General features: G+C 75.9%; 52 protein-coding genes, 1 tRNA gene and 1 pseudogene (1 of these 54 running past the window's edge). 27 read left to right on the top strand and 27 right to left on the bottom strand.

What is annotated here, in order from left to right:
* Positions 1-1,501, top strand: partial view of a diguanylate cyclase domain-containing protein gene (locus ACI79X_RS08685; protein WP_457025015.1) — the 3' portion only. The gene continues 593 nt to the left of window position 1, outside the view; 1,501 of the gene's 2,094 nt are visible here — the last part of the coding sequence; its start codon lies off the left edge, out of view; the stop codon is at positions 1,499-1,501.
* 4 nt (positions 1,502-1,505) lie between these two features.
* Here the strand turns inward: ACI79X_RS08685 and ACI79X_RS08680 are convergent, their stop codons facing one another.
* The 4 genes from ACI79X_RS08680 to ACI79X_RS08665 all read right to left on the bottom strand — a co-directional run bounded on the left by ACI79X_RS08680 (position 1,506) and on the right by ACI79X_RS08665 (position 6,037).
* On the bottom strand, positions 1,506-2,330 hold the full coding sequence (locus ACI79X_RS08680; protein WP_457025014.1) for a tyrosine-protein phosphatase: 825 nt from the start codon (positions 2,328-2,330) through the stop codon (positions 1,506-1,508).
* A complete protein-coding gene (locus ACI79X_RS08675) occupies positions 2,327-3,220 on the bottom strand; it encodes a 3-methyladenine DNA glycosylase (protein ID WP_457025013.1) in 894 nt (297 codons plus the stop codon). The genes ACI79X_RS08680 and ACI79X_RS08675 overlap by 4 nt, the downstream gene beginning before the upstream one ends.
* 109 nt (positions 3,221-3,329) lie before the next feature.
* Complete coding sequence (locus ACI79X_RS08670; RefSeq protein WP_457025012.1) at positions 3,330-5,267, bottom strand: helix-turn-helix domain-containing protein; 1,938 nt, start codon at positions 5,265-5,267, stop codon at positions 3,330-3,332.
* A 17-nt stretch (positions 5,268-5,284) separates the two neighbouring features.
* Positions 5,285-6,037: a 3-hydroxybutyrate dehydrogenase gene (locus ACI79X_RS08665; RefSeq protein WP_457025011.1), complete on the bottom strand. Its 753-nt coding sequence runs from the start codon at positions 6,035-6,037 to the stop codon at positions 5,285-5,287.
* A 241-nt stretch (positions 6,038-6,278) separates the two neighbouring features.
* Here ACI79X_RS08665 and ACI79X_RS08660 point away from each other — a divergent pair, with 241 nt between their 5' ends.
* The 5 genes from ACI79X_RS08660 (at position 6,279) to ACI79X_RS08640 (ending at position 11,458) form a co-directional block, all read left to right on the top strand.
* On the top strand, positions 6,279-7,640 hold the full coding sequence (locus ACI79X_RS08660) for an MFS transporter (protein ID WP_457025010.1): 1,362 nt from the start codon (positions 6,279-6,281) through the stop codon (positions 7,638-7,640).
* A gap of 169 nt (positions 7,641-7,809) precedes the next feature.
* Complete coding sequence (locus tag ACI79X_RS08655; protein WP_457025009.1) at positions 7,810-8,769, top strand: ABC transporter ATP-binding protein; 960 nt, start codon at positions 7,810-7,812, stop codon at positions 8,767-8,769.
* A 24-nt stretch (positions 8,770-8,793) separates the two neighbouring features.
* Entirely contained in the window at positions 8,794-9,609 is an 816-nt protein-coding gene (locus ACI79X_RS08650) for an ABC transporter permease (RefSeq protein WP_457025008.1), read from the top strand.
* A 41-nt stretch (positions 9,610-9,650) separates the two neighbouring features.
* Positions 9,651-10,856 carry a sensor histidine kinase gene (locus ACI79X_RS08645; RefSeq protein WP_457025007.1) on the top strand — a complete coding sequence of 402 codons (1,206 nt, stop codon included), beginning with the start codon at positions 9,651-9,653 and terminating at the stop codon, positions 10,854-10,856.
* Positions 10,853-11,458, top strand: coding sequence for a response regulator (locus tag ACI79X_RS08640; protein ID WP_457025006.1), 606 nt, complete (start codon positions 10,853-10,855; stop codon positions 11,456-11,458). The genes ACI79X_RS08645 and ACI79X_RS08640 overlap by 4 nt, the downstream gene beginning before the upstream one ends.
* Before the next feature lie 7 nt (positions 11,459-11,465).
* Here the strand turns inward: ACI79X_RS08640 and ACI79X_RS08635 are convergent, their stop codons facing one another.
* The 10 genes from ACI79X_RS08635 to ACI79X_RS08590 form a co-directional block, all read right to left on the bottom strand.
* Positions 11,466-11,657, bottom strand: a complete 192-nt coding sequence (locus ACI79X_RS08635) for a hypothetical protein (protein WP_457025005.1) — start codon at positions 11,655-11,657, stop codon at positions 11,466-11,468.
* The gene (locus tag ACI79X_RS08630; RefSeq protein ID WP_457025004.1) at positions 11,657-11,920 is read right to left on the bottom strand and encodes a hypothetical protein; all 264 of its coding nucleotides are present in this window, start codon (positions 11,918-11,920) and stop codon (positions 11,657-11,659) included. The genes ACI79X_RS08635 and ACI79X_RS08630 overlap by 1 nt, the downstream gene beginning before the upstream one ends.
* Before the next feature lie 136 nt (positions 11,921-12,056).
* Positions 12,057-13,901, bottom strand: coding sequence for an acyl-CoA dehydrogenase (locus tag ACI79X_RS08625; protein WP_457025003.1), 1,845 nt, complete (start codon positions 13,899-13,901; stop codon positions 12,057-12,059).
* A 209-nt stretch (positions 13,902-14,110) separates the two neighbouring features.
* Positions 14,111-14,512, bottom strand: a complete 402-nt coding sequence (locus tag ACI79X_RS08620) for a lipopolysaccharide assembly protein LapA domain-containing protein (RefSeq protein WP_457025002.1) — start codon at positions 14,510-14,512, stop codon at positions 14,111-14,113.
* A gap of 58 nt (positions 14,513-14,570) precedes the next feature.
* On the bottom strand, positions 14,571-14,756 hold the full coding sequence (locus ACI79X_RS08615) for a hypothetical protein (protein WP_457025001.1): 186 nt from the start codon (positions 14,754-14,756) through the stop codon (positions 14,571-14,573).
* A gap of 46 nt (positions 14,757-14,802) precedes the next feature.
* Positions 14,803-15,225 carry a hypothetical protein gene (locus ACI79X_RS08610; protein WP_457025000.1) on the bottom strand — a complete coding sequence of 141 codons (423 nt, stop codon included), beginning with the start codon at positions 15,223-15,225 and terminating at the stop codon, positions 14,803-14,805.
* A 104-nt stretch (positions 15,226-15,329) separates the two neighbouring features.
* Positions 15,330-15,968, bottom strand: a complete 639-nt coding sequence (locus ACI79X_RS08605) for a TetR/AcrR family transcriptional regulator (RefSeq protein WP_457024999.1) — start codon at positions 15,966-15,968, stop codon at positions 15,330-15,332.
* Between the two features lie 175 nt (positions 15,969-16,143).
* On the bottom strand, positions 16,144-16,284 hold the full coding sequence (locus ACI79X_RS08600) for a hypothetical protein (protein ID WP_457024998.1): 141 nt from the start codon (positions 16,282-16,284) through the stop codon (positions 16,144-16,146).
* Between the two features lie 128 nt (positions 16,285-16,412).
* Entirely contained in the window at positions 16,413-17,591 is a 1,179-nt protein-coding gene (locus ACI79X_RS08595) for a ribokinase (protein ID WP_457024997.1), read from the bottom strand.
* A gap of 28 nt (positions 17,592-17,619) precedes the next feature.
* A complete protein-coding gene (locus ACI79X_RS08590) occupies positions 17,620-18,171 on the bottom strand; it encodes a DUF6328 family protein (protein WP_457024996.1) in 552 nt (183 codons plus the stop codon).
* Between the two features lie 89 nt (positions 18,172-18,260).
* Here ACI79X_RS08590 and ACI79X_RS08585 point away from each other — a divergent pair, with 89 nt between their 5' ends.
* The 4 genes from ACI79X_RS08585 (at position 18,261) to ACI79X_RS08570 (ending at position 21,154) form a co-directional block, all read left to right on the top strand.
* Positions 18,261-18,602 carry a DUF3140 domain-containing protein gene (locus tag ACI79X_RS08585; RefSeq protein ID WP_457024995.1) on the top strand — a complete coding sequence of 114 codons (342 nt, stop codon included), beginning with the start codon at positions 18,261-18,263 and terminating at the stop codon, positions 18,600-18,602.
* Positions 18,603-18,609: 7 nt separating this feature from the next.
* Positions 18,610-19,380: a methyltransferase domain-containing protein gene (locus tag ACI79X_RS08580; protein ID WP_457024994.1), complete on the top strand. Its 771-nt coding sequence runs from the start codon at positions 18,610-18,612 to the stop codon at positions 19,378-19,380.
* 40 nt (positions 19,381-19,420) lie between these two features.
* A complete protein-coding gene (locus ACI79X_RS08575; protein ID WP_457024993.1) occupies positions 19,421-20,449 on the top strand; it encodes a type III polyketide synthase in 1,029 nt (342 codons plus the stop codon).
* A 66-nt stretch (positions 20,450-20,515) separates the two neighbouring features.
* Positions 20,516-21,154, top strand: a complete 639-nt coding sequence (locus ACI79X_RS08570; protein ID WP_457024992.1) for a response regulator — start codon at positions 20,516-20,518, stop codon at positions 21,152-21,154.
* 21 nt (positions 21,155-21,175) lie between these two features.
* On the opposite strand, the gene ACI79X_RS08565 is transcribed toward ACI79X_RS08570, so the two are convergent.
* From ACI79X_RS08565 to ACI79X_RS08555, 3 genes are all read right to left on the bottom strand, one after another.
* Positions 21,176-22,834: a GAF domain-containing protein gene (locus ACI79X_RS08565; protein WP_457024991.1), complete on the bottom strand. Its 1,659-nt coding sequence runs from the start codon at positions 22,832-22,834 to the stop codon at positions 21,176-21,178.
* Positions 22,835-22,872: 38 nt separating this feature from the next.
* Complete coding sequence (locus ACI79X_RS08560) at positions 22,873-23,292, bottom strand: hypothetical protein (protein ID WP_457024990.1); 420 nt, start codon at positions 23,290-23,292, stop codon at positions 22,873-22,875.
* A gap of 61 nt (positions 23,293-23,353) precedes the next feature.
* The gene (locus tag ACI79X_RS08555) at positions 23,354-24,463 is read right to left on the bottom strand and encodes a putative protein N(5)-glutamine methyltransferase (protein WP_457024989.1); all 1,110 of its coding nucleotides are present in this window, start codon (positions 24,461-24,463) and stop codon (positions 23,354-23,356) included.
* 191 nt (positions 24,464-24,654) lie between these two features.
* On the opposite strand from ACI79X_RS08555, the gene ACI79X_RS08550 reads away from it, so the two are divergent.
* A complete protein-coding gene (locus tag ACI79X_RS08550) occupies positions 24,655-25,128 on the top strand; it encodes a VOC family protein (RefSeq protein WP_457024988.1) in 474 nt (157 codons plus the stop codon).
* Here the strand turns inward: ACI79X_RS08550 and ACI79X_RS08545 are convergent.
* Positions 25,120-25,190, bottom strand: a tRNA-Gly gene (locus ACI79X_RS08545). The genes ACI79X_RS08550 and ACI79X_RS08545 overlap by 9 nt on opposite strands.
* Positions 25,191-25,315: 125 nt before the next feature.
* On the opposite strand from ACI79X_RS08545, the gene ACI79X_RS08540 reads away from it, so the two are divergent.
* A complete protein-coding gene (locus tag ACI79X_RS08540; protein ID WP_457024987.1) occupies positions 25,316-25,954 on the top strand; it encodes a maleylpyruvate isomerase family mycothiol-dependent enzyme in 639 nt (212 codons plus the stop codon).
* Positions 25,955-25,960: 6 nt separating this feature from the next.
* Here ACI79X_RS08540 and ACI79X_RS08535 read toward each other — a convergent pair whose 3' ends face one another.
* The 4 genes from ACI79X_RS08535 to ACI79X_RS08520 form a co-directional block, all read right to left on the bottom strand.
* Positions 25,961-28,660, bottom strand: coding sequence for an ATP-binding protein (locus tag ACI79X_RS08535; RefSeq protein WP_457024986.1), 2,700 nt, complete (start codon positions 28,658-28,660; stop codon positions 25,961-25,963).
* 134 nt (positions 28,661-28,794) lie between these two features.
* Complete coding sequence (locus tag ACI79X_RS08530) at positions 28,795-29,745, bottom strand: methyl-accepting chemotaxis protein (protein ID WP_457024985.1); 951 nt, start codon at positions 29,743-29,745, stop codon at positions 28,795-28,797.
* A 1-nt stretch (position 29,746) separates the two neighbouring features.
* A complete protein-coding gene (locus tag ACI79X_RS08525) occupies positions 29,747-30,319 on the bottom strand; it encodes a PAS domain-containing protein (RefSeq protein WP_457024984.1) in 573 nt (190 codons plus the stop codon).
* A 113-nt stretch (positions 30,320-30,432) separates the two neighbouring features.
* Positions 30,433-33,168, bottom strand: a complete 2,736-nt coding sequence (locus tag ACI79X_RS08520; protein ID WP_457024983.1) for a S8 family serine peptidase — start codon at positions 33,166-33,168, stop codon at positions 30,433-30,435.
* Between the two features lie 157 nt (positions 33,169-33,325).
* Here ACI79X_RS08520 and dcd point away from each other — a divergent pair, with 157 nt between their 5' ends.
* Positions 33,326-33,907: a dCTP deaminase gene (gene dcd / locus ACI79X_RS08515; protein ID WP_457024982.1), complete on the top strand. Its 582-nt coding sequence runs from the start codon at positions 33,326-33,328 to the stop codon at positions 33,905-33,907.
* Here dcd and ACI79X_RS08510 read toward each other — a convergent pair.
* The 3 genes from ACI79X_RS08510 to ACI79X_RS08500 all read right to left on the bottom strand — a co-directional run bounded on the left by ACI79X_RS08510 (position 33,882) and on the right by ACI79X_RS08500 (position 38,627).
* Positions 33,882-35,150, bottom strand: coding sequence for a CynX/NimT family MFS transporter (locus ACI79X_RS08510; RefSeq protein ID WP_457024981.1), 1,269 nt, complete (start codon positions 35,148-35,150; stop codon positions 33,882-33,884). The two genes, dcd and ACI79X_RS08510, sit on opposite strands and share 26 nt — an antisense overlap.
* Positions 35,151-35,209: 59 nt before the next feature.
* Positions 35,210-36,181: a DUF389 domain-containing protein gene (locus ACI79X_RS08505; RefSeq protein ID WP_457024980.1), complete on the bottom strand. Its 972-nt coding sequence runs from the start codon at positions 36,179-36,181 to the stop codon at positions 35,210-35,212.
* Positions 36,182-36,335: 154 nt separating this feature from the next.
* Positions 36,336-38,627 carry a (Fe-S)-binding protein gene (locus ACI79X_RS08500; RefSeq protein ID WP_457024979.1) on the bottom strand — a complete coding sequence of 764 codons (2,292 nt, stop codon included), beginning with the start codon at positions 38,625-38,627 and terminating at the stop codon, positions 36,336-36,338.
* Positions 38,628-39,114: 487 nt separating this feature from the next.
* Here ACI79X_RS08500 and ACI79X_RS08495 point away from each other — a divergent pair, with 487 nt between their 5' ends.
* From ACI79X_RS08495 to ACI79X_RS08460, 8 genes and pseudogenes are all read left to right on the top strand, one after another.
* Positions 39,115-40,167, top strand: a complete 1,053-nt coding sequence (locus tag ACI79X_RS08495) for a type IV toxin-antitoxin system AbiEi family antitoxin domain-containing protein (RefSeq protein WP_457024978.1) — start codon at positions 39,115-39,117, stop codon at positions 40,165-40,167.
* Positions 40,168-40,432: 265 nt separating this feature from the next.
* Positions 40,433-42,307 carry a molecular chaperone DnaK gene (gene dnaK, locus ACI79X_RS08490; RefSeq protein ID WP_457024977.1) on the top strand — a complete coding sequence of 625 codons (1,875 nt, stop codon included), beginning with the start codon at positions 40,433-40,435 and terminating at the stop codon, positions 42,305-42,307.
* Between the two features lie 199 nt (positions 42,308-42,506).
* Entirely contained in the window at positions 42,507-43,079 is a 573-nt protein-coding gene (gene grpE, locus ACI79X_RS08485) for a nucleotide exchange factor GrpE (RefSeq protein ID WP_457024976.1), read from the top strand.
* A 46-nt stretch (positions 43,080-43,125) separates the two neighbouring features.
* Complete coding sequence (gene dnaJ, locus ACI79X_RS08480; protein WP_457024975.1) at positions 43,126-44,352, top strand: molecular chaperone DnaJ; 1,227 nt, start codon at positions 43,126-43,128, stop codon at positions 44,350-44,352.
* Complete coding sequence (locus ACI79X_RS08475; RefSeq protein ID WP_457024974.1) at positions 44,349-44,819, top strand: heat shock protein transcriptional repressor HspR; 471 nt, start codon at positions 44,349-44,351, stop codon at positions 44,817-44,819. The genes dnaJ and ACI79X_RS08475 overlap by 4 nt, the downstream gene beginning before the upstream one ends.
* The gene (locus ACI79X_RS08470) at positions 44,816-45,355 is read left to right on the top strand and encodes a MarR family winged helix-turn-helix transcriptional regulator (RefSeq protein ID WP_457024973.1); all 540 of its coding nucleotides are present in this window, start codon (positions 44,816-44,818) and stop codon (positions 45,353-45,355) included. The genes ACI79X_RS08475 and ACI79X_RS08470 overlap by 4 nt, the downstream gene beginning before the upstream one ends.
* Positions 45,356-45,501: 146 nt before the next feature.
* Positions 45,502-45,843 (top strand): annotated as a pseudogene (locus ACI79X_RS08465) (MarR family winged helix-turn-helix transcriptional regulator); the annotation flags it as partial.
* A 242-nt stretch (positions 45,844-46,085) separates the two neighbouring features.
* A complete protein-coding gene (locus ACI79X_RS08460) occupies positions 46,086-47,717 on the top strand; it encodes a DHA2 family efflux MFS transporter permease subunit (protein WP_457024972.1) in 1,632 nt (543 codons plus the stop codon).
* Between the two features lie 62 nt (positions 47,718-47,779).
* Here the strand turns inward: ACI79X_RS08460 and ACI79X_RS08455 are convergent, their stop codons facing one another.
* Entirely contained in the window at positions 47,780-48,223 is a 444-nt protein-coding gene (locus ACI79X_RS08455) for an OsmC family peroxiredoxin (protein ID WP_457024971.1), read from the bottom strand.
* 91 nt (positions 48,224-48,314) lie between these two features.
* Positions 48,315-48,788, bottom strand: a complete 474-nt coding sequence (locus ACI79X_RS08450; RefSeq protein ID WP_457024970.1) for a MarR family winged helix-turn-helix transcriptional regulator — start codon at positions 48,786-48,788, stop codon at positions 48,315-48,317.
* 188 nt (positions 48,789-48,976) lie between these two features.
* Here ACI79X_RS08450 and clpB point away from each other — a divergent pair, with 188 nt between their 5' ends.
* The 6 genes from clpB to ACI79X_RS08420 all read left to right on the top strand — a co-directional run bounded on the left by clpB (position 48,977) and on the right by ACI79X_RS08420 (position 57,211).
* Positions 48,977-51,571 (top strand): ATP-dependent chaperone ClpB, encoded by a 2,595-nt coding sequence (clpB, locus tag ACI79X_RS08445; protein ID WP_457024969.1) that lies wholly within the window; start codon positions 48,977-48,979, stop codon positions 51,569-51,571.
* 144 nt (positions 51,572-51,715) lie between these two features.
* The gene (locus ACI79X_RS08440; protein ID WP_457024968.1) at positions 51,716-52,402 is read left to right on the top strand and encodes a hypothetical protein; all 687 of its coding nucleotides are present in this window, start codon (positions 51,716-51,718) and stop codon (positions 52,400-52,402) included.
* 124 nt (positions 52,403-52,526) lie between these two features.
* Entirely contained in the window at positions 52,527-54,197 is a 1,671-nt protein-coding gene (locus tag ACI79X_RS08435; RefSeq protein WP_457024967.1) for a molybdopterin-dependent oxidoreductase, read from the top strand.
* Between the two features lie 166 nt (positions 54,198-54,363).
* Positions 54,364-55,053 (top strand): fasciclin domain-containing protein, encoded by a 690-nt coding sequence (locus tag ACI79X_RS08430; protein WP_457024966.1) that lies wholly within the window; start codon positions 54,364-54,366, stop codon positions 55,051-55,053.
* Between the two features lie 127 nt (positions 55,054-55,180).
* Complete coding sequence (gene pyrE / locus ACI79X_RS08425) at positions 55,181-55,735, top strand: orotate phosphoribosyltransferase (RefSeq protein WP_457024965.1); 555 nt, start codon at positions 55,181-55,183, stop codon at positions 55,733-55,735.
* Positions 55,736-55,816: 81 nt separating this feature from the next.
* Complete coding sequence (locus ACI79X_RS08420; protein ID WP_457024964.1) at positions 55,817-57,211, top strand: FAD-binding oxidoreductase; 1,395 nt, start codon at positions 55,817-55,819, stop codon at positions 57,209-57,211.
* Positions 57,212-57,263 lie beyond the last annotated feature (52 nt).

Raw genomic sequence — 57,263 nt, 5'->3', positions numbered from 1 at the left:
GGACCGGCGGTCGCGGCTGCCCTGGCGCCGCCGCGCGGGGGCCGACCCGGAGCTCGCGGCCCTGCGCGACCAGGTGCGGGCCCTGCAGTCCGTGGCCACGGACCTCGTCGACGGCGAGGACCTCGACGCCGTCCTGTCGCGCATCGTCGAGCGCGCCGCCGCGGCCGTCCTGGCCCCCGCCTACCTGCTCGCCGTCGCCTCACCGCACGGCGGCGCCCCGCTCGTGCACGGCGCGGGCCTGGGCCCGGACGAGGTCCCGGGCCTGGCCGCCCGCCTGCTCGCCGGGGAGGACCTGGGCCCCGGCACCGTCGTCGTCGACGTCGCCTCCGCGCGGCGCACCCACGGCCGGCTGGCCGCGCTGGGCCGGGCCGACGACGGCCTGGGCGACGAGCGGGCCATGCTCGCCGCCTACGCCGGGCACGCGGCGGCCGCCCTCGACCTGGTCATGGCGCTGGAGGCCAGCCGCGCCGAGGCCCGGCGCGCCGGCGCGCTGCTGGACCTGGCCCACGGCCTCGTGCAGGCCGCCGACGCCCCCGCCGTCGCCGACGTCGTGGCCCGCGCCCTCCCCGGCATCGTGGGGTGCGGCAGCGCCGGCGTGCTGCTGTGGGACCCGGCGGGCGCGGTCCTCCGGGCGGCCGCGTGCGCGGGGCTGGCACCCGCCCAGGAGCAGGTGCTGCGCGCGGCGGACCTGCGCGCCGCCGACGTGCCCGAGCTCTTCGGCATGCTCACCGACCGCGAGCCCCGCGTGATCAGCGCGGGCGGGGCCAGCGCCCCGATGCGGGAGCTGCTCACCGCGCTCGGGCTCACCGACGTCGTCGCCCTGCCCCTGCTGGCCGGCACCACCTTCCTCGGCGTGGCCACCGCCAGCTGGGCCGCCGGCGAGACCGCCGACGCCCTCGACGGCGAGGTGCTCATCCGCCTGCGCGGCGTCGGCGACCAGGCCTCGACGGCGCTGCAGAAGGCCCGGCTGCTCGAGACCGTCCGCCACCAGGCCACCCACGACGCACTCACCGGCCTGCCCAACCGGGTCCTGTTCCGCGACCGGCTGGTCGAGGCCCTCGCCGCCTCCCCGGCCGGCGGGCACGTCGCCGTCCTGTTCAGCGACCTCGACCGGTTCAAGGCGGTCAACGACGGCCTCGGCCACGCCGCCGGGGACGAGCTGCTCCGTCAGGTGTCGGCCCGGCTGCGCGCCGCCGTGCGGCCCGGCGACACGGTCGGCCGGCTCAGCGGCGACGAGTTCGCCGTCCTCGTGCCCCGGCTGGCCGGGCCGGCGGCCGCGCAGGGCGTGGTGGCGCGGGTCGCCGCCGCGTTCGCCGAGCCGTTCCGGCTCGAGGGCATCCCGGTCGACGTCGGCACCAGCACCGGCGTGGCCGTGCACTCCGGCGAGGCCGACGACCCCCGCGCGGAGGCAGAGCGGCTGCTGCGGGAGGCCGACGCGGCGATGTACCGCGCCAAGCACCGCGACCGGCCGCCCGCGCCGGAGCCCCGCTCGGCGACCTGAGGCGTCAGTCGCGCAGCCGGGCGCGCAGGGCGGCCTGTTCGTCGGGGCCGAAGCCGTGCTCGGTGAGCCAGCCGAGCGGCCCGCCGTGCCGCTCGGCGAGGATCTCCAGCAGCCGCCGCATCGTCTCCGCGCGCGGCGTGTGGCTGGCGACGTCGCGCCGCGTCATGTCCTCGGCGTACGTCGGCGAGCTCCGCAGCTTGGCCACCAGCGCCTCGATGACCTCGGCGGTCATCGCGTAGTCGGCGACGATCTCCTCGTCGGGCACCCCGGCCGCGGCCAGCGCGAACATCACGACGACGCCGGTGCGGTCCTTGCCCGCCGCGCAGTGCACCACCGCCGCGCCCTCCCCGCCGGCGATCACCCGCAGCGCGGCCAGCACGTTCTCGGGACGGTGGTGCAGGTAGCCGAGGTAGGCGCGCACCGCCGGCGGCTCCTCCTCGTCGGCCTCGGTGGTCTGCCGCGGCAGCAGGGTCTCCACCCAGTCGGCCGGCAGCTCCGGGAGGTCGTCCTCCTCGACGGCGAAGACGTCGGTGTGCTGGCCCTTCTCCGGCAGCAGGCTGAGGTGCCGGTGGGTGACGCCCTCGACCGAGCGCAGCGGCCCCCGGCCCTCGAGCAGCACCTCCGCGGTGGTGCGCAGGTCGATCACGTCGCGCAGCGGCAGCTCGGCCAGCCGGCGCAGGTCGTCGTCGCTGAGGGTCTGCAGGTTGTCGCTGCGCAGCACCCGGCCGGGCAGCGTCCGGCCGCCGTCGGTCGTCGGCAGGCCGCCGAGGTCGCGCGTGTTGGTGGTGCCGTCGAGTCGCAGCCAGCGGTCGGGGTGCGGTGAGCTCACGCCCCGACGGTAGAGCCCGCCCCGAGCAGCGCGTCGCAGACGTCGAGCAGCCGCCGGCGCAGCGGGGCGGCCCGCTCGGCGAACCCCCGCTGCGCGGCCACGTACTCCGCCTTCCCCTCCGCCGTCTCGATGCGGACCGGCGCGTAGCCGCGGTCGGCGAGGTCGTAGGGCGAGGCCCGCATGTCGAGCTCGCGCACCTCGACGGCGAGGGCGAAGCAATCGGCCAGCAGCTCGCCGGGCACCGCCGGGGAGAGCTTGTAGGCCCACTTGTAGAGGTCCATCGTCGCGTGCAGGCAGCCCGGCTGCTCCATCGCGACCTGCGTCTCCCGCGTGGGCCGCAGCCGGTTGAGGCCGACGGCGTCCGGGGTGAAGAAGCGGAACGCGTCGACGTGGCTGCACCGCACGGGGTGGGACTCGACGACGGCGTCGGTGCCGGCCCGGCCCAGCCGCAGCGGCACCGCGTGCCGGCGCTCGTCGGCGCGGTAGACCATCGCCCACTCGTGCAGGCCGAGGCAGCCGGTCTGCGCCGGCCGCGCCGCGGTGGCCGCGAGCAGGTCGCGGACGAAGCGCACGGTGCCGCCGCGGTCGGCGAGGAAGGCGCCGACGTCGAGGGCCGCCGCGCCGTCGTCGCCGGCGGCGTACCAACGCCAGGCCGCGTGCGGGGCGGGGCCGCCGTTCCCGGGTGCCAGGGCGACCCCGGGGCCCGGGTGCCAGCGGCGCAGCCGGCTCGGGGTCTCGGAGTAGTAGGTGAACAGGAAGTCGAGCACGGGGTGGCTCTCCCCGCGGCGCCGGCGCTCGCGGTGCGGGGCGGTCCAGCGCTCGACGCGGGCGTCGTGGGCCGCGGCGCGCGCCGTCCACTCCTCCGCGGGCAGCAGGACGGCGGGGAGCACCCGACCAGGGTAGGAGGGCTCGCCGCGCGGTGATGTGCGGCCGGGGCGCGATCGGGACGGCGGATGCGCCGCCGGCGCACATCACCGGTGCCGGGCCGTCGTCCGGACGTCAGCCGTCCTCGACCGCGGTCAGCCGGTGCAGCCGCAGCGCCAGCTGCACCTCCAGCGCCCGCTCCGGGGAGGACCAGCCGCGCCCGAGCAGCCGGCCCACCCGGTCCAGCCGCTGGGTGACCGTGTTGACGTGCACGTTGAGCGCCTCGGCGGCCCGTGCCGGGGAGCCGCCGGTGTCGAACCACGCCCGCAGGGTGGCCACCAGGTCGGTGCCGCGGCGGGCGTCGTAGTCGAGCACCGGCGCGAGCGTCGCCTGCACGAAGCCGGGCACGTCGCGGCCCTCGCCCACCAGCAGGCCGACGAAGCCCAGCTCGCCGGCGCCGGCCGACTGCCCGTCGCGGCCCAGCGCCGTCAGCGTGGACGCGCAGCGGGCCGCCTCCGCCGCCGCCCCGGCCACCGCGGCCGGGCCCTGCACGGGACCGGCGCCACCTGCGGTCACCGGCCGGCCCACGGCCGCGGCGACCTCCCTCCGGGCCAGGGCGGCGGCCTCGCCGGCGTCGAGGTCGGGCAGGCACAGCACGACCCGGCCGTCGCGCACCCCGGCGAGCCCCGCGCGGGTGGCCGCCAGGTGCCCGGCCGCCGCCAGCGCCCGCCCGCGACAGGGCTCCTCCACCCGGACGACGACGACCGCGAGCGGGCGGTCGAGGTCGGCCCCCAGCCGCCGGGCCCGCTCGCGCAACCCGTCGGGGTCGCGCAGCGGCACGGTGAGCAGCTCGTCGAGGAGCTCGCCGCGCACCCGGCCCTCCGCCTCGCTCGCGGTCCGCCGGATGAGCAGCAGCAGCGCGGTGACCAGCGCGGCGCGCTCGAGGATCCGCCGGTCGCCCTCGGCGAGGTCGCCGTCGCGCTGCAGCACCAGGCCGCCGAGCAGGTCGCTGCCCACGGTGACGGCGGCGGTCCACCACCCGCCGTCGCCCACCGTGCGCCCGGTCGAGCGGGCCAGCGCCAGCGCGCCCGCGGGGTCGGGCGGCAGCGCGCCGTCGTCGCCGGACGTCGGGCGGCCCTCCTCGTCGAGCACGGTGATCCGCCCGCCGAGGGCGTCGGTCACCGCGGCCGCGACGTCCTCCACCCCGCCGCCGCGCAGCACCAGGTCGATGAACCGGTCGTGCGCCCCGGCGGCCCGCTCCACCGACTCGGTGTGCGCCCGCAGCTCCCGGGTGGCCGCCGACAGCTCCTCGAGCGCCGTGCGGGTCTCCTCCAGCAGCCGGGCGTTGTCGATGGCGATCGCGGCGTGCGCCGCCAGCGACCCGAGCAGCGCCACCTCGGAGCGGTCGAAGGTGCGCTCGGTGCGGTCGGCGGCGTAGAGGACGCCGATCACCTGCGAGCCGCGGATCAGCGGCACGCCGAGGATCGCGACCAGGCCCTCCTCGCGCACGCCGTTGTTGATCGCGTCGGTGTGGTGGAACCGGGCGTCGGTGAAGTAGCTGGCCGTCGAGTAGGGCGCGGCCGTCTGCGCCACCAGCCCGCCGAGGCCCGCGCCCATCGGCAGCCGCAGCGCCTGGAACCGCGCCGACACCGATCCGTCGGTCACGCGCATGTAGGTGTCGCCACGGGCGTCGTCGTTGAGGGTCAGGTAGGACACGTCGGTGCCCAGCAGCTGCCGGGCCCGCCGCACGATCGCCGTGAGCACCGAGTCGACGCCGCGCAGCGTGGCCAGGTCGCTGGCGGTGTCGAACAGCGCCGAGAGCTCCGACTCGCGCCGCCGCCGGGCGGCGAACGCGGCCCGCACCTGCAGCGCCAGCAGCCGCACCCGCTCGAGCTCGGCGAGGCTCTCGGGGTCCGCGCCGCCGGAGCGGGCGCGCACCAGCGGCCCCTCGTACTCGATCGCGGCGGCGTCGTCGAGGACGAGCTGCAGGTACTCGGCGGCCGCGGAGGGCACCCGCGGCGGCGGGCCGGCGCCGTCGGCGGGCAGCGCTGTGGTCCGGGTCACGTCCGGCATCCTGCCCGGCCGCGTCGTCAGTGCGCGGTCCACCCGCCGTCCATCCGCAGCGACGTGCCGGTGACCGAGGCCGCGGCCGGCGAGCACAGCCAGGCGACCGCGTCGGCCACCTCGGCCGGCTCGATCAGCCGCTTGAGGGCGGCCGGGGCGAGCATGACCTGTTCGACCACCTCGTCCTCGGAGATGCCGTGGGTGCGGGCCTGGTCGGCGATCTGCCCCTCAACCAGCGGCGTGCGCACGTAGGCCGGGGCCACGCAGTTCGACGTGACGCCGTGCGCCGCGCCCTCCAGCGCCACCACCTTCGACAGCCCCTCCAGGGCGTGCTTGGCGGTGACGTAGGCGGACTTGTACGGCGAGGCGCGGTGGCCGTGCACCGAGCTGACGTTGACCACCCGGCCCCAGCCGCGCGCGTACATGTGCGGCAGCGCGCCGCGGACCAGCCGGAACGGCGTCTCCACCATCAGCCGCAGGATGGTGGCGAACACGTCGGGCGGGAACTCGTGCAGCGGCGCCACGTGCTGGAAGCCGGCGTTGTTGACCAGCACGTCGACGTCGAGGTCCAGCGCGTCGACGGCGGCGAGGTCGGACAGGTCGACGGCGACCGCGGTGCCGCCCACCTCCGCCGCGACCCGCTCGGCCGCCGCGGCGTCCCGGTCGGCGACGACGACGGCCGCGCCGGCCCCCGCCAGCCGGGCCGAGACCGCGCGGCCGATGCCCGAGGCCCCGCCCGTCACGAGTGCCCGCCGTCCCGAGAGGTCCTCCGCTGCCATGTCGGCGACGGTAGGTCCCGCCCGCCGCGCCTCCCACGGCGGCCGGCCACACACTCGAGCGGGCGCCGGTGGTGTCCGCCCACACCGGGGGGTGTGCGGGCGGCCGACGTCCTCCGGCGCCGGGACATGGGCCGGAACCACATGAACCACGTCACAGGACTGTCCTCGGCCACATGGGCGGAACGGGATCGGCTCCCTAGCGTCGGGACGACCGGACCCCGACGTCCCCAGGAGACCCCGCATGACCGCACCTCGAGAGCGAGGACGCTTCGGCCGCGTCGTCGGCGCGAGCATCATCGGCACCACCGTCGAGTGGTACGACTTCTTCCTCTACGGCTCGGCCGCCGCCCTGGTCTTCGGCCCGCTGTTCTTCCCCGACTCGTCCGACTTCGCAGGCGTCCTGCTGGCGTTCGGCACCTACGCGATCGGGTTCGCCGCCCGGCCGATCGGCGCCCTGGTCTTCGGCCACTACGGCGACCGGATGGGCCGCAAGAAGCTGCTCGTCGTCTCGCTGCTGATGATGGGCGGCGCCACCTTCGCCATCGGCCTGCTGCCCACGTACGCCACCGTCGGCGCGCTGGCGCCCCTGCTGCTGGTGTTCCTCCGGCTCGTGCAGGGCTTCGCCCTCGGCGGCGAGTGGGGCGGCGCGGTGCTCATCGTGTCCGAGCACGGCCGCCCCGAGCACCGCGGGTTCTGGGCGTCGTGGCCGCAGGCCGGCGCCCCCGCCGGCCAGCTGCTGTCCACCGCGGTGCTCGCGCTGCTCGCCGCCTTCCAGTCCGACGCGGCCTTCGAGGCGTGGGGCTGGCGCATCCCGTTCCTGCTCTCGGCCGTCCTCATCGGCGTGGGCCTGTGGGTGCGGCTCGCCGTCAGCGAGTCGCCGGTGTTCCTCGAGGCCCAGCGCGCCGCCGAGGCGAGGGCCCGCGAGACCGGGGCCACCGAGCAGGCACCGATCGCCGTCGTCCTCCGGCGCTACAAGCGCGAGGTGCTCGTCGCGATGGGCGCCCGGATCGCCGAGAACGTCTCCTTCTACGTCCTGACGGCGTTCACGACGGCGTACCTCACCAAGGCGCTGGGCCTGGACTCCTCGTTCGCCCTCAACGCGCTGCTCGTCGCCTCGGCGGTGCACCTGGTGACCATCCCGCTGTGGGGCGCGCTGTCCGACCGCGTCGGCCGCCGCCCGGTCTACCTGGTCGGCGCCGCCGGCACCGGGGCCTGGGCGTTCGCGCTGTTCGAGCTCTACGAGACCGGGAGCTTCTGGCTGGTCGTGCTCGGCCTCGTCGTCGGCTTCCTGTTCCACGGCGCCATGTACGGCCCGCAGGCGGCCTTCTTCGCCGAGCTGTTCGGCACCAAGGCCCGCTACACCGGCGTCTCGATCGGCGCCCAGCTCGCCTCCGTCATCGCCGGTGCCCCGGCGCCGCTGATCGCCGTCGCGCTGCTCGGCAGCTTCTCCGAGCCCACCCCGGGCCGGGTCGCGCTCTACGTGGCCGCCTGCGCCGCCGTCACCCTGGTCGCCGTCCTCTCCTACGGCGAGACCCGGGTGCGCGACCTCGGCGCCGACGACGCCGTCGAGCCCGCGGGGGAGCGCCGCGCCGCGGCCGTCTGACCCTGCGGTCCACGGGCCCCCCATGACAGTCGTCACGGGGGGCCCGTGCGCGTCCGGCGCGAGGTCGTGAGAGACGGCACCCGCGCCGGGCCGGCACCGGCGGGAGCGTGGGGACGTGCCCCGGAGGACCGGCCGACCAGCGGCCGGCGGGGCACGAGGAGGAGGCCCCGTGCAGCTCACCCGCCCGGCTCCCGTCCCGGCCGCGACCGGCCGTGCCGCCCCCGGAGCCGCCCCCGTCGTGGAGGTCACCGACCTGCGCCGGCGCTACGGCGACGTCGAGGCCGTCCGGGGCATCAGCTTCGAGGTCCGCCCCGGCGAGGTGTTCGCCCTGCTCGGCGTCAACGGCGCCGGCAAGACCTCCGCCCTCGAGGTGCTCGAGGGCCTGGCGCCCGCGTCCGGCGGGACGGTGCGCGTCGTCGGCGCCGACCCGGCCCGGGAGCGCGCCGCCGTCCGCCCGCACCTCGGCGTCCTGCTGCAGACCAGCGGCCTGCCCGCCGACCTCACCGTCCGCGAGACCGTCGCCCTGTGGGCGGCCACCCTCACCGGGCCGCGGCCGGTCGAGGAGGCGCTGGCCCAGGTGGACCTCACCGGTCGTGCCGACGTCCGCGTCCGCAGCCTCTCCGGCGGTGAGCGGCGCCGCCTGGACCTGACGCTCGCCCTGCTCGGCTCCCCGCGGGTCGTCGTCCTCGACGAGCCCACCACCGGCCTGGACCCGGAGAGCCGGCGCGCCGTGTGGGCGCTGGTCCGGCAGCGGGTGGCCGAGGGCGCCGCCGTCGTGCTCACCACCCACCACCTCGAGGAGGCCGAGGAGCTCGCCGACCGCATCGCGGTCATGCGGGCCGGCCGGATCGTGCTGTCCGGGACGGCCGCCGAGATCGCCGCCACCCAGCCGGCCACCATCCGCTTCACCCTCCCCGAGGGCGCCGCGCCGCTGCCCGCCGTCCCCGGTGCCGAGGTCGTCTCGGCCGGCCCGCGGGTGGAGCTGCACACCCGGGCGCTGCAGCCGGTGCTCACCCGCCTGCTCACCGTGGCTGCCGAGCGCGGCGTCGTCCTCGGCGGGCTGCAGGCCCGCGCGGCGTCCCTGGAGCAGGCCTTCCTCGCCGTCGCCGACGGCGCCGACCCCTCCTGACCCCCGCCCCCGAGAGGAGCCCCCATGACCGCCGCGACCGTCCCCGCCCCGTCCCGCCCCGCGCCGTCCCGGCTGCGCCGCACGCTCGCGCTCGCCTCCGCCGAGACCCGGCTGCTGCTGCGCAACCGCACCGCCGTCGTCAACTCGCTGCTGATGCCGCTGTTCTTCGTCGCGCTCGTCCCGCTCACCGACATCGGCGGCGAGGGCGCGCTCGGCCCCCGCCTGGCGGTCACCTCGGTCGGCGTGACGCTGGTCTTCCTCACCTACTACAACCTGGTCACCACGTACGTCGCCCGTCGCGAGGAGCTGGTCCTGCAGCGGCTGCGCAGCGGCGAGCTCAGCGGCGCGGAGGTGCTGCTCGGCACCGCCGTCCCGACGCTGCTGGTCACCGTCGCCCAGGTCGTGCTCGTGCTGGCGGGGAGCGCGGTGATCGGCGAGTGGTCGGCGCCGGTCGACGTGGTGCTGCCGCTGCTCGCGCTGCTCGGCGGGGCCGCGCTGATGACGCTGCTCGCCGTGGCCAGCACCTCGTTCACCCGCACCGCGGAGGCCGCGCAGATCACCACGCTGCCGCTGGTGCTCGTGGCCACCGCCGCCTCCGGGCTGCTGTACCCGCTCGACGTGTTCCCCGACCGCGTCGCCGAGGTGCTGCGGCTCACCCCGGTCGAGCCGGTCGTCGAGCTCGCCCGCCTGGGCCTGGCCGGGCAGACGTGGGACGGGCAGGTCGTCGACTGGGCCGGCGCCTGGGCGGCCGCGCCGCAGCCCCTGCTGGTGCTCGCGGCGTGGATCGCCGTCGCCGCCGCGGTGTCCCGCCAGGTGTTCCGGTGGGCCCCGCGCCGGTGAGCGAGCCCGCCCGCGACGGTCGGTACGGCAGCATGGGCGCCGTGCCGACCGTCGCACGCTGGTGGCGCAGCCGCACCGACCCCCAGCGGATCGAGCTCTACACCCGGTGGTCGTACTACGGCTTCCTCGCCACCCTGCCGCTGTTCGTGCTGCTGGCCGTGGCCTCGGACTGGGCCGGTACCGAGCGCTGGGTCGAGCTGCTCCTGGCCGCCGCGACCCTGGGCACCGTGGCGGCCGCCGTGCAGCTGAGCCGGCGCGGGTTCGCCGACCGGGCGGCGCGCCCCGACCGGGCGCTGCTCGCGGTCGTGCTCGTCTGTGGCGCGGTCGTCGTCGGGGCGGCGTCCGCCGCGACCGGGGACGGGCCCGCGCCCGCGTTGCCGTGGGCGGCCGGCTTCGTCGGCGCGGAGGTGCTGCTCGCCCTGTCGGTCACCGTGCCCACCCGGCCGCTGGTCGCCGGCGCCGGCGTCGTCGGCCTGCTCACCGCCGTCGTCGCCCTGCTCGACGGCAACCCGCCCCTGGCCGCCGTGGCGATCGGCCTGTCCATCGCGGTGGCGGTGGGCTCGATGACCCTGGCCTTCCGGTTCTCCGTCTGGATCCTCGACGTCGTCGTCGAGATGGACCGCAGCCGCGGCGTGCAGCTGCGGCTGGCCGTCGCCGAGGAGCGGCTCCGCTTCGCCCGCGACCTGCACGACGTCATGGGCCGCAACCTGTCGGCGATCGCGGTGAAGAGCCAGCTGGCCGGCGAGCTGGTCCGCCGCGGCCGGCCCGACGCCGCCGACGAGGTGGCCGACATCAGCCGCATCGCCGAGGAGTCGCTGCGCGAGGTCCGCGACGTCGTCCGCGGCTACCGCTCCACCGACCTGGCCGGTGAGCTGGCCGGCGCCCGTTCGGTGCTGCGTGCCGCCGGCATCGCCTGCACCGTGCAGGGCGAGGAGGCCGGCACCGCGCTCCCGCCGGAGGCGCAGGCGGCGCTCGGCTGGGTGGTGCGCGAGGCGGTCACCAACGTGCTGCGGCACAGCTCGGCGGGCAGCTGCACGATCACCCTCGTGCCCGGCGACCCGGTGGAGCTGCGGGTGGAGAACGACGGCGTGTCCGGCGCCGCGGCGGGCTGGGGCAACGGGCTGCGCGGGCTGGCCGAGCGGCTCGCGGCGGCGTCCGGGCACCTGTCGGCGGGACGGGTGGGCGACCGGTTCGTCGTCGTGGCCCGGGTGCCGGCGCGCGTCCCGGCCGTGGAGGAGGTGCCGTGATCCGGGTGCTGCTGGCCGACGACGAGAACCTCATCCGCTCGGCGCTGGCCGCGCTCCTCGCGCTGGAGGACGACCTGGAGGTGGTCGCCCAGGCGGCCTCGGGTGACGAGGCCCTGGCCATGGCCCGGCGGCACACCCCCGACGTCGCGGTGCTCGACCTGCAGATGCCCGACCTCGACGGCATCTCCGTCGCAGCCCAGCTGCGGGACCTGGTCCCCGGCTGCGCGGTCGTCATCGTCACCGGGCACGGGCGGGCCGGGCACCTCAAGCGGGCGCTCACCGCGGGCGTGCGCGGCTTCCTGCCCAAGACCGTGCCCGCGGCGGTGCTCACCGACGTCGTGCGCACCGTCGCCCGCGGCGGCCGCTACGTCGACCCCGAACTCGCCGCGGAGGCGATCAGCGCGGGGGACAGCCCGCTGACGCCGCGCGAGGCCGACGTGCTGGAGCTGGCCGCCGGCGGGGCGCCGGTCGAGGAGATCGCCGCGCGGGCGCACCTGTCACCGGGGACGGTGCGCAACCACCTGTCCTCGGCGGCGGGCAAGCTCGGCGCGGCCAACCGGCACGTCGCCGTCGAGGTCGCCCGCCGCCACGGCTGGATCTAGCGGGGCCTCAGCCCGCCTGGTTGCCACCGCGCACGACCGAGTCGTCGCGCTGCGCCTCGGCGTCGGTGGTGAGGGTGACGTCGGCCTCGCCGCCGTCGGAGCGGTCCTCGCCGGGCACGCCGTCGACCATGTTCCGGTCGGTGGGCCCGTCGGTGGTGTCGGGGGACTCCCCGTAGCCGCTGTGGTCGGTCTCGCTCATCAGTCTGCGTTCCCTCCGGATCGTGGGGTCGGGCCCTGGACCTCGCCGGAGGCGTCGCCGCCCCGGGCCCGGGCCACGTCGCTGTCCGCGCGGGCCGGCAGGTCGTCGCCCGAGGCGGCGTCGCGCTCGAGGGCGTCCTCGCGCGTGAGGGGCACGTCCTCGAACGAGGAGCCGCTGTCGCTGTTGTCGCCGGTCCCCGACGCGGTGGGGACGTCCTGCTGGATGCGGTCGCTGCCCTGCGGGTCGGTCACGGGGTGGGGCATGCCCGCCGTCGTCCCCGCGAAACGGCCAGGCCGGGCGCACACGACGGGCGCACACGACGGGCGCACACGACGGGCGCACACGACGACGGCCGCCGCCCCGCGGTGGGGACGGCGGCCGTCAGGGGCGCGCTGCCGCTCAGAACGCGGCCTCGGGGACCTCCATGAGCGCGTTGTCGGTGGCCTCGGCGATGGCCCGCTCGGCGGTGAGCTTCGGCAGCACCTGGGTGCAGAAGAAGCGCGTGGCGGCGAGCTTGCCCTCGTAGAACAGCCGGTCCTTCTCGCTCACGTCACCGGCCAGGGCGGCGAGGGCCACCTCCGACTGGCGCACGAGCAGCCAGGCGGTGACCAGGTCACCGGCGGCCAGCAGCAGCCGCGAGGTGTTCTGGGCGACCCGGTAGACGTTGGCCATGTCCTCCTGCGCGGCCGTGAGCTGGCCGAACATCGCGGTGAGCATGCCCTGGACGTCGGCGAGGGCGGTGGCCAGCAGCGCCCGCTCCTCCTTGAGCCGGCCGTTGCCGACCTCGGCGTCGATCGTGGCCTGGATCTGCGAGGCGAGCCAGGTCAGCGCGACGCCGCCGTCCTTGACGATCTTCCGGAAGAAGAAGTCCTGGCCCTGGATCGCCGTCGTGCCCTCGTAGAGGGTGTCGATCTTGGAGTCGCGGATGTACTGCTCGATCGGGTAGTCCTGGAGGAAGCCCGAGCCGCCGAGGGTCTGCAGCGACTCCTGGGTGAGCAGCTGGGTGGCCCGCTCGGAGCCGTAGCCCTTGACCACCGGCAGCAGCAGGTCGTTGACCCGCGCCGCGAGCCGGGCCTCCTCGCTGTCGGCGGTGCCGGCGGCCTCGGCCTCGACGACCTGGTCGCGGAAGCTCGCCGTGTACAGGTACAGCGCCCGCATGCCCTCGGCGTGCGCCTTCTGCAGCATCAGCGAGCGGCGCACGTCGGGGTGGTGGGTGATGGTCACGCGCGGGGCGTCCTTCGACGTCGCGGTGAGGTCGGCCCCCTGCACCCGCTCCTTCGCGAACGCCAGCGCCTGCTGGTAGCCCGCCGACAGGGTGGCGATCGCCTTGGTGCCCACGAACATGCGGGCGTGCTCGATGACCTTGAACATCTGCGCGATGCCGTCGTGCACCTCGCCGACCAGCCAGCCCTTCGCGGGCACCGGGCCGTCGCCGAAGGTGAGCTCGCAGGTCGTGGAGACCTTGAGGCCCATCTTCTTCTCGACGTTGGTCACGTGGACGCCGTTGCGCTCGCCGAGCGCGCCGGTCTCGAGGTCGACGTGGAACTTGGGGACGACGAACAGCGACAGTCCCTTGGTGCCGGCCTTCGCGCCCTCGGGGCGGGCCAGCACGAGGTGGACGATGTTGTCGGACAGGTCGTGCTCGGCGGAGGTGATGAACCGCTTCACGCCGGTGATGTGCCAGGAGCCGTCGTCCTGGCGGACGGCCTTCGTGCGGCCGGCGCCGACGTCGGAGCCGGCGTCGGGCTCGGTGAGCACCATCGTGGCGCCCCACTTGTGCTCGAGCATCAGCTCGGCCATGCGCTTCTGGTCGGGGGTGCCGAGCTCGTGCAGGACGGCGGCGAAGGCGGCCCACGAGCCGTACATGAAGACGGCGGGGTTGGCGCCGAGGACCATCTCGAAGGCGCCCCAGGTCAGCGCGTGCGGAGCGCCGAACCCACCGAGGTGCTCGGGCAGGTCGAGGCGGTACCACTCGCCGTCCTCGATGGCGCGCACCGACGCCTTGAAGCTCTCGGGCAGCGTCACCGAGTGCGTGGCCGGGTCGAACACCGGCGGGTTGCGGTCGGCGTCGGTGAAGCTCTCGGCGATCGGGCCCTCGGCCAGTCGCCGGATCTCGGCGAGCACGCCGCGGGCGGTCTCGGCGTCCATCTGCTCGAACGGGCCGGTGCCGAACCGGTCCTTGGTGTCGAGGAACTCGAACAGGTTGAACTCGAGGTCCCGCAGGTTCGCGGTGTAGTGGCTCATGCGGTGTCGCTCCCGTGCTCCCGTGCCGGTGGGCGGCGAGCAGGTCCGCCTACTCGCCGGTAACGAACGTTATTACCGGCGGGTAACCAGGAGCAAGGGCGCGGCCCGGGACACGCCCGCAGGGGTCAGAGCGGGGTGTCCCGGGCCGTCGGCGCCGGGGAGGAGGCCCGGCGGAGGTCCGGTCGTGCCGGGCGGGGCCCGGCGGGGTGTCAGCGGTTGCGGCGCCGCGCGGCCAGCACCGCGCCGAGCAGGGCGGCGATGAGCGCGCCGAGCCCCGCGGCGATGAGCAGCGCCACCACCAGGGGCGCGCGGACGTCGGTGAAGACCAGGCTGATCGGCACCGTCTCGCCGTTGAACACGATGAACAGCACCAGGATCACCGTGACGGCGATGAGCAGGGCCAGCGCCAGGCCGCGGCCGAGGGTGCGGCCGGCGGACCCGGCGCGGGAGGGCCGCGTCGCAGGTGCCGTGCCGCCCGACGTGCCGGCCGGCTGCGCGCCCGGCCGGGTCGCGGGCGTCGGCCCGGAGGCGGTCGTCCCGTAGCCGGTGGCGAACGGGTCGGTGCCCGGCGCGGAGGGCCGGGGCTCGGCAGGCGTTCCGGGAGCGGTCACGCCCTCCGGACTGTCCGCTGGAGGCCCCGCTCAAACGGCCGGCACCCCTCCGGGGACCTCAGTCCCGGTGCGCCGCCGGCTCCGTCTCCGCGGGGGGCCAGGACGGGCCCGCCGCGCCGTCGGCCGGGCCGGTGGCCTCGGGGCCGTCGGAGTCCGGGGCCGGCGGGCTCGACGTGGCGCTGCCGAGGGGGCCGACCGAGCGCGGGGAGTCCGGCTCGGGCATCTTCTGCTCGCGGGTGCTCACCGGGCCGAGTCTGCGCGCGCCGCGCGGTGGCGGCGACCCGGGCGGGTCAGTCGTCGAGCGCCGGGCCGGCCTCGTGCGCCGGGTGCCCGGCCGTGCGCTCGCGCTGCTTCATCCGCGCCTCGAACACGTGCCGGTCCCCGCCGGAGAGCTCGGTGCGGGCGCGCTCGTCGAAGTCGCGGAACACCGACCAGTACGACGCGTCGTAGTCCTCGACGATCTGGAACGTCCAGCGGTCGGCGATGACGTTGCGGCCCACGAGGTCGCGGTCGAGGTCGTCGGCGAGCTGCGTGTGGCCGGCCTCGCGGAACTTCTCGACGGCCTCCTGCAGCAGCCGGTCGGCCTTGCCGGAGTGCTGGTGGAAGCCGTAGAGCTGCCCGCGGGCCTGTTCGATCGTCTCCAGGGCCTCGGAGAGCTTGCCCAGCCCCTCGACGGTCGTGTCGTCGAGGTCGGGACGGGTGCGGTCGGTCACCGGCCCATCCTGCGGGTCCGCAGACGCGTCTGCCCGGCGAGCGGGGCGCCCGCCGGGCAGCTGTCGCGGGGATCCGGGCCCGGAGGGCCCCCGGTCGGCGCGGGTCAGGCGGCGTCGCCGGCCGCCGACCGGGCGGTGGCGATCTCGATCAGCCGCTCGGCGAGGTCGCGGCCGCGGGAGGCCGGGCCGTCGGGGCCGAGCAGGCCGCCGGAGAGGTACATGCCGTCGATGATCAGGTGGACCTGCGCGGCGAGGTCCTCGCCGACGCCGGGGGCCACCGCCTCGGCCAGCCGCTCCAGCCGGGCGTGCAGCTCGAACTTGTAGTCGGCGGCCGCGCTGCGGGCGGGGTGCTGCGGGTCGTCGTACTCGCTGCTCACGTTGGTGAAGGGGCAGCCGCGGAAGCCGGCGCGGGTGACGTCGGCCTGGACGGAGTCGACGACGGCGAGCAGCGCGGAGCGCGGGTCCGGCGCGAGGTACAGCAGCTCGTCGATGTGCCCGAGCACCGTGGCCGCCTTGCGGGCCAGGTAGGCGCCGACGAGCTCGTCCTTGCTCTTGAACAGCCGGTAGACGGTCATCTTGCCCAGGCCCGTCTCCCGGACGAGCTCGTCCATGCCCACGCTGCGGGAGCTGCGGGCGGCGAAGAGGCGCTCGGCGGTGTCCAGGACGATGGCCTCCCGCTCCGCGCGGCTGCGGCGGACCGGGGCCGGGCTGTCGGCGTCGGCGAGGGAGAGGGCGGCGGTCACGACGGCGACTCTGCCGCCTCCCGTGACGGATCAGTTCGCGGCACGCCGGACCCCCGGCACGGGTGATCCCACTGGGGTTCCGAGAGGCGAACGCGCAGGTCGGGACGCCGGTGCCGGGTGGGACCGCTGTGACGAGCCGGTCGCGGGGCCGGAGTGGCCGGGGATGTCCGGCGGGTCAGGCGCGGCGGGTCCGCCGGGGGTTGGCGAGCAGCCGTACGACGCGCTCGGCGGCGGCCTGCGCCGTCGTCGCCGGCTCGCCGGTGCGCTCGCCTGGGGTCTCGTGCGCCGGCCGGTCCTCGTGCTGGGTGTCCTCCACGAGGACCAGCCTGCCCGACCGGCCGAGCGGCGAGACAGGTCCTGGGCTGCGCAGACCCCCTGTGGGTGAGGTGATCCACGTCACCTCGGACCCGTCCGGCCGGCAGGACCGGACGGGTCCGTCCGGCGTCAGCTGCCGGGCGTGTCGGCGGGGCCGTCGCCCATCGGCTGCCCCTCCGCGGGGTCCTCGGCGCGGGGCGTGCGGCCGTCGTCGTCGGCCTGCTCGCCGGCGGGGTCGCCCTCCGCGCGCTCGGGCGTGCGCGGCGGCCGTTCGGGCTCGGTCACGGCGTCCTCCTCGGGTCCGTCCTGGTGGTCGGGAGGGCCTTGCCCAGCCCGGACCGCCGCCGAACCCCCGTCCACCGCACCTCCGTCCGCCTGACCCCCGTCCACCTCGAGTGCCGCGGGGACCCGGGGCAGCAGCCCCTCCACCGCGGCGGCGTCGGGCAGGCCGCCGCGCGCGCCGGGCCCCGTCGTCGACAGCGCCGCCGCGGCCACCGCCTCCCGCACCGCGTCGGCGAGCGCGGCACCCCGGGCGAGGGCCGCCCCGAGGGCGCCGGTGAAGCAGTCGCCGGCGCCGGTGGTGTCCACGGCCCGCACGGGCGGCGGCGCCTGCAGGAGCACCGGGCCGTCCTCCGGCACCACCAGCGCGCCGCGCGCGCCGAGGGTGACGACGGTGGCCGCGACGCCGAGGCCGCGGGCCAGCTGCGCCAGCTCGGCGGGGGAGCGCGGGGCCGGGTCCCCGCCGGCCAGCTGCACGAGCTCGTGCTCGTTGGGCACCAGGACGTCGACGCGCCGCAGCAGCTCCTCCGGCAGCGGCCGGGGCGGCGCCGGGGTGAGCACCACGGTGCCCGAGGCCGCGTCGGCGGCGGCCTGCACGGCCGCCAGCGGGACCTCGAGCTGCAGCAGGACGACGGCGGCGCGCTGCACGGGGGGCACGTCGACGTCGGCCGGGGTGAGGGCGGCGTTGGCGCCCGGCACGACGACGATGAGGTTCTCCCCGCTGCCGTCCTCCACCGGGATGGTGGCCGAGCCGGTCGGCGTCCCCGGCGTCTCGAGGACCCCCGCGGTGTCCACGCCCGCCTCCCGCAGCGCGGCCACCTGGCGCCCGCCCGCGGGGTCGTCGCCGACCCGCCCGACCATGGCGACCCCTCCGCCGGAGAGCCGCCCCGCGGCGGCCGCCTGGTTGGCGCCCTTCCCGCCCGGGGCGAGCGCGGCGTCGCGGCCGACGACGGTCTCGCCGCGGCCGGGCAGCCGCCCGACGGCGACCAGCACGTCCTCGTTCAGGCTGCCGACGACGGTGACGGACACGGGCGACCTCCGGGTGCGGGCGGGGCCCTCATCCTGCGGGCGGCCCGTCCCCCGCGTCGGGGGAGGGGGCGGTCTCGCGCCGGCGGGCCGCCAGGGGCAGCGCGTACCAGGTGACCAGCCCGACGAGGAGCACCGCGCCGCCGCCGGCGGCGCCCGCCCAGCGGCCCAGGACGACGTCGAGGATGAGCAGCACCCCGGAGCTGATGGCCAGCACCAGCAGCGCGAGCCCGGCCAGCAGCATCCGGTCGGCGACGACGATCAGCGCGGCCTTGCGCCGGCGGCGGAAGACCAGCCGGTGGAACGAGACCGGCGCGATGAGCACGACGGTCGCGAGCGCGGTGGCCAGCAGGGTGACGGTGTAGACGGTCAGCTGGACGTCGTCGAGCTCGCGGAACCGCGCGGTGAAGGCGAGGCCGAGCAGGAAGGCGAACAGCACCTGGACGCCGGTGATGGCGACCCGGAGCTCCTGCAGCAGCTCGGCGAGGTTGCGGTCGAGCAGCTGGTCGAGGGTCTCCCCGCGCTCCTGGGCGCTGCGCGCGGCCGACGGCGCGTACCGCTGCCCCGTCCCGTCCACGCTCACGGGGGTGCCCTACCCGCCGCCCGGGCGCCGCACCCGTTTCCCGAGGTCGGCGGCGAGGTACCGGCGGGGGACGCGACCGAGGAGGAGCCGTGGCCGACGACGACCGGGACACGATCGAGAAGGACTTCGACGAGGCGGTCAACATGAGCGCCTCGGAGCTCGAGAAGTGGCTGGACACCGACGAGTCCCAGGAGGTCGGCCAGAAGAGCGGCGGGTCCGGCGAGTCCACCGGTCACGAGATGGGCCGGCGGATCGTCGAGCTGCTGGGCAAGGAGAAGCGCGACCTCGACGACGACGACTACGCCGCCATGAAGAAGGTCCACGGCTACGTCCAGCGGCACATGGCGCAGGAGCCGCAGAAGGAGGACGTCGAGTCCTCCAGGTGGCGGTACTCGCTGATGAACTGGGGCCACGACCCCCTCAAGAAGTAGCCGGCGGGTGCGCATCGGCGACCCGCGGCGCAACGACCTCGCCCAGTACGACGGGCTCGCCGACCAGTGGTGGGAGACGTCGGGCGGGTTCGCGATGCTGCACTGGCTGGCCGCCTCGCGGGCCGGGCACATCCCGCCGGCGGGCGGCCCGGACGCGCTGCTGGTCGACCTCGCCTGCGGCGGCGGGCTCATGGCGCCGCACGCCGCCCGCCTGGGCTACCGGCACGTCGGCGTCGACCTCGGCGCCGCGGGACTGCGCCTCGCCGCGGCGCACGGCGTCCTCGCGGTGCGCGGGTCGGTGCTCGCGGTGCCGCTGCGGAACGGGTGCGCCGACGTCGTCGTCGCGGGGGAGATCCTCGAGCACGTCGCCGAGCACGAGGCGGTGCTCGCCGAGGCCGCGCGGCTGCTGCGCCCCGGGGGCACGCTCGTCGTCGACGCGATCGCCGCGACCCGGCTGGCCGAGCTGGTCGCCGTCCGGATCGCCGAGCGGCTGCCGGGCGGGCCGCCGCCGGGCATCCACGACCCGGCGCTGTTCGTCGACCGGCGCCGGCTGCTCGCGGCCGCCGACCGGCTCGGCCTCGACCTGCGCCTGGTCGGCCTGCGGCCCTCGGTGCGCGACGTCGTCGCCTGGCGGCTCGGGCGCCGCGCCGTCGTCCGGATGCGGCCGCTGCGCACCACCGCGGTCCTGTTCGCGGGCTACGGCCGCAAGCGGGAGGGGACCGGGCCGCCCGGGTCCGGGCGGCGCGGCGTCGCGGCCGCACGTACGGTCGAGGGGTGACCGCCTCCCCGACCAGCCCGTTCACCCGGGGGCCCCGCGGGTGAGCGCCGCCGTGCTGACCGGCGCGGGTGCGGCCCTGCCGGCGACCCTCGACCAGGACGCCGCCTGGGAGGGCTTCTTCGCCCGCCACTACGAGGGCGTCCGGGCCGCGGAGCGGATCTGGTCGAGCGCCGGGGTGCGCACCCGCCACGCGGTGGCCAACCCCGTCGACGAGGACCTCAGCGGGTGGGGCACCGGCGCGCGCATGGCCCGCTACGTCCAGGAGGCGCTGCCGCTGGGCAAGCAGGCCGTGGCGACGGCGCTGGACTCCGCGGGCCTCGCCCCCGGCGACGTCGGCCTGTTCGCCGTCGCCACCTGCACCGGGTACGCCACCCCGGGGCTGGACATCCGGCTGGCCAGCGACCTGGGCATGCCGGCGGGCCTGCAGCGGCTGCTCGTCGGCCACATGGGCTGCTACGCGGCCATCCCGGGGCTGGCCGCGGTGGGCGACTTCGTCGCCGCCCGCTCCCGCCCGGCGGTGCTGCTGTGCTGCGAGCTGACCAGCCTGCACGTGCAGCCGGCGCAGCGGGACCTCGAGCAGGTGGTGGCGCACGCGCTGTTCTCCGACGCCGCCGCGGCCGTCGTCCTCGAGCCGGGCGCCGGGCGCGGCCGCCGGCTGGCCGGCGTCGTCGCCCGCACCGACCCCTCGACCGCCGACCACATGACCTGGGACGTCACCGACCTCGGGTTCCGCATGGGGCTCTCGCCCCGGGTGCCTGACGTGCTGTCCCGGCACGTCGGCGACGTGGTGGCCGAGCTGCTCGACGGCGCCGGCCTGCGCGTCGAGGACGTCGCCGGCTGGGCGGTGCACCCGGGCGGCCCGCGGATCCTCGACGTCGTCCGCGACGAGCTGGGCCTCTCCGAGGCGCAGATCGGCGCCTCCCGGCGGGTCCTCGCCGAGCACGGCAACTGCTCGTCGGCGACCGTGCTGCTGGTGCTGCAGGAGCTCGCCGACGTCGACGGCCCGGTGGTCGCGATGGCCTTCGGTCCGGGGTTGACCCTGTACGCAGCGCTACTGCTGCCCGCGTAACGCGCAGGAGAGCCGTTCCAGGCACTACCCTCTGTGACCGACGTCACGGTCGGAGGGAGGGTGGTCGTGGCAGGTCCGCAGCGTCCTTTCCGCGTCTTCCTCGTCGACGACCACGAGGTGGTCCGTCGCGGCGTGGCGGAGGTCCTGGAGGACGACCCCACGCTCACGGTCGTCGGCGAGGCCGGCACCGTCGCCGAGGCGCTGGCGCGGGGGCCCGCGGTGCGGCCCGACGTCGCGGTCGTGGACATGCGGCTGCCCGACGGCGACGGCGCCGAGGTGGTCCGGGGGTTGCGCGACCGGGTGCCCGGGTGCCGGTTCCTCGTGCTGTCGAGCTTCGCCGAGGACGAGGCGGTGGCCGCCGCCCTCGCCGCCGGCGCCGCCGGCTACCTGGTCAAGCAGGTGCGCGGTGCCGACCTCGTCTCGGCGGTGCGGACCGTGGCGGCCGGCGGGACGCTCGGGGGCACCGGGCAGCCCCAGCGGCCGGGGACCGACCGCCGGCTGTCGGGGCTCACCGAGCAGGAGCGCACGGTGCTCGCGCTCATCGGCGAGGGGCTGACCAACCGCCAGATCGGCGCCCGGATGGGCCTGGCCGAGAAGACGGTGAAGAACTACACCAGCCACCTGCTGGCCAAGCTCGGCCTCGAGCGGCGCACGCAGGCGGCGATCCTCGCCACCGAGCTGCGCGGACGCCGTCCCGGCCGCTGACCGCCCGCCCGCGCGAGGCGCTCAGGCGGGCCGGGGCACCGTCCAGGTCACCTCGGTGCCGCCGGGCCCGCTGCGCACCGCCAGCCGCCCGCCGCGCCGCTGCGCGCGCTCGGCGAGGTTGTCCAGGCCGCTGCGCAGGGGCACCGCGGGCAGGCCGCGGCCGTCGTCGGCCACCGCGACCCCGACGGAGGCCGGTCCCGCGTCCACGGTCACCGTCAGCCGCGACGCCGCCGCGTGCCGGACGGCGTTGGTGACCAGCTCGCGGACCACCGCCAGCAGGTCGTGGGCCAGCGCCCCGCTCACGCCGTCGACGTCGCCCGTGACGTCCACCCGGCACTCGAGGCCGCTGGCCTCGGTGACCCGGGTGACGACGTCGGACAGCCGGAGGCCGAGGTGGTCGGGGGCGTCTGCGGGGTCGTGCAGCTCGAAGATCGCCGAGCGGATCTGCGCCATGGTCTCGTCGAGCTCGTCGACGCTGCGCTCCACCCGGCGGGCGGCGTAGGGGTCGGCCTCCTCCAGGGACCGGGCGATCCGGTCCAGCGACAGCGCGGTGGCGTAGATGCGCTGGACGACGTGGTCGTGCAGGTCGCGGGCGATGCGGTCGCGGTCGGCCTGGACCTGCAGCTCCCGCTCGCGGCGCTGGCTGCGGGCCAGCTCGAGGGCGACCGTCACCTGGGTGGCGAAGGACGTCAGCGCCTCGAGGACGTCGGGGCCGAAGGGCTGGCGGTCGGCCGTGCGCATGCAGACCAGCGTCCCCAGGGACCGGCCGAGCGGGACGACGACACCGGAGCCCATGCCGCGGGTCAGTTCGACGGCGACCTCGGCGTGCCGCCCCCGCTCGGGGTCGGCGCTCATGTCGTCGACCAGCTCCCCGACGCCGCTGCGGTGCACCCGGCCGACGTGGGTGTCCTCGACCGGGATCCGGACGCCCTCCAGCTCGCCGGCGAACAGGCCGGCCGAGGCGAGGATGGTCAGCGCGGCGGGGTCGTCCTCGCGGGCCACGAGCAGGGCGGCGCCGTCGGCGCCGGTGAGCGCGACCACCTGCTGCACGATCGCCTCGAGGACCGCGATGGGCTCCGCGCCCGACAGCAGCGCGGTCGAGACCTCGACGGCCGCCTGCATCCACGCCCGCCGCTGCTCGGCGGCCTCGGCCAGCCGCGCGTTGTCGATCGCCAGGCCGGCGGCCGCGGCCAGCGCCTCCACGGCCTCCTCGTCGGCCGCGGTGAACTCCCCGCCGTCCCGCTTCTCGGTGAGGTACAGGTGGCCGAACACCTGCTCGCGCACGCACACCGGGACTCCCAGGAACGACGCCATCGGCGGGTGGCCGGGCGGGAAGCCGACCGAGGCGGGGTGCGCGCCGAGGTCGGCCAGCCGCAGGGGCTCGGGCTTCTCGACGAGCAGGCCGAGGATCCCCGCGCCGGCCGGGGGGCGGCCGATGCCGGCCCGCACGGCGTCGTCCATCCCCACGATGACGAAGCGGTCGAGCTCGCGGCCGTCGGGGGTCAGCACGCCCATCGCGCCGTAGGTCGCGTCGGCGTGGGCCACCGCCGCCTCGACGATCTCGCGGAGGGTGGCCTCGAGGTGCTCGCCGGCCGCGGCGGCGCGCACGCCGGCGGCCAGGCCGGGCTCGGGGGCCGCGGGCGTGCGGTCCGGGCGGTCCCCGGGGGCGGGCGGGGTCACGGCCCGTCCCGAGGAGGACGCAGGAGGAGACGGGAGGCTCACGCGCCGGAGCCCGGGCGCCGGCCGGGGAAGCGCGGAGGGACCGGCCGCAGCAGGGCGCGGCCGGAGCCGTTCACGAGCACCAGGTCGCCGCCGCGGCCGGCGGTGCCCAGCACGTCGAGCAGCGCCCGCTCGACGGCCACGGTGCGCACCCGGCCGGCGACGCCGGTCTCGGCGACCGCGCGCACCACGGCGGCGTCGGCCCGCGCGAGGGCGGCGGCGCGGCCGGCCTCCCCGGGCGCGTCGACGGCGGCGACCGCGAGCACGGTGCCCTCCCGCCGGGCGGCCTCGCGCAGCGCCCAGGTCAGCGCACGGTCGGCGGCGGGCGTGCCGTCGATGTCGACGACGAACGACGGGACGGGCCGGCGCGAGGGCAGCGGGACCAGCCGGATCGGCTCCAGGTGCGGATCGGCGGCCATGACGGGATCCTCACCCGCACCCATCCGGTCGGACAGGGACCAAGGACCCGACTTACGGAACTCATCCGATCGCGAGGTGCCCGGTGACCACCGTCGTGCCGTCCCCCTCGGGCGGCGCGGCGGCGGCCCGCAGTCCCGCCCGGGTCAGGACGGCGGCCAGGACGGGCGCCTGCTCCTCCCCGACCTCGGCGAGCAGCACGCCACCGGGCACCAGCCAGCCCGGCGCGCCCGCGGCGATGCGCCGGTGCACGTCGAGGCCGTCGCCGCCGCCGTCGAGCGCGCCGGCCGGCTCGTGCAGCCGGGCCTCGGGCGGCAGGAGGGCGAGCGCGCCGGTGGGCACGTAGGGCGCGTTGGCGACGAGGACGTCGACCCGCCCGCGCAGCCGGCCGGGCAGCGCGGCGTAGAGGTCGCCGCCGTGCACCGTGCCGCCGACCGGGGCGAGGTTGCGCCGGGCCCAGGGCAGGGCCGCGGGATCGACGTCGGCGGCGTGCAGCTCGCCGAGCTCCACCGCCGCGGCCAGTGCCCGGCCGACCGCGCCGCACCCGCAGCACAGGTCGACGGCGACCGGCGCCCGGCCGGTGCGCGCCCGGGCGGCGCGGGCGGCGTCCGCGGCCCGGGCGACGAGGACGGCGGTGCGCTGCCGCGGCACGAAGACCCCCGGGCCGACGGCGATCCGCAGGCCGCAGAACTCGACGGCGCCCAGCAGGTGCTCCAGCGGCTCCCCGGCCACCCGCCGGGCGGTGAGCGACTCCAGTTCGCCCGGCGTCGCGGCGGCCTCCCCGAGCAGGCGGGCCTCGTCCTCGGCGAACACGCACCCGGCTGCGCGCAGCCGGGCGACGAGCTCGTCCGTGCCGGCGGGGGAGAGGTGCACGCCGCCAGGCTGCCAGGGCCGGGCCGCGCGGGATGCGCGGTCAGGTCGCCGCGAGGAGGCGGCGCAGCGGCGGCGGGACGGCGCCGGGGTCCAGGTGCTCGACCAGGGCCCGGGCGTACCGGGCCTTGCGACCGCTGGTGGTGCCGAGCCACCGCGCAGCTGGGCCTCCGGACCGCGCCCGCGCTGGGCCGGCTGAGCGCGGAAGGTCTCCAGCGCGCGGGCCTCCCGCTGGGCGGCCACCACCGCCTCGACGCCGGCCACCCCGGCCGCGCGGACGAGCTCCTCCTCCAGGTCGGCCACGCAGGCGAAGAAGCCCCGCGCCGCCAGCGCGCCGGCGTCGGCGGCGCCCAGCGCCCGAGGGGGTCGGGCGCGGTCACCCGCCGGACTGTCCCGGACGGCGCGTCCGGCGCCCAGGACGTCGAGATCCGCCGGGCGGCACCGTCCCGGGGGCGGAGCGGCTCCCCGGGCCGCCCGGCGGACAGGAGGACGGCATGGCCGTGCAGCGGATGGACGACGTGCTCGTCGTCGTCGAGGACCTCGACGCGGTGGTCGCGTTCTTCGAGGAGATCGGCCTCGAGCTCGAGGGCAGGGGCCCGGTGCAGGGGCGGTGGGTGGAGCGGGTCATCGGCCTCGACGACGTCCGCCAGGAGGTGGCGCTGCTGCGCGTGCCCGGCGGTCCCGGGCGGGTCGAGCTGGCGTCGTTCCGGACACCGGCGGCGGTCCGTCACGGGCCGGTGGACGCGCCCGCCAACACGCTCGGCATCCGGCGGGTCATGTTCGCCGTCGACGACGTCGAGGACACCGTCGCGCGGCTGCGCGCGCACGGGGCGCGGCTCGTCGGGGAGATCGCGCGGTACGAGGACCTCTACCTGCTCTGCTACGTCCGCGGGCCCGAGGGGATCGTCGTCGGACTGGCGGAGGAGCTCCGGCGGGGGGAGCCGCCCGGGGACTCGGAGAGCGGGTGACGAGAATCGAACTCGCACTGTCAGCTTGGGAAGCTGATGTTCTGCCATTGAACTACACCCGCGGTGGCCCGGAGGCCGGTCGCCAGCGTAGCAAGGCGCCCGGCGATGAGTCCCGCGGCCGGCGCCGGTCTGTCCCCCGGGAGGGTCAGCCGGCCCGCCCGCCGCCGACCGACGGGAGCGCCCCACCGTGCCGAGGACCGCACAGCAGGACGTGTGGCCCGTCGTCGCCGCCGAGCGCCGGGCGCTGGCCGACGACCTCACCGGGCTGACGCCCGCGCAGTGGGCGACGCCGTCGCTGTGCGCCGGCTGGGACGTGCACGACGTGCTCGCGCACCTGCTCGGCAGCGCGCGGACGACGCCCCTGCGGTTCCTCGCCGGCATGGTGGCCGCCCGGTTCGACTTCGACGCCGCGAACGAGGCCGAGATGCGGGCCGCGCGCGCCGGCGACCCGGAGGCGACGCTGGCCGCGTTCCGCGCCGTCGCCGACCGCCGGACCGGCCCGCCCGCCCCGCGCGACACCCGGCTCGTGGAGGCGTTCGTGCACGGGGAGGACGTCCGGCGCCCGCTCGGCATCCCCTCCGACCCGCCCCGCGACGCCGTCGCCCGGGCGCTGCTCGCGCACGTCCGCAGCGGGGAGGCGACGGGCGGCGGCCGGCAGCGGGTCGCCGGCGTCGCCCTGGTGGCCGTCGACACCGGCCTGCGGCACGGCGCGGGGCCGGTGGCCGAGGGGCCGGTGCTCTCGCTGCTGCTCGTCGCGGCCGGCCGCCGGGCGGCCCTGGCCGACCTCACCGGCCCGGGTGCCGCCGTGCTGGCCGGGCGCCGCTGAGGCCGCTCAGTCCCGCGGGCGCGGACTGCGGATGGTGACGGTCGTGCCCTCCGGGCCGGGCACCGCGGTGACCTCGGCGAAGGCGCTCATCAGCATCGAGCCGCGGCCGCGGTCCATGCTCGACGTGCGCTCCCGCCACTGGCCGGTGTCGTGCACCGCGATCTCCACGGCGCCGTCGTCGACCGACACCCGCACCTCGACCACCGGCTCGCGGGGGTCCTGGGCGTGCTCGATCGCGTTGGTGGCCGCCTCGCAGGTGGCCAGCACGAGGTCGTAGGCGCGGTCCTCGTCGAGCCCGGCGTCGGCGAGGAAGCCGCGCAGGCGACGGCGCAGTGGCGGGATCGACGCCGCCGCGGAGGGGAACCGCCAGGTGGCCCGCCGCGCGCCGTCGGCCGGGCCGGCCGGGACCGGCGGCGCGGCGAGGGCCGGCGCGAGGTCCGCCGCGTCTCCGGTACGGGGCCGCGGGGGCGGCGGCACGGCCGAGGGGGCCGGCCGGTGCGCGGGTGGCGGCGGGAGGGCGGCCCGGCGTCCCCGCGCGCGCTCCAGGACGGCCCGCAGCCGGCCGAGCAGCTCGGCGGACTCGAACGGCTTGGGCAGGTAGTCGTCGACGCCGGCGTCGAAGCCCTCGACGGCGGCCTCCTGGCCGGCGCGGGCGGTGAGCATGACCACCGGGACCTCGCGGGTGCCGGGGTCGGCCCGCAGCGCGTGGAGCAGGCCGAACCCGTCGAGCCCCGGCATCATCACGTCGGTCAGCACGATGTCGGGCCGGGTGGCCCGCGCGTCGCGCAGCGCCTCCACGCCGTCACCCGCCGTCCGCACCGTCCACGACGGCGCGAGCAGCCGGGTGAGGTAGGAGCGCATGTCGGCGTTGTCGTCGACGACGAGGACGGTGCCCAGCGCCTCCTCGGCCGGGGCCGGGCGCGCCCGCCGGCCGGGGGCGTCGTCCCAGGGCGTCAGGGCGGCGGCGCGCACCGCGGCGGGCGTCGACGGCGGCGCGCTGTCGGCGTCGGGCTGACCCCAGGGCAGCCGGACGGTGAACGTGCTGCCGGCCCCCGGCGTGCTCTGCACCCCGACGGTGCCGCCGTGCAGCTCCACGAGCTCGCGCACCAGGGCGAGACCCAGGCCGGTGCCCTCGCGGCTGCGGGCGGGGGAGTCGGTCACCCGGTGGAACCGGTCGAACAGCGCGGGCAGCTCCGCGGCCGGGATGCCCACCCCGGTGTCGGACACGGTGAGCACGACGCCGTCGTCCTCGACGGTCAGCCGCACGGTGATGCCGCCGACGAACGTGTACTTGACCGCGTTGGCGACGAGGTTGAGGACGACCTTCTCCCACATCCGCGGGTCGACGGCGACCGGCCGGGGGAGCGGCGGGCAGTCGACGGTGAGCGTCAGCCCGGCGCGCTCGGCGGCGGCCCGCAGTACGCCGGCGAGCTCGGCGGTGTCGGCGGCGAGGTCGGTGGCCACTCGCACCGCGGCCGTCCGGCCCGCCTCGATGCTCACGAACTCGAGGAGGTCGTTGACCAGGCGCTGCAGGCGCTGGCCGTTGCGCAGCGCGAGCACCAGCTGGTCGTGCGCCGCGGGCGGCAGCTGGTCCCCGGCCTCGTCGAGCGCGTCGGAGATGGGGGCGAGCAGCAGGGTCAGGGGGGTGCGCAGCTCGTGGCTGACGTTGGCGAAGAAGGTGGTCTTGGCCCGGTCGAGCTCGGCGAGGGCCTCGGCGCGGGCGCGCTCGCCGGCGTAGGCCCGGGCGTCGACGACGGCCCCGGCGACCTGCCCGGCGAGCAGCTGGTGGAAGGAGCGGTACTCGGCGTCGAGGGCGCGCGCCGGGCTGACGCCGACCAGCAGCGCGCCCACCGGCTCGCGCCCGGACCCCCCGGACAGGGGGAGGACGACGGCGTCGGTGACCGGGTCGCCGAACGGCCCGCCGGTGATGCCGAGACCGGCGACCGGGACCGCCGCGAGGTCGGGCAGGACGCCGGCCGTCGCGGGCAGCAGGCCGGCGTCGACCCCGCAGGTGGCCGCCCGCTGCAGCCGCCCGTCGTCGTCGGTGAGGTAGACGGCGGCGAACGGGACGTCGAGCGGACCGGTGGCGAGGGCGGCGCACACCTGTGTCGCGAGGTCGTGCTCGTCCTCGCGGCGCCCGCCGGCGCCGGCCACCTCCTGCAGCAGCACCTGCCGCCGCTCGGCGAGCACCTGCCGGGTGACCTCGGTGCAGACGGCGTGCATGCCGGCCACCTCGCCGGAGTCGCCGAAGGCGGGCGCGTGGGAGACGGTGAAGTAGGTCTCCTCGCGGTACCCGGCCCGCTCGAGCTGCAGGAGCAGCTGCGGGATCCAGGACGCCTCGCGGGCGGCCATGGCCCGCTCCACGGGCTCCTGCAGCGCGGCCCAGCCCTCGGCGAGGGTGATCCGCAGGTCGTCGCCGAGCGCGGCCGGATGCTTCGCGCCGATGAGCTCGGCGTAGGCGTCGTTGTAGAACTGCGTGTACCGCGGGCCCCAGGTGAGGATCATGGGGAACCGCGAGGCCAGCACCGTGCGGATGGCGTAGCGCAGGCTCGCCGGCCACGTCTCCACCGGGCCGACCGGCGTCGCCGCCCAGTCGACGGCCGCCATCAGCCGGCCGTTCTCGCTGCCGCCGCCGAAGACGTCGGCGAGGTCGGGCCCCGGTGCCGTGTCCCGGACGCCGGGGCGCGCGGCGGCATCCGGGGCCACGTACACCTCCACGGCACAGCAGCGCCGGCCTGGCGGGGACGGGACGGCGTCGGGACCTGGTGGCCGTTCCCGGCCACCGACTGTGTGCACGGTACATCCGTCCGCCGGCGGTCCGCCGCGACGGTGGGTCGCCCCTATCGGCGCATCTCCCCGAGGAAGCCGATGGCCTCCGACCGCAGCCGCTCGGCCATCTGCGACAGGCCGGTGACGTCGGTGTCGGTGGTGCCCAGCGACGCCGACCCGTCGACGGCCGCGGCGATCCCGTCGACGAGACCGTTCATCTCGCCCACGGTGGTGCCGACGGAGCCGATGACCGCGGTGACCTCGTCGCACGCGGCGCGGATCGCCTCGACCTGCGCGGTGACCCGCTCGGTGGCCGAGGCCGTCTGGTCGGCGAGGTCCTTGACCTCGGAGGCGACGACGGCGAAGCCCTTGCCGGCCTCCCCGGCGCGCGCGGCCTCGATGGTCGCGTTGAGCGCCAGCAGCCGGGTCTGCGCGGCCACCGACTCGATGAGCGCGATGACCTGGCGGATCTCGGCGGACGTGCGGGTGAGCGAGGTCAGCGTGGCCGAGGCGGCGCCGACGGCGTCGGAGGCGGCCGAGGACGCGGTGGTCAGCCCGGCGGCCGAGGCGCTCATCTCGGTGGCCGCCGTCGCCACCTGCTCGCTCATGGCCAGGACGACGGACTCGAAGTCGTCGGCCAGGCGCAGCCGCGAGGTCTGGGCGTCGGTGACCCGGCCGGCGGTCTCGCGCATGGCGTCGCGGGCGGTGTTGATGTCGGTGGCGGCCTGCCGGTAGGCGCCGTTGAGGCCGGTGAGCAGCACCTTGCGGTGGTAGCGGCCCTCCGCGGCGGAGGTCAGCGCGGCGCGGGACTCGCGGACGAACGCGTCGCTCACGTCGAGGGCGCGGTTGACGCCGTGCTGCAGGGCGACGAGCTCGGGGACGTCCTCCGAGCCGGCCACGGGGACGGCGCGGGCCTCGAGGTCACCGCGGGCGGCGGCCTCGCAGGTCTCGGTCAGCCGCTGCACGAAGGCGCGGTAGGCCGCGAGCTCGCCGGCGTCGGAGCGGTTCCGGGAGCGGGCCACGTCAGTTCTCCTCCTGGCTGACGACCGTCCAGATGAAGTCCTCGTAGGAGGCGGCCTGCTCGGCGACGATCCGGTCGAGCAGCTCCGACGACGCCGCGACGGCGGCGCGCGCGTTGGGGTGCCGGCGCTCCTCGGCCAGCAGCCGCTCGTAGAGCGGGCGGATGCGGTCGAGCGCGCGGCGCGAGGGGCGGCGCCGGTTGGAGTGGTAGCCGACGACCGCGCCGTCGGGGCCGTAGGACGGCGTCACGTGGGCGAGCACCCAGTAGTTCGCGCCGTCGGCGGCGAGGTTGTTGACGTAGGCGAACAGCTCCTGGCGGGCGGCCAGGGTGTCCCACAGCAGCTTGAACACCGCGCGGGGCATGTCGGGGTGCCGGATGAGGTTGTGCGGCTGCCCGATGACCTCGTCGAGGGAGTAGGCGCCCACCCGCAGGAACACGTCGTTGGCGTAGGTGATGACGCCGCGCAGGTCGGTCTTGGAGACGATCAGCTCCTCGGCCGCGAAGGTGCGCTCCTCTCCGGTCGGCCGCACGGCCGCGCGGCCGCTGCGGCCGGTCCGGGGGCGGGTGTCGAGCACGCGGTGTCCTCCTGCGTCGGGTGTCCTCCCCGCGGATATCGGCAGGCGGCGTTCCGAGTGCAGCCGGGCCGCCCGGTCCGGGACCTCCGTCCCGGACCGGGCGGTCCGAGGGCTCAGCTGCCGACGACGAGCCCGCGGCAGGAGACGCTGCAGTCCATCGCCCAGAGCGACGCGGGGATCCCGCCGAGGCGAGCCGAGTAGACCAGCCGCTGGCCGTCCGGGCCGGTGCGCGTCCCGGGGGCCGCCGAGCCGCCGCCGGGAGCGGTGCCTCCGGGAGCCGTGCCGCCTCCGGGAGTCGTGCCGCCGTCCGGTGCGGTGCCGCCGCCGGGCTGCGTGCCGCCTCCGGGTGCGGTGCCCCCGGGTGCCGTGCCGGACCCGCCGGAGGGCGGGGTCGCGGAGCCGCTGCCGCCGTCCGGCGCGGGCGCCGCACCGGCTGCGGGGGCCGCCACGTACTCGAGGACGTCCTCGAGCACCTGCGACCGCCCGTCCGGCGCGAAGACCGTGACGTCGTAGCGGCCGGCCACCCGCGCCGGCGTCGTGAACACCAGGGAGGTGGTGTTCGAGCGGACCACCGTCGCGGCGGCCGAGTCGCCGATCCGCACCCGCGCGCCCGGGGGCAGCGCCAGCCCGTTGACCCGCACCCGCGTGCCGCCCGACACCCCGACCGTGACGGGGGTGATCGAGGTGATCCGGAACTGGCCGACGGTCGGGTAGGTGACCGTGCCGCTCCCGGACGACGGCGGGGTGCCGCCGGTGCCGGACGACGGCGGGGTGCCGCCGGTGCCGGAGCCGCCGGTGCCGGAGCCGCCGGTCCCGGAGCCGTTGTCCGTGTCGGGCGTCTGCGCGCCGTCGCCCGGGGTGCCGGAGCCGCCGGTGCCCGAGCCGCCGGTGCCGGAGCCGCCGGTGCCGGAGCCGTTGTCCGTGTCGGGCGTCTGCGCGCCGTCGCCCGGGGTGCCGGAGCCGCCGGTGCCCGAGCCGCCGGTGCCGGAGCCGCCGGTGCCGGAGCCGCCCGTGCCCGAGCCGCCGGTGCCGGAGCCGCCGGTGCCCGAGCCGCCGGTGCCGGAGCCGCCGGTGCCCGAGCCGCCGGTGCCCGAGCCGCCCGTGCCGGAGTCGCCGGTGCCGGAGCCGTCGGCGGGCCGGTCGGGGCCGGCCTCGGCCGCGGCGCCCACCAGCAGCGGGGCCGCCCGGGTGCCGCCGAGTGCGGCGCCGTCGCGGGTGAGCTGGACGGTGAGCACGTACCGCCCGTCGCCCAGCGCGGCCGAGGGCCGCAGCGTCAGGCCGTCGAGCGAGGTCCGGGCACCCAAGCTGAACACCGCCAGGCCGTCGTCGCCGGTGGTCACCGTCGCGCCGTCGAGGCCGATCTCGGCGCCCGACACGGCCCACACCTCGCCCTCGTGCTGCATCCCGAGCCCCAGGGTGACGCTGAACGTCCCGGGCGCCGTCGTGCCGCTCACCGCCACGGCCGGGCTGACCACGCCGGCCGGGGCCGACATGCCGGTGAACGTGTAGTCGACCGAGTCGAGGACGCGCTCGGCGAGGCCGGTCAGCGACAGACGCCCGCCGCTCACCGACCGGCCGCGGAAGGCGGCGACCGGGTCGGTGTCCTCGAGCAGCGCCCGCGTGAGCTCGGCGATCGTGGCGGCGGGCATCGCGGCGCGGTACAGGGCCAGGGCGGCGGCCACGTGCGGCGCGGCGATGGACGTGCCGCCGACGAGGCGGTAGCCGCCGTCGTTCCAGGTGGTGGCCACGAGGTTGCCGGGAGCGAACAGGTCGACCGAGGTCGCGCCGTACGCGGAGGAGGGGGTGCCCGTGTCGGCGGCGGTGCTCGACCCGACGGTCACCAGGTTCGGCTCCGTGTAGCTGGCCGGGTACACGGGGTTGGTGTCGCGGTTGCCCGCGTCGTTGCCGGCGGCGGCGACGACCAGGACCCCCTTGGACCCCGCATAGGCGATCGCCGAGCGCACCGCCTCGTACGCGGAGCCGGTGAACTGCCCGCCCCACGAGGCGTTGACGACGTCCGCGCCGTGGTCGGCGGCGTACCGGATGGCCTCGGCGCCGAGGTACGCGTCCACGCCGCTCCCGCTGCCGATGACCAGCGGCATGATCGTCGCGTCGGGCGCGACGCCCGCGATGCCTCGGCCGTTGCCGGCCCGCGCGCCGATCGTCCCGGAGACGTTCGTGCCGTGGGTGCCCTGCGAGCCGTTGTCCACGTCGGCGGAGTTCGTCACGAAGTTCCAGCCGTGGCAGTCGCCGGCCTTGCCGTTGCGATCGGCGTCGACGGTGCCGCACGGCTCCGCGGGATTGGTCCACAGCGCACCGGCCAGGTCCTCGTGGTCGGAGTCGAAGCCGGTGTCGACGACGGCCACCACCGTGCCCGCGCCGGTCCCGACGTCCCACGCGTCGGGGGCGTCGCTGTCGGCGTCGGCCACGGCGGCCTGGTTGTAGGCGTTGGTCCCCGTGTTCTCGAGGTTCCAGCCGTACTGCACGCCGTAGGGGTCCGTCACCGTGCCGAACACGGGCACCGGCGGCGAGAACTCGACCGCGGAGACGCCGTCGACCGACGCGAGGTCCGCGGCGCCGAGTCCGTCCGCGGCCACCAGTGCGCGCCCGTCGCTCAGCCGCTGTGCGGTCGCCACGCCGTCGAGGGCCTCCAGGGGTCCCAGCAGCGCGGCGGCGTCGCCGCTCTCCGCCGTCACCACGTAGCGGTCGAGCCCGTCGCCGGGCCCGAAGTCCTCGGCGACGGGCAGCGCCGGCGCGGCCAGCGCGGTGTAGGCCGCGGCGCCGGCGTAACCGACCACCACGGCCGACACGAGCACGGCTGCCTGCGTGCGCCTGCTCAGGGTGGACACGTCCGCCTCCCTGCCGGCCCGGGTCCTCCGCCCGGCCGGCGGCCGGCTCTCCGATGGGCCGGCACGAGGTCCTCGGCACCGCGGCGGGCGGGGTGGAGCCGGCGGCCGCGGGAGGAACCCGGAGGGGTGAGGCGCCGTGCTCCTTAGACTCCGCGCCATGCTGCTGTCCGACCGCGACATCCGCGCCGCGATCGCCGAGGGGCGTCTCGGCATCGAGCCGCACGACGCGGGGCTGGTGCAGCCCTCGAGCATCGACGTCCGGCTCGACCGCTACTTCCGGGTCTTCAACAACGCCCGGTACACCCACATCGACCCCGCCCAGCAGCAGGACGACCTCACCACGCTGGTCGAGCCCGACGGCGACGACCCGTTCGTGCTGCACCCGGGCGAGTTCGTGCTGGGCTCCACCCTCGAGGTGGTGACCATCCCCGACGACCTCGCCGCCCGCCTGGAGGGCAAGAGCTCGCTGGGCCGGCTGGGGCTGCTCACGCACTCGACGGCGGGGTTCGTCGACCCGGGGTTCTCCGGCCACATCACGCTGGAGCTGTCCAACGTGGCCAACCTGCCCATCACGCTCTGGCCGGGCATGAAGATCGGCCAGCTGTGCCTGTTCCAGCTCACCTCGTCGGCCGAGCACCCCTACGGCTCGGCGGTCTACGGCTCCCGGTACCAGGACCAGCGCGGCCCGACGCCGTCGCGGTCCTTCCGCAACTTCACCCGCGCGCAGACGCGCCGCTGACCTCCGCCGGCGACCAGCCGGGCACCTCGTCGTCGACGAAGCGGTCGCGGGTGACCAGCCAGCCGGTGACGGTCAACCCGACCGTGGCGATGCCGACCAGCACGAACATGCCGGTGTAGCCGCCGGTGGCGCCACGCAGCACGCCGACGAGCAGCGGGCCGGTGCCGGCGACCACGTAGCCCCAGCCCTGCGTGACGGTGGAGAGCGCGGCGACCGTCTCCGGGGTGCGGGCGCGCAGGCCGATCAGCGCCAGCACCATGCTGAAGGTGCCCATGCCGACGGCGAGGACGCCCATCCACAGCCAGGGCAGCGTGCGCGGGGCCAGCCACAGCCCCGTCCAGCCGACGGCGTAGCAGGCCATGAAGCCCAGCAGCAGCGGCCGCTGCCAGCTCTGCCGCACGGTGAGCGACGGGACGACGGCGTTCACCGGGATGACGACGATCGAGTTGATCCCCAGCAGGAGGCCGGCGGTCGCGGCGCTGAGCCCGGAGTCGCGCAGGTACTGCGCCGACCAGCCCATGACCACGTAGGCCTGCATCGCCTGCAGCCCGAAGAAGGCGGCCATGGTGAGGGCGAGCGGACTGCGCGCCAGCGGGCGCATCCGGACCGAGCGGTGCGCGGCGCGACCGGTGCCGGGCTGGCGCGGGACGAGGAACCACGGCACCGCGGCGGCCAGGGCCAGCACCGCCCAGACGCCCAGCGCCCAGCGCCAGCCGGACGGGCCGACGGCGGCGGCGATGGGCGCGGTGCTCACCGCGGCGACGGCGCCGCCGATGGCCATGCTCGCGCTGTAGGCGCCGATCAGCAGGCCCGTGCGCCCGGGGAACCAGCGCTTGACCAGGCCGGGCAGCAGCACGTTGCCCAGCGCCCCGCCGACCATGGCCAGCACCGTGCCGGCGAGGAAGAGCGGGAACGCGTCGACGACGGCCCGCAGCACCAGCCCGGCGGCCATGGTGAGCAGCGCGCCGGCGAGGACGTGCGCGTCCCGGAAGCGTGCGGCCAGCGGCGGCCCGGCGAAGCCGATCGCGGCGAAGCACAGCACCGGCAGCGTCGTCAGCACGCCGGCGGCGGCGCTGGACACGCCGAGGCCGCGCTCGATCTCCTCGAGCACCGGGCCGACGGTGCTCACCGCCGTCCGCAGGTTGGCCGCCGTCAGCACGATGGCCACGGCCACCAGCACGAGACCCCGCCGTCGGTCCACGGTGTCGCGGTCGGTCGGCGGCGCGGCGGCGGTGCGGGTCACCCGTCGATGGTGCGCCCCGCCCGGGCGCCTCCTCGCATCGGGTGCAGCATGCAACCGCCTCACACGCGCAGCCGGGCGCCGTCCGTCCGCTCCAGGCGCGGCACGACCTGCGGCACCCGCCGCCAGAGCGCCCGCTGCAGGGCCAGGGTGACCACGGCGGCGAGGAGGATGCCGGCCAGGTTGATCCCCAGCTGCGCCGCCGCGCGCCAGAACTCGTCGCCGCCGCCGAGGGCCAGCGCCACCGCCATGTCGGCCGCCGCGGGGACGGTGGTGACGGAGATGAAGACGCCGACGAGCGCGCCGCTCTTGGCCGAGGTCAGCGACAGCACCCCGGCGATCCCGGCGAGCACCGCGACGACGACCGACCAGCGGTCGGGCCGGGTGATGAAGCCGGTCTGCGGGCGGTCCATGGCGAGCACCTCGGGGCCGAACCAGCTCAGCCCCCGGCCGGCGAGGGTGACCAGCGCGGTGACGCCGATCGCCACGAGGAAGCCGACGACGAGCGCCCGCGTGGCCGCGCGGGCGATGCCGCGGCGCCGGTGCACGAGCGCCACCGCCAGGCCGGCCAGCGGCGCGAACTCCGGCCCGAGCACCATCGCCCCGATCACGAGGATCGCCGAGTCGTTGACGATCGCCACCGCCGCCAGCAGCGTCGCGATGGTGAGGAAGGCGAGGTAGGAGACCGACAGCGACGAGTCGGCCGCCGTCGTCCGCACGACCTGCTCCCACACGACGGCGTCCGAGCCGTCGCCCGGCGCCTGCTCCTCGGCCCGCTCGGCGCTGGCGGACACGGCGGTGTCGACGGCCTCGATGGTGATCCCGCCGTCGCGGTCGACGTGCAGCTCGCGCAGGCCCGCCACCAGCGCGTCGGCGGACTCGCGGGCGACGTCGGCGAGGAACAGGTCGCCGGGCGGGTCGAGCGAGGAGCCGGGGAACACCGCCAGGTGCGCCGTCCCGGGGCAGCGCTCGAAGAGGTCGCGGACGTCGTCGGTGCGGTCAGGCGGGACGGTGACCCTGAGGTGCAGCAGCACGACGCGTGTTCTACCGGAGCACGGGCCCGCACAGACGACGGACGCCGCCGGCTGACGGCCCCCTGCCGGGCCCCACCGCGAGCGTGCGAGTGGTGGGGGGCAGGGGGTCCTTCCGTCGCCGACGGCGTCCGTCGGGGTGGTGCGGTGCTGCGGACTAGGCCTGGCCGTGCCCGGTGGCGGCCGAGCCGGTGCCGGCGATGTCGTCGTCGGCGGTGCCCACCTCGGCGCCGTGCTCGGTGCCGGGCGTGCCGACCGGGGCCATCGAGCGCAGCAGGATCTGGCTGACGTCGAGGACCTCGACGTGCTCGGCGGCCTCGCCGTTCTGCTTCTTCGACGTCAGGGCGTCCGAGAGCATCGTGATGCAGAACGGGCAGGCGGTGGAGATGACGTCCGGGTCGAGGCCGAGGGCCTCCTCGGTGCGCTCCACGTTGATCCGCTTGCCGATCTTCTCCTCCATCCACATGCGCGCGCCGCCGGCGCCGCAGCAGAAGCCGCGGTCCTTGCAGCGGTGCATCTCCTGGGTGGAGAGGCCCTGCACGCTGTCGAGGATCTCCCGCGGCGGCGTGTAGACCTTGTTGTGCCGGCCGAGGAAGCACGGGTCGTGGTAGGTGACCTTGCGGTCGACCGGGGTGACCGGGGTGAGCCGGCCCTCCTCCACCAGCTGGCTGAGCAGCTGCGTGTGGTGCACGACCTCGTACTCGCCGCCGACCTGCGGGTACTCGCGGCCGAGCGAGTTGAAGCAGTGCGGGCAGGTGGTGACGATCTTGCGGGTGCCCGGCACGCGGCCCTCGAAGACGCCGTTGAGGGTCTCGACGTTCTCCTGGGCCATCATCTGGAACACGAACTCGTTGCCCATGCGGCGGGCCGGGTCGCCCGAGCAGGTCTCCCCGGAGCCGAGGACGGCGAACTCGACGCCGGCGGTGTGCAGCAGCTCGGCGACGGCCTTGGTGACCTTCTTGGCGCGGTCGTCGATGGCGCCGGCGCAGCCGACCCAGAACAGGTACTCGACGTCGTAGGGCAGCGGGCCGTCGGCCATCCGCACCTCGAAGTCCATCTCCTTGATCCAGTCCTCGCGGGTGCTCGGGCTGACGCCCCAGGGGTTGCCGCGGTTCTCGAGGTTGCGCAGCATCACGCCGGCCTCGGACGGGAAGTTGGACTCGATCAGCACCTGGTAGCGGCGCATGTCCTCGATGTGGTCGACGTGCTCGATGTCGACCGGGCACTGCTCGACGCAGGCACCGCAGTTGGTGCAGCTCCACAGGACGTCGGGGTCGATGACCCCGCCCTCCTCGAGGGTGCCGACCAGCGGGCGGTGCGCCTGCGCGTCGTTGGTGCCCTCGATGCGGGCGTAGCCGGAGGACCAGACCTGCTCGTCGCTGGGCTTGAGGATGTCGTAGTCCGGCGCGGTCTCCGACGCCGTCTTCTCACCGAGCAGGTACGGGGCCTTGGCGTACAGGTGGTCCCGCAGGTCCATGATCACCATCTTGGGGGACAGCGGCTTGCCCGTGTTCCAGGCAGGGCACTGGCTCTGGCACCGCCCGCACTCGGTGCAGGTGGTGAAGTCGAGCATCCCCTTCCAGGTGAAGTCCTCGATCTTGCCGCGACCGAAGACGTCGTCCTCGCCCGGGTCCTCGAAGTCGATCGGCTTGCCGTTCGAGGTCATGGGCTGCAGCGGGCCGAGGGCGACGGAGCCGTCGTCGTTCCGCTTGAAGTAGATGTTGAAGAAGGCGCTGAACCGGTGCCAGGCCACGCCCATGTTGAGGATCCGGCTGATGACGACCAGCCAGGTCAGCGAGACGACGATCTTCACGAAGGCGACGATGCTGAGCAGGTCGGGGCTGTCCGGCAGCACGGTGGCCAGCAGGCCGGAGAACGGGTGCGACCAGGCCGGCGCATCGGTGAGGTCCGAGGAGATCTTCAGCGCGCGGATCAGCAGGATGCAGACGCCGACGGTGAGGACGACGGCCTCGACGAAGTAGCCGCGGCCCTCGTTGGAGCCGGCGAAGCGGCTGGTGCGGCCCTGCCGGCGCGGGTGGTCCTTCTGGCGCCGGTAGATCAGGTACAGGATCCCGAGGATCGTGCCCGTGCCGATGATGTCGGCGAAGAGGTTCCACAGGCTCCACTCGCCGATGAGCGGCAGGTGGAACGCCGGGTCCCACACCTCGCCGAAGGCCTCGACCAGCGTGAGGAACAGGCCGTAGAAGCCCACGAAGACGAACCAGTGGGCGGCGCCGATGGCCGACCACTTGAGCATCCGGGTGTGGCCGAGCGACTCGACCACGAGCGTCTTCAGCCGTGGGCCGACCGGCCCGTTGCGGGTGGAGTCCGGCTGGCCGGTGCGGATGATCCGCACCATGGCGCGGACGGCCCGGTAGGCGAAGACGACCGAGACGATGAGGAACAGCACGCTGATCGTGCCGAGCACGATCTGCAGGGGGCCCGTCATGATTCCCTCTCCCCACGCCTCGCGGCGTCGGTTGGCTCCGTCCGCCACGGACGGCGAGAGGGGTCTCGCCGCCGTCACCGGTACGTGTGACCGGCGGCGGATCGTGCGCGGGCGCCTGTGCCCGCGCAGCCCAGCACGATAGCTGGCCGGAGGTCAGGTTACTCGTCGGTAACCGGGTGCGCCGCGCCCCGTCGGGGTGGCTCGTCGCCGTGCCGGAACACCTCGGTTCGAGCGGCTGACCTGGCTGTTTGGCTCCGTGCAACAGAACCGACGCCTGTTCCACGACGACCGCCGCCGTCGCGGAGGTGACCCGGCTCACGCCCCGCCGCGCCGGCGACATGATCAGGCGGCCTGATCGTGTCGCCTCCTGGCTCGCGGTCGGCGGTGTTCCAGGAGGCGTTGCGGTGAGCCAGGACCTCGTCCGGGCGGCGTCCACAGATCCCCGTGGTCGTCACTGCGGGCGTGCCGCACGCCGAACACTCCGACCATGGATCCTGAGCTGGCCCGGGTCGCCGAGCAGCGGTTCGGCGTCTTCACCTCCCGAGAGGCCGCTGCTGCCGGCTACCGCCCCGACGAGATCCGGGCGGGGCTGAGCGCCCGCCGCTGGTGTCGTCTGCGACGTGGCGTGTACATCCGGGCGCGGGACCTGCTCGAGGTGTCGCAGGACGAGGGGCTCCGCCACGCCGTCGACTGCCACGCAGTGGTCGTGTCCCTCGGCGCGGGGCCCGTCGTCAGCCACGACTCGGCCGCGAGGCTGCACGGGATCGTCCTGCCCCGCGACGCGGAGCGGGTCGTCCGGTTGACCGACGAGGGACAGTGGCGGCGGGGGCGCGGCTACGTCGTCGCCCGCGCGTCCCTGACGGCCGTCGAGGTGGGCCGGCTGTACGGACTTCCTGTCACGACACCGGCGCGGACGCTCGTCGACTGTGCCCGCGAGTGGCAGTTGACGGACTCCGTCGTGGCCATGGACGCTGCGCTGCACCGGCGTCTCGTCAGAGCTGCGGACCTGCGAACGGCGGTGCTCCGCGCGACGCACTGGGTCGGGATCGGCGACGCTGCCCGGGCCCTCGGTCTCGCCGACGGTCGCGCGGAGTCACCGCTGGAGACCCGGGGGCGCCTGGCGCTGATGGCCGCGGGGCTGCCCGCTCCCGATCTCCAGGTCGAGGTGCACGGTCCGCGCGGCTTCGTCGCCCGCGTGGACGGCTGGTACGAGGACGCTGCGGTCGCCGTCGAGTTCGACGGACGGGTGAAGTACGCCGATCCCCGCGAGGGCCTCGATCCCGGGGAGGTCCTCTGGCGGGAGAAGCGGCGTGAGGACCAGCTGCGGGAGCTGGGTGTCCGCGTGCTCCGGCTGACCCAGGCCGACGTCGTCCCGCGTGCCCGCGCCGACCTCCGTGCGCGCCTGGCCGCGCTGCTCGCCGTCCCTCATGTGGGGCAGCGGCGGTTCGCCGTCGCCCGTCGTGCCGGCGAGGACATGACCGGTCCCGGTGGGATGGGCGCCGGTGAGGTGGACGACGCGGGCGCCCAGCCGGCTTCCTAGCTCACCGTGGCGCGTCCTGGCTCACGGTCGGCGGTGAGCCAGGACGCCGCATGATCAGGTCGCCTGATCATGCGCGCGCCGGCGTCGGTGTGTGGGCCACGTCACGGGGGAGGGTGAGGGGAGGCCGGGGAACACCGCCCGCGGGTCTGCCGTTACGGTGGGCAGGAAAGTTGAGCGGACCCGGCGCAAGGCGGCCGGAGGGCCCTCGACCGACCCCCAGCAGACCAGCGCACCACCCCACGCACACGGAACAGGAGCCAGCTCCATGGCACGAGCGGTCGGTATCGACCTCGGCACCACCAACTCCGTCGTCACCGTCCTGGAGGGCGGCGAGCCGACGGTCATCGCCAACAGCGAGGGCTCGCGCACCACGCCCTCGGTCGTCGCCTTCGCCAAGAACGGCGAGGTCCTCGTCGGCCAGTCGGCCAAGAACCAGGCCGTCACCAACGTCGACCGCACCATCCGCTCGGTCAAGCGCGAGATGGGCACGACCTGGAAGACCGCCGAGATCGACGGCAAGCAGTACACGCCGCAGGAGATCAGCGCCCGCGTCCTGCAGAAGCTCAAGCGCGACGCCGAGACCTATCTGGGCGAGCCGGTGACCGACGCCGTCATCACCGTCCCGGCCTACTTCGAGGACGCGCAGCGCCAGGCCACCAAGGAGGCCGGTGAGATCGCGGGCCTCAACGTCCTGCGCATCGTCAACGAGCCCACCGCGGCCGCCCTGGCCTACGGCCTGGACAAGGGCGAGACCGAGCAGACGATCCTCGTCTTCGACCTCGGTGGCGGCACGTTCGACGTCTCGCTGCTCGAGATCGGCGAGGGCGTCATCGAGGTGAAGGCCACCGCCGGTGACAACCACCTCGGTGGTGACGACTGGGACGAGCGGATCGTCAAGCACCTGGTGCAGACGTTCAACGCCCAGAACGGCATCGACCTGTCCAAGGACAAGCTGGCCATGCAGCGCCTCCGCGAGGCCGCCGAGAAGGCCAAGATCGAGCTGTCCGGCGCGCAGTCGACCAACGTCAACCTGCCCTACATCACCGCCGGCGCCGAGGGCCCGCTGCACCTCGACGTCACGATGACCCGCGCCGAGTTCCAGCGCCTCACGCAGGACCTGCTCGACCGCACCCGCGCGCCGTTCAACCAGGCGATCCGCGACGCCGGCATCTCCGTCGGCCAGATCGACCACGTCGTCCTGGTGGGTGGCTCGACCCGCATGCCGGCCGTCAGCGACCTGGTCCGCGAGCTGACCGGCGGCAAGGAGCCCAACAAGGGCGTCAACCCCGACGAGGTCGTCGCCATCGGCGCCGCGCTGCAGGCCGGCGTCCTCAAGGGCGAGGTCAAGGACGTCCTGCTCCTCGACGTCACCCCGCTGTCCCTCGGCATCGAGACCAAGGGCGGGATCATGACCAAGCTCATCGAGCGCAACACCACGATCCCCACCAAGCGCTCCGAGATCTTCACGACGGCCGACGACAACCAGCCGTCCGTGCAGATCCAGGTGTTCCAGGGCGAGCGCGAGATGGCGATGTACAACAAGAAGCTCGGCATGTTCGAGCTGACCGGTCTGCCGCCGGCGCCCCGCGGCGTCCCGCAGATCGAGGTCGCCTTCGACATCGACGCCAACGGCATCGTGCACGTGTCCGCCAAGGACCTGGGCACGGGCAAGGAGCAGTCGATGACCATCACCGGCGGCTCGGCCCTCCCCAAGGAGGACATCGAGCGGATGATGCGCGACGCCGAGGCCCACGCCGAGGAGGACAAGCGCCGCCGCGACGAGGCCGAGACCCGCAACCTGGCGGAGTCGCTGCAGTACCAGACCGAGAAGTTCCTCGCGGAGAACGGCGAGCGCATCCCGGCCGACAAGAAGGAGGAGCTCGGCGAGGCCCTGACCGAGCTGCGCTCCGCCCTCGGCGGCTCGGACATCGCCGCGATCAAGTCGGCGCAGGAGAAGGTCGCGCGCATCTCGCAGGAGGTCGGCGGCGCGCTCTACGCGCAGCAGGCCGAGGGCGGCGCGGCCGGTGACGGCGCCCCGGGCGGTGCCGGAGCCGCCGGTGCCGGCGCCGGTGGCGCCACGGCCGCCGACGACGACGTCGTCGACGCCGAGATCGTCGACGAGGACACCGACCGCCGATGAGCCAGGGGGACGAGCAGCCGCGGGTCGTGATCCGTGACAAGCGGCGGATCGACCCCGTCAGCGGCGCGGTGCGGGGGCGCCCCCCGCCCCCCCCCCCCCCCCCCCCCCCCCCCCCCCCCCCCCCCCCCCCCCCCCCCCCCCCCCCCCCCCCCCCCCCCCCCCGCCGGGCCCGGCACCGACAGCCCACCCAGGGGAGCGCATGACCGAGAACGACACGGCCGCCGGGCCCGAGGTGACGTCGCCGGAGGCCGCCCCGGCCGCCGGCGACGGCGACCTCGCGCGCCAGCTGGCCGAGCGGACCGAGGACCTGCAGCGGGTCACGGCCGAGTACGCCAACTACCGACGGCGCGTCGACCGCGACCGCGGCCTGGTGGTCGACCAGGCGGCCGAGCGGTTCGCCGCCCAGCTGTTCCCGATCGTCGACGACATCGAACGCGCGCGGGACCACGGCGACCTCACCGGGGCCTTCAAGGTCGTCGCCGACCGCGTCCTGGGCCTGCTCGACGGCCTGGGCGTGGAGGCCTTCGGCGTCGCGGGCGACCCGTTCGACCCCGCGCTGCACGAGGCCGTCCTGCACGACACGTCCGACGAGGTGACGGTGCCGACCGCGACCACGGTCCTGCGGCAGGGTTTCCGCCGGGGCGAGCGCGTGCTGCGCACGGCGATGGTCTCGGTCAGCGAGCCGTCCGGCGCCGCCGCACCGCCCGTGGCGGCTCCCGCAGACGCGCCGGCCGACGGCGGTGCGCCGGGGGAGACCCCGGCCGCCGGCTGACCGGCCCCGGACCGGTGGTGGAGACCCTGAGGAGAGGAGGCGCCCGATGAGCACTCGGGACTTCATCGAGAAGGACTACTACGGGGCGCTCGGCGTCTCCCAGGGCGCCGACGCCGCGGAGATCAAGAAGGCCTACCGCAAGCTCGCGCGGGACCTGCACCCGGACAAGAACCCCGGCAACGCCGACGCCGAGGCCCGGTTCAAGGAGGTCTCCGAGGCCTACGACGTGCTCAGCGACCCCAAGCGGCGCGCCGAGTACGACGACGCCCGGCGGCTGTTCGGCGCCGGCGGCGCCGGGGCCCGGGCCGGCTTCCCCGGCGGGTTCCCCGGCGGCGGGGCGGGCGGCGGCCAGCCGTTCGACCTCGGCGACCTGTTCGGCGCCGCGGGCGGTGCCGCGCGCGGCGGGGCCGGCGGGATCGGCGACATCTTCGGCAACCTCTTCGGCGGCGGCGGTGCCGCCCCCGGCTCGGCCCGGGCCCGCTCCCAGGCGGCGTCCGGGCCGGCCCGGGGTCAGGACGTCGAGACCGAGGCGACCCTGTCCTTCGACGAGGCCGTCCTCGGCGTCACCGTCCCGCTGCGGATGCAGAGCCCGGGCACCTGTCCCACCTGCGCCGGCAGCGGCGCGCGGCCGGGCACCTCGCCGCACACCTGCGAGGTGTGCGGCGGCGCCGGCGTCACCAGCCGCAGCCAGGGGGCGTTCGCCTTCTCCGAGCCGTGCCGCAACTGCCGCGGCACCGGCCAGGTCGTCGACGACCCCTGCCCCACCTGCGCCGGCAACGGCGTGACGACGCAGACCCGCACCATCACCGTGCGGATCCCCGCGGGCGTCAAGGACGGCCAGCGCATCCGGCTGGCCGGCAAGGGCGCCCCGGGACGGCGGGGTGGTCCGGCCGGCGACCTGTTCGTCGTCGTGCACGTCAGCGACCACGAGCTCTTCGGCCGCAGGGGTGACGACCTGACGCTCACCGTGCCCGTCACCTTCCCCGAGGCGGTGCTCGGCACGACGCTGACCGTGCCCACGCTCGACGGCAACGTGACGCTCAAGGTCCCCGCCGGCACCGCGAGCGGGCGCACGTTGCGCGTCCGCGGCCGCGGCGTCCCCGGGCGCGGCCGCTCCGGCGACCTGCTGGTCACCGTGGAGGTCGCCGTCCCGCAGCGGCTCTCGGCCGAGGGCGAGCGGGCGCTGAAGACCCTCGACGCCGAGCTCGGCGACCCGCGTCCGCAGATCACCGCCGCCGTCGACCGTGGCGGTGAGCGCGGAGGCACGCGGTGAGCGCGCCGGGCGCCGAGGAGCGCAGCCGGCACGACGGCGCGCGGGCCGTGGCCGACGACGCGCCCGTGTTCGTCATCTCCGTGGCGGCGCAGCTGGCCGGCATGCACGCCCAGACGCTGCGCCAGTACGACCGGCTGGGCCTGGTGACCCCGGGCCGCACCGCCGGCGGCGGGCGCCGCTACAGCCCGCGCGACGTCGCGCTGCTGCGGGAGGTGCAGCGGCTGTCCCAGGAGGACGGCGTCAACCTGGCCGGCATCAAGCGGATCATCGACCTCGAGTCGCGGGTCGAGGCGCTGCAGCGCCGGGTGCACGAGCTGCTCGGTGAGGTCGAGGACGCCGAGCGCCGGGCGGCGGCCGCCGAGGCGGCGGCGCACGGCTTCGGGCCCGCCTTCGGCCGCGCCGACCTCGTGCCGGTGCGCCAGGCGAGCTCCGCGCTGGTCGTCTGGCGGCCGCGGGAGCCGCGGTGAGCGGGAACCCGGCGGGCGCCGCCGTCGTGCAGGAGGGCGTGGACGACGACCTGCACGCCACCTTCGTGCGGCTGGAGCGCGAGATCGGCCTGCTGCTGCGCCGGTCCCGCGCCATCTCCGCGCGCCTGGCGCGGGAGCTGCACCCCGACCTCGACGGCGCCGCCTACGGCCTGCTCGCGCTGCTGGCCGACGCGGGCCCGCTGCGGGCCAGCGACCTCGTCGCCCGGCTCGGGCTGGACAAGAGCACGGTGAGCCGGCAGGTGGCCTCGCTGGTCGCGCTCGGCATGGTCGACCGCGAGCCCGACCCGGCCGACGGTCGCGCCCAGGTGCTGCGCCCCTCGGCCGAGGGCGCGGCGCGGCTGGCGCGCATCCGCGAGGTGCGCCGGGCCCGCTGGGAGAGCGACATGTCCGACTGGCCGGCCGACGACGTCACCACGCTCGCCGACCTGCTGGGCCGGTTCAACCGGCTCGGCGAGGCCCGCGAGGCGCAGGCCGCCGCCGAGCCCGCGGCGGAGGCCGTGACCACCCGGCGCTGACCACCCGGCGCTGACCACCCGGCGCCGGCCACCCGGCGCCGACCCTCCGACCCACGCCACGGCGCCCGGACCCCGCGGTCCGGGCGCCGTCGTCGTGTGTGGGAACAGGTGCACGGGGCCGCTGGTTGTAGACAGCAACCAACAGGATGTATGGTTGCAGTCTGCACTCATCGCACCACCCCGAGGACACCATGCCCCTCACCCCCGCCACCCGGGACCGGCTGACCGCCGGGATCGCCCGCCTGCTCCGCAGCGGCCGGCACGTCTCCGCGCGCGCCGCCGACGCCGTCCACGGCGACCTGCCCTCCTTCGGCTGGGCGCTGCTCGTCCCGCTCGAGCGCGACGGCGAGCAGCGCTGCAGCGCGCTGGCCGCACAGGTCGGCGTCGACGTGTCGGTCGCCAGCCGCCAGGTCGCCGCCCTGGAGCGGTCCGGCCTGGTCGAGCGCCGGCCCGACCCGCACGACGGACGCGCCAGCCTCATCGGGCTGACCCCCGCCGGGGCCGCCGCCATCGCGCAGACCCGCGCCGTCCGCTCGGAGTGGGCCGCCGAGGCCCTCGCCGACTGGACCGAGGAGGAGGCCGCCCGGCTCGGCGAGCTGCTCGAGCGGCTCGCCGCCGACCTCGACCGCGCCGCCGTCGCCCGCCCGCACGCGGGGGTCACCCCGTGACCCCGCACCCGATCCCCGCGCAGTCCGCCGCACCCCGCACCGAGCCGACCAGGAGCACCACCGTGACCACCACCCGTGAGCCCGCCACCGGGCCGGGATCCGCCGCCGAGGCGCCCGCCGAGCAGCAGGGCCGCATGAGCCACCGCCAGATCCTCGAGGCCCTCTCGGGGATGTTGCTGGCGATGTTCGTGGCGTTCCTGTCCTCGACCGTCGTCTCGAACGCCCTGCCCACGATCATCACCGACCTGCGCGGCAGCCAGAGCCAGTACACGTGGGTGGTCACCGCGACCCTGCTCGCGTCGACGGCGTCCACGCCGATCTGGGGCAAGCTCTCCGACCTGTTCAGCAAGAAACTGCTCATCCAGCTGTCGATCGTGATCTTCATCGTCGGCTCGATGCTGGCCGGCCTGTCGCAGTCGGTGGGCACGCTCATCGGCTGGCGCGTGCTCCAGGGCCTGGGCCTCGGCGGCCTGCAGGCCCTCGTGCAGATCGCGATGGCCGTGATGATCAGCCCCCGCGAGCGCGGGCGGTACTCCGGCCTGCTCGGCGGGGTCATGGCGGTGGCCACCGTCGGCGGCCCGCTGCTCGGCGGCCTGCTCGTCGACACCAGCTGGCTCGGCTGGCGCTGGTGCTTCTACGTCGGCGTCCCCTTCGCCGTCGTCGCCCTGGTGCTGCTGCAGCGCACGCTGAACCTGCCGGTCACGAAGCGCCGGGTGCGCATCGACTACCTGGGCGCCGCCTTCCTCACCGCCGGCGTCTCCGGGCTGCTCATCTGGGTCACCCTCGCCGGTGACCACTTCGCCTGGGCCTCGCCGGAGACCGCGCTGTTCCTCGCCGGCAGCGTCCTCGCGATCGTCGCCTTCGTCGTCACCGAGATGCGCGCGGCCGAGCCGATCGTCCCGCTGCGCCTGTTCCGCGACCGGACGACGACGCTCGCGATCGTCGCCAGCGTCGCCATCGGTGTGGCCATGTTCGGCTCGACGGTCTTCCTCGGCCAGTACCTGCAGATCTCCCGCGGCTACTCGCCGACGGCGGCCGGCCTGCTCACGATCCCGATGGTCGGCGGCCTGCTGGTCTCCTCGACCGTCTCCGGCATCCTCATCACCCGCACCGGCCGGTGGAAGCGGTTCCTGGTCGCCGGGTCGGTCCTGGTCGTCGCCGGCTTCGCGCTGCTGGCCACGATCGACCACGAGACCGACATGGTCCTGCTCGGCGTCTTCCTGTTCGTGCTCGGCGTCGGCATCGGCATGACGATGCAGAACCTGGTGCTCGCCGTGCAGAACACCGTGGCCGCCTCCGACCTCGGCGCGGCGAGCTCCGCGGTCGCGTTCTTCCGCAGCCTGGGCGGCACGATCGGCGTCTCGGTCCTCGGCGCCGTGCTGAGCAACCGGGTGTCGGACCTGATCGCCGCCGGTCTGCCGCCGGAGCTGGCCGCGGCCGGCTCGGGCTCGGGCGACGTCGGCCTGGCCGACCTCGCGGACGCGCCGGCGCCCATCCGCGCGCTGATCGAGGTCTCCTACGGCGACGCGACCGGGCGGATCTTCCTGGTGTCCGCCGTCATCGCGGTGGTCGCCGTCGCGGCGATCCTGCTCATCCGCGAGGTCGCCCTGCGCACGGAGACGGGCGAGGAGCGGCTGCGCCGCGAGTCCGGGCCCGCGCTCGCCGACGACCCGGCGGTGGGCACCGCGCGCTGACGTCCCGCGGCGCACGAGGGCCCGCTCCCCGGTGGGGGAGCGGGCCCTCTCGCGTCGTCGCGTCAGGAGTCGAGCGCGGCGTCCAGCGTGATGTCGACGCCGGCGAGCGCCTTGCTGACCGGGCACCCGGCCTTGGCCTCCTGCGCGGCCTTCTCGAAGCCGGCGGCGTCGAGGCCGTCGACCTCGCCGCGCACCGTGAGCTTGATGCCGGTCAGCTTGAAGCCGCCGCCGGCCTGGTCCGGGCCGAGCGAGACGTCGGCGCTGACCTCGAGGGCCTGCGGGGTGCCGCCGGCCTGGGCGATGTTGGCCGACAGCTGCATCGCGAAGCAGGCGGAGTGGGCCGCGGCCACCAGCTCCTCGGGGCTGGTCGTGCCGCCGGCCTCGTCGGCGGCACGCTTGGGGAAGTTCACCTCGAACGTGCCGACCTTCGAGCTGGAGAGCTCGACCTGGCCCGAGCCCTGCTCGAGCGTGCCGTTCCAGGCGGTGCGTGCGGTGCGGGTGGGCATGGCTGCCTTCCGGACGGAGGGGCCGGCGCTGCTGGCCGGCGTCGGACCCCCGCGCCCTACCCCGGTGGACAGCGAGCGACCCGCCGGGTGGTCACACCGTGCGCGGCGCCTCGTTCACCCGGTGGGTGAGCACGTTGAGCGTCTGCTTGAGGTCGGAGAACTCCTCGACCCCGAGGCTCAGCGCGCAGATCATGTCCTGCGAGATGGCGTAGGCCCGGTCGCGCAGCGCGCGCCCGGCGTCGGTGAGGGCGATGGCGACCGAGCGCTCGTCCTCCACGCGGCGGTGGCGGGTCACCAGGCCGGCCGCGGTCAGCCGCTTGAGCAGGGGCGACAGCGTGCCGCTGTCGAGGGCCAGCCGGTGGCCGAGCTGGCCGACCGTCTGCTGGTCCTCCTCCCAGAGCAGCATCATGACCAGGTACTGGGGATAGGTCAGGCCCAGTTCCTCGAGCATCGGGCGGTAGCGCGCCGTCATGGCGCGGGAGGCCGCGTAGAGGGCGAAGCACAGCTGGTCGTCCAGGGCCACGCTGGGAGCGGGGAGCGTGGCTTCCTCGCCGGTCTGGGTCATGCGGTCGAGTGTAGGGACAACCAGGTAGCGCGGCATGCAGTTGTGTCGTCGACCACTCATCCGAGTCAGGACCGTCCGGAAGGGTTGAGCGGAACAGACTCAACTCCTGCGCCGTTGGACGGAGCGACACGCCACGCGCCGGGGCAGTGACCCCGGCACCCCTGACGAGAGGACGATCCGCACCCACCATGGAGAGCAAGCTGACCACCCGTTCGCAGGAGGCGTTCGCGGCCGCCCAGCGGCTGGCGGTCGACCGCGGGCAGGCCGCCCTGGAGCCCCTGCACCTGCTCGTCGCCCTGCTCCAGCAGACCGACGGCATCGCCGGCCCCCTGCTCACCGCGGTCGGTGCCGACCCGGCCGACGTGCGGGCCAAGGCCGAGGCCGCGCTGCGCCGCCTGCCCAGCGTCAGCGGCGCCACCGTCGCCGCCCCGCAGGCCTCCCGCGAGCTGCTGCGCGTGGTCAACGCCGCGGGTGAGCAGGCCAGCGCCCTCGGGGACGAGTACGTCTCCACCGAGCACCTGCTCGTCGGGCTGGCCGGGTCCGAGGGCGAGGCGGCCGCCGTGCTGACCAGCGCCGGCGCCACCCGCGACACGCTGCTCGCCGCGTTCCGCACCGTCCGCGGCAACCGGAAGGTCACCACGGCCGACCCGGAGAGCACCTTCCAGGCGCTGGAGAAGTTCGCCGTCGACCTCACCGAGCGCGCCCGCGAGGGGCGCATCGACCCGGTGATCGGCCGCGACGCCGAGATCCGCCGCGTCGTCCAGGTGCTCTCCCGCCGCACCAAGAACAACCCGGTCCTCATCGGCGAGCCCGGCGTCGGCAAGACGGCGATCGTCGAGGGCCTCGCCCAGCGCATCGTCGCCGGCGACGTCCCGGAGAGCCTCAAGGGCAAGCGGCTCATGGCGCTCGACCTCGGCGCGATGGTGGCCGGTGCGAAGTACCGCGGCGAGTTCGAGGAGCGCCTGAAGGCCGTGCTGCAGGAGATCACCGAGGCCGAGGGCCAGGTGGTCACCTTCATCGACGAGCTGCACACCATCGTCGGGGCCGGCGCCACCGGCGACTCCGCCATGGACGCCGGCAACATGATCAAGCCGATGCTCGCCCGCGGTGAGCTGCGGATGGTCGGCGCGACCACGCTCGACGAGTACCGCGAGCACATCGAGAAGGACCCCGCGCTCGAGCGCCGCTTCCAGCAGGTGTTCGTCGGCGAGCCCTCGGTCGAGGACACGATCGGCATCCTGCGCGGCCTCAAGGAGCGCTACGAGGTGCACCACGGCGTCCGGATCACCGACGCCGCGATCGTCGCCGCCGCCACGCTGTCGGACCGGTACGTCACGGCCCGCTTCCTCCCCGACAAGGCGATCGACCTGGTCGACGAGGCGGCGAGCCGGCTGCGCATGGAGATCGACAGCCGGCCGGTGGAGGTCGACGAGGTCGAGCGCGCCGTGCGCCGCATGGAGATCGAGGAGATGGCGCTGGCGAAGGAGGACGACCCCGCCTCGCTCGACCGCCTCGCCGTCCTGCGCAGCGACCTGGCCGACCGGCGGCAGGAGCTCGCCGAGCTGACGGCCCGCTGGCAGCAGGACAAGGGCGCCATCGTCCGCATCCAGCAGATCAAGGAGGAGCTGGAGCGGCTGCGCACCGAGTCCGAGCGCGCCGAGCGCGAGGGCGACCTCGCGCGCGTCGCCGAGCTCCGCTACGGCCGGATGCCGCAGCTGGAGAAGGCGCTCGCCACGGCGGAGGAGGACGTCGCCGCGCAGGCCGGGATGCTCAAGGAGGAGGTCGGGCCCGACGACATCGCCGAGGTCGTGCAGGCCTGGACCGGGATCCCCGCCGGCCGGCTGCTCGAGGGCGAGACGCAGAAGCTGCTGCGGATGGAGGACGAGCTCGGCCGCCGGGTCGTCGGCCAGCCCGACGCCGTCCGCGCCGTCTCCGACGCCGTCCGCCGCGCGCGGTCGGGCATCGCCGACCCCGACCGGCCCACCGGCTCCTTCCTCTTCCTCGGGCCCACCGGCGTCGGCAAGACCGAGCTGGCCAAGGCCCTCGCGGAGTTCCTGTTCGACGACGAGCGGGCGATGGTCCGCATCGACATGAGCGAGTACTCCGAGAAGCACTCGGTGGCCCGCCTGGTGGGTGCCCCTCCGGGCTACGTCGGCTACGAGGCCGGCGGCCAGCTCACCGAGGCGGTGCGGCGGCGGCCCTACACGGTCGTGCTGCTCGACGAGGTGGAGAAGGCCCACCCGGACGTCTTCGACGTGCTGCTGCAGGTCCTCGACGACGGCCGGCTCACCGACGGGCAGGGCCGCACCGTGGATTTCCGCAACACGATCCTGATCCTGACGTCGAACCTCGGCTCGCAGGTCATCGCCGACCAGTCGCTGCCGGAGGAGGCGCGCCGCGCGGCCGTCATGGACGTCGTCCGGTCGCACTTCAAGCCGGAGTTCCTCAACCGGCTCGACGACGTCGTGGTGTTCCGGGCGCTGGGCAGCGAGGAGCTGGCCGGGATCGTCGACATCCAGGTGGGCGTGCTCGCCCGCAGGCTGGCCGCCCGGCGGCTCACCCTGCAGGTCACCGACGCGGCCCGCGAGTGGCTGGCGCTCAACGGGTTCGACCCGGTGTACGGCGCCCGGCCGCTGCGCCGGCTCGTGCAGTCGGCGATCGGCGACCCGCTCGCCCGGGCGCTGCTGGCCGGCGAGATCCGGGACGGCGACGGCGTCGTCGTCGACTGGCCGGCCGACGTCGTCGAGGCCGACAGCGGGCTGACCGTCTCCCGCGCGGCGTGACCTCCCGGGCCCGCCGTCTCCCCTCCGGGGAGGCGGCGGGCCCTCACGTGTCCGGGGGCTGGTCCCGCCGCCCGGGGTCGGCGATCATCGCCGCGGACCCCGGCCGGGACAGGCCGGTCCGGGGCCCCGCACAGGAGGCGAGACATGACCGCAGGACAGGGCCCGCCCGGACCGCAGGGCTGGGGGCCCGGCCCGGGCCAGCAGCCGCCCTACGGGCAGCAGCCGCCCTACGGGCAGCAGCCGCCCTACGGGCAGCAGCCCTACGGCCAGCAGCCCTACGGCCAGCAGCCCTACGGGCAGCAGTACGGGGGGTACGGCTCGGCGCCGCAGGCGCCGGACGCGTGGGGTGCGCCGACGCCCGTCGCGCGCCCGCAGACGGTGAGGCTCGGCATCGGCGCGTTCCTCCTCAGCACCCTCCTGGGGGTCCTCGGCGCGATCGTCACCTTCGCCCAGTTCGACGAGCTCGTCGACCAGGCGCTCATCGAGCAGGGCCTCGACCCGGCCGACTACGACGGCATCACCGACGTCGCCGGCGCGGGCGCGATCACCGCCGGCGTGGTCGTCGCACTGATCTTCATCGGCCTGCAGCTGCTGTTCATCTGGTTCGCCTGGCAGGGGCGCAACTGGGCCCGGATCGTGCTCTGGGTGCTCGGCGGCCTGGCCGTGCTCTCCGGCCTGATCGGGCTGGCCGGCCCCGGCACCACGGGGCTGCTGACCACGCTGTCGCTGGTGCAGACGCTGCTCGTCGCGGCCGGCATCGTCGCGCTGGCGCTCAAGCCGTCGAACGAGTGGTACCGCTACCGCGGCTGGGAGCGCGCCCGCGGCCGCTGACCCCCGCGAGGACCCGACGGGCCCGCCGTCCCCGCACGAGGGACGGCGGGCCCGTTCCGTGTCCGTTACGCCATCGTGACCCGATGCGGGAAACCGGAAGCGGGCCTCGGCCCGAACAGACACCGTGACCACCACCGAGCAGGCTCCCGCGCCGGCCACCGGACCGGACGGGGCTCCCCCCGCCCGCCGCGGCCTCCGCCGGCTGCTCGGCGCGCTGGCCGGCCTGCTGGCCGCCGCCGTCGCCCTCGGCGTCGCCGAGCTCGTCGCCGGCGTGGTCGGGCCGGCGTCCTCGCCGGTCATCGCCGTCGGGGACACGGTCATCACGTTCGTGCCCGAGCCGCTCAAGCAGTTCGCCATCCGGACCTTCGGCGAGGACGACAAGATCGCCCTGGTCGTCGGCACGCTGCTGATCGTGGCGCTGTACGCGCTGCTCATCGGGTCGGTGTCCCTCCGCTCGCGCCGCGCAGGCGTCGCCGGGATCGCCCTGTTCGGGGCCCTGGGTGCCGCGGCCGCGGTCAGCCGCCCCGCCGGCGGCGTCCTCGACGCGCTGCCGTCGGTGGTCGGCGCGGCGGCGGGTGTCGTGGCCCTGCTGGCGCTCCTCGCGCCGCTCACGCTCCCCGGCCCGGCGTCGTCTCCGGCGCCGGCCGCGCGGGACGACGACGGCGACGTCATGGAGCGCCTCCGCGGCGCCCTGGCGATGGCCGACCGCAAGGGCGCGGGCATGGACCGCCGCCGCTTCTTCCTGACCGGCGGGGTCGCGCTCGGTGCAGCCGCGGTCACCGGGGGCGGTGGCCGGCTGCTGCAGCGGCGCTTCGACGTCGGCAACGCCCGCGACGAGCTCACCCTGCCGACGCCGTCGTCGCGGGCCGCCGCCCTCCCCGCGGGCGCCGACCTCGCCGAGCGCGTGGAGGGCGTGACCCCGCTGTTCACCGCCAACCGCGACTTCTACCGGGTCGACACCGCGATCACGGTGCCGCAGATCCGGCCGGCCGACTACCGGCTCGAGCTGACCGGCATGTTCGACTCGCCGCGCACGTACACGCTGTCGGACCTGTTCGAGCGCGACGACGTCATCGAGCGGGACATCACGCTGACCTGCGTCTCCAACGAGGTGGGCGGCGGGCTCGCCGGCACCGCCCGGTGGATCGGGATCCCGCTGGGGGACTTCCTCCGCGAGAACGGCGTCTCCGGCGACTCCGACCAGCTCGTCTGCCGCTCCTCCGACGGCATGACGATCGGCGCGCCGACCCGGGCGGCCCTCGACGTCGAGGACGCGATGATCGCCTTCGGGATGAACGGCGAGCCGCTGCCCGTGGAGCACGGCTTCCCGGTCCGGATGCTGATCCCCGGCCTCTACGGCTACGTCTCGGCCTGCAAGTGGATGACCGGCATCGAGGCGACCACCTTCGACGCCTTCGACTCCTACTGGGTCGAGCGCGACTGGGCCGCCCAGGCACCGATCAAGCTGGCCTCGCGGATCGACACGCCCGCCCCGCTGCGCGCCTTCGGGGCAGGCCGCCGGCCGATCGCCGGCGTCGCCTGGGCCCAGACCCGCGGCATCGCCCGGGTCGAGGTGCGGGTCGACGAGGGGGAGTGGCAGGAGGCCGAGCTCGCCCCGCAGGCCGACGCCGACCTGTGGCGCCAGTGGGTCCTCCCGCACGACTTCGCCCCCGGCTCCTACCAGCTCACCGTCCGGGCCACCGCGGCCGACGGCGAGGTGCAGACCGACCGGCGGGCGACGCCCTTCCCGAGCGGGGCGAGCGGCCTGCACTCCATCCGGGTGATCGCGAGGTAGCGGTCCCCGCCCCGCCGGCAGCCGGCCGGCAGGGCACCCAGAGCCCGTCTCGGCCACCTGTGCCGCAGACGCCTCTCCCGACCCCTCGCACGGGTCGGGAGGGACCACCGCGGGGGCCACCCGGTCCCCGAGCGGAACGAGCACGACGACACGAGGAGCACCCCACGTGAAGAGCACCCTGACCCGCGGCGTCCTGCTGGCCACCGCCTCCACCCTGGCCGTCACCCTGAGCGCCTGCGGCTCGGAGGACACCAGCGCCGCCAGCGACAGCTCGGCGTCGGACACCAGCAGCGACAGCGCCGCCGAGACCTCGTCGGGCTCCGAGGAGGGCATGGAGAGCACCAGCGGCTCCGACATGATGTCCGACGAGCCCTTCGGCGCCGGCTGCAGCGCCGTCCCCGCCGACGGCGAGGGCAGCTTCACCGGCATGACCGACGACCCGGTCGGCACCGCCGCCAGCAACAACCCGGTGCTGTCCACGCTGGTGCAGGCCGTCACCCAGGCCAACCTGGTCGACACCCTCAACACCACGCCGGACATCACCGTCATCGCCCCGGCCAACCCGGCCTTCGAGGCGATCCCGCAGGACCAGCTGCAGGCGGTCCTGGCCGACAACGCCGTGCTGACGCAGATCCTCACCCACCACGTCATCCCGGGCCGGCTCTCCCCGGACCAGCTCGCCGGCACCCACACCACCGTGGCCGGCGACGAGGTGACCATCGAGGGCTCGGGCGAGGACTTCACCGTGGCCCAGACCGTGACCGGCACCCCGGCCTCGGTCATCTGCGGCAACGTGCAGACGGCGAACGCCACCGTCTACATCGTCGACCAGGTGCTGGCCCCCGCCGCCGGCTGACCCCGCCTCCCGCCGCGCCGCGGCGGGACCGAGACGGGCCGCCGTCCGACCACTCCCCCCGGTCGGGCGGCGGCCCTCGTCGTGCCGGGCCCGGCACGCCGCCGGGTCGCTGCCTAGGGTCGCTGCCATGACCGCACCGGCCGTCCTGCCCGACCGCGACCGCCTGCTCGAGCTGATCGTCGACCTCGCCGTCGTGCACGGCCGGGTCACGCTGTCCTCCGGCCGGGAGGCCGACTGGTACATCGACATGCGCCGGCTCACGCTCCACCACGAGGGCGCCCCGCTGGTCGGCCGCGTGATGCGCCAGCTCACCGGCGACCTGCGCTACGACGTCGTCGGCGGGCTCACCCTGGGCGCCGACCCGGTGGCGACGGCGATGCTGCACGCCGCGGCCGACGGCGAGGGCTTCCTCGACGCCTGCGTGGTGCGCAAGGCGGGCAAGGCGCACGGCCTGCAGCGCCGCATCGAGGGCCCCGACGTCGAGGGGCGGGCGGTGCTCGTCGTCGAGGACGTCTCCACCACCGGAAGCAGCCCGCTGGCCGCCGTCGAGGCGCTGCAGGAGGCCGGCGCGGAGGTCATCGGCGTGGCCGTGATCGTGGACCGCGGCGGGCGGGCCGCCGTCGAGGCCGCGGGCCTGGAGTACCGCGCCGCGTTCACCCTCGCCGACCTAGGCCTCGACTGACGGAGGACCCCCTCCTCCCCACCCCTCGCAGGCTCGGGGCGGTGCCCTGGAGGGGGCCGACCGAGGGCTTACCGTGTGGCGGTGACCACACTCGCCACCGCGTGGGTCGACGAGCTCACCGCCGCGCTCGGGTCCGACGGCGTGCGCACCGACCCCGACGTCACCGCCTCCTACGCCCGCGACCAGGCGATGCTCGCCGAGGCCGGCACCCCCGCCGCGGTCGTGTTCCCGCGCAGCACCGACGAGGTCGCCGCGGTCATGCGGGTCGCCTCCCGGCACGGCGTCCCCGTCGTCCCGCGCGGCGCGGGCTCCGGCCTGGCCGGGGCGAGCAACGCCGTCGACGGCGCGATCACCCTCGTCATGACGCGCATGGACGCCGTCCTCGAGGTGTCCCCGGCCGACCGGCTCGCCGTCGTGCAGCCCGGCGTGGTCAACAAGGCGCTGCGCGACGCCGTCGCCGGGTCCGGGCTCTTCTATCCCCCCGACCCCAGCAGCTACGACTGGTGCACGATCGGCGGCAACCTCTCCACCAACTCCGGCGGCCTGTGCTGTGTGAAGTACGGCGTCACCACCGACTACGTGCTGGGCCTGGAGGTCGTGCTCGCCGACGGGCGCGTGCTGCGCACCGGCCGGCGCACGGTCAAGGGCGTCGCCGGCTACGACCTCGCGCGGCTGTTCGTCGGCTCGGAGGGCACCCTCGGCGTCATCACCGAGGCCACGCTCGCGCTGCGCCCGGCTCCGCAGCGGCCCGTCACGCTCGTGGCCACCTTCGCCACCACCGCCCAGACCGGCCAGGTGGTCGAGCGGGTGGTCACCTCCGGCCTGGTGCCCAGCCTGCTCGAGGTCATGGACAACACCTGCATCTGCGCCGTCGACGACCTGCTGCACGCCGACCTCGACCGCGACGCGCACGCCCTGCTGGTGGCCCAGTCCGACAGCGGGGGAGCGGCGGCCGCCGCCGAGATCGAGGCACTGGCGCAGCTGTGCCGGGAGGCCGGCGCGCAGCTGGTGCACTCCACCGACGACCCGGCCGAGGGTGACCTGCTGCTCGCCGCCCGCCGGATGGCGCTGCCCGCGCTGGAGCAGCTGGGCACGACGCTGATCGACGACGTCGCCGTGCCGCGCTCGCGGATCGCCGCCTTCCTCGACGGCTGCGACGGGATCGCCGTCCGCCGCGGGCTGACCATCGGCGTCGTCGGGCACGCCGGCGACGGCAACATGCACCCGACCATCTGCTTCGACCCCGCCGACGACGACCAGCGCGCCCGGGCGTTCGCCGCGTTCGACGACATCCTGGCGCTCGGGCTCTCGCTGGGCGGCACCGTGACCGGCGAGCACGGCATCGGCTCGCTCAAGGTGGAGTGGCTCGAGCGCGAGGTCGGCGCGGTGTCCCTCGACGTGCACCGGCGCATCAAGGACGCCCTCGACCCGGCCGGTCTGCTCAACCCCGGGAAGGTGCTGCGCCGCCGGGGCTGAGACGGGGCCTGTCGGGGGTCCGGCGGCCGGGAGATACTGACGCCGACCAGCG

The sequence above is a fragment of the Geodermatophilus sp. SYSU D01119 genome, from assembly GCF_054049975.1.
Note: the sequence above shows the minus strand (reverse complement) of the source record. Positions and strands in the feature narration are given on the sequence as shown.

What these genes read in the sequence shown, in the direction of transcription:
- ACI79X_RS08670 (WP_457025012.1), bottom strand. Translation starts at nt 5,267, where the DNA reads ATGCCGGACGTGACCCGGACCACAGCGCTGCCCGCCGACGGCGCCGGC.
- ACI79X_RS08665 (WP_457025011.1), bottom strand. Translation starts at nt 6,037, where the DNA reads ATGGCAGCGGAGGACCTCTCGGGACGGCGGGCACTCGTGACGGGCGGG.
- ACI79X_RS08660 (WP_457025010.1), top strand. Translation starts at nt 6,279, where the DNA reads ATGACCGCACCTCGAGAGCGAGGACGCTTCGGCCGCGTCGTCGGCGCG.
- ACI79X_RS08650 (WP_457025008.1), top strand. Translation starts at nt 8,794, where the DNA reads ATGACCGCCGCGACCGTCCCCGCCCCGTCCCGCCCCGCGCCGTCCCGG.
- ACI79X_RS08635 (WP_457025005.1), bottom strand. Translation starts at nt 11,657, where the DNA reads ATGAGCGAGACCGACCACAGCGGCTACGGGGAGTCCCCCGACACCACC.
- ACI79X_RS08630 (WP_457025004.1), bottom strand. Translation starts at nt 11,920, where the DNA reads ATGCCCCACCCCGTGACCGACCCGCAGGGCAGCGACCGCATCCAGCAG.
- ACI79X_RS08625 (WP_457025003.1), bottom strand. Translation starts at nt 13,901, where the DNA reads ATGAGCCACTACACCGCGAACCTGCGGGACCTCGAGTTCAACCTGTTC.
- ACI79X_RS08560 (WP_457024990.1), bottom strand. Translation starts at nt 23,292, where the DNA reads ATGGCCGCCGATCCGCACCTGGAGCCGATCCGGCTGGTCCCGCTGCCC.
- ACI79X_RS08550 (WP_457024988.1), top strand. Translation starts at nt 24,655, where the DNA reads ATGGCCGTGCAGCGGATGGACGACGTGCTCGTCGTCGTCGAGGACCTC.
- dcd (WP_457024982.1), top strand. Translation starts at nt 33,326, where the DNA reads ATGCTGCTGTCCGACCGCGACATCCGCGCCGCGATCGCCGAGGGGCGT.
- ACI79X_RS08500 (WP_457024979.1), bottom strand. Translation starts at nt 38,627, where the DNA reads ATGACGGGCCCCCTGCAGATCGTGCTCGGCACGATCAGCGTGCTGTTC.
- ACI79X_RS08495 (WP_457024978.1), top strand. Translation starts at nt 39,115, where the DNA reads ATGGATCCTGAGCTGGCCCGGGTCGCCGAGCAGCGGTTCGGCGTCTTC.
- dnaK (WP_457024977.1), top strand. Translation starts at nt 40,433, where the DNA reads ATGGCACGAGCGGTCGGTATCGACCTCGGCACCACCAACTCCGTCGTC.
- grpE (WP_457024976.1), top strand. Translation starts at nt 42,507, where the DNA reads ATGACCGAGAACGACACGGCCGCCGGGCCCGAGGTGACGTCGCCGGAG.
- dnaJ (WP_457024975.1), top strand. Translation starts at nt 43,126, where the DNA reads ATGAGCACTCGGGACTTCATCGAGAAGGACTACTACGGGGCGCTCGGC.
- ACI79X_RS08455 (WP_457024971.1), bottom strand. Translation starts at nt 48,223, where the DNA reads ATGCCCACCCGCACCGCACGCACCGCCTGGAACGGCACGCTCGAGCAG.
- ACI79X_RS08450 (WP_457024970.1), bottom strand. Translation starts at nt 48,788, where the DNA reads ATGACCCAGACCGGCGAGGAAGCCACGCTCCCCGCTCCCAGCGTGGCC.
- clpB (WP_457024969.1), top strand. Translation starts at nt 48,977, where the DNA reads ATGGAGAGCAAGCTGACCACCCGTTCGCAGGAGGCGTTCGCGGCCGCC.
- ACI79X_RS08440 (WP_457024968.1), top strand. Translation starts at nt 51,716, where the DNA reads ATGACCGCAGGACAGGGCCCGCCCGGACCGCAGGGCTGGGGGCCCGGC.
- pyrE (WP_457024965.1), top strand. Translation starts at nt 55,181, where the DNA reads ATGACCGCACCGGCCGTCCTGCCCGACCGCGACCGCCTGCTCGAGCTG.